At 72.1% G+C, this 57,671-nt stretch carries 43 protein-coding genes, 10 tRNA genes, 1 other RNA gene, 2 pseudogenes and 1 riboswitch (1 of these 57 running past the window's edge); of the genes and pseudogenes, 25 read left to right on the top strand and 31 right to left on the bottom strand.

The genetic code is table 11. The features are described from left to right. Positions 1–845, bottom strand: partial view of an ATP-binding SpoIIE family protein phosphatase gene (locus tag KYY02_RS27775; RefSeq protein ID WP_371242598.1) — the 5' portion only. 805 nt of this gene lie to the left of the window's left edge; the window shows 845 of its 1,650 coding nt (coding positions 1–845); the start codon lies at positions 843–845; its stop codon lies beyond the left edge, outside the window. A gap of 172 nt (positions 846–1,017) precedes the next feature. Then, the gene (locus tag KYY02_RS27770; protein ID WP_371242596.1) at positions 1,018–2,397 is read right to left on the bottom strand and encodes an NAD(P)/FAD-dependent oxidoreductase; all 1,380 of its coding nucleotides are present in this window, start codon (positions 2,395–2,397) and stop codon (positions 1,018–1,020) included. 378 nt (positions 2,398–2,775) lie between these two features. Here KYY02_RS27770 and KYY02_RS27765 point away from each other — a divergent pair, with 378 nt between their 5' ends. After that, positions 2,776–3,525, top strand: coding sequence for a TetR/AcrR family transcriptional regulator (locus KYY02_RS27765; protein WP_371242594.1), 750 nt, complete (start codon positions 2,776–2,778; stop codon positions 3,523–3,525). 529 nt (positions 3,526–4,054) lie between these two features. Here the strand turns inward: KYY02_RS27765 and KYY02_RS27760 are convergent. Continuing rightward, positions 4,055–6,181: an asparagine synthase-related protein gene (locus KYY02_RS27760; RefSeq protein ID WP_371242590.1), complete on the bottom strand. Its 2,127-nt coding sequence runs from the start codon at positions 6,179–6,181 to the stop codon at positions 4,055–4,057. Between the two features lie 717 nt (positions 6,182–6,898). Here KYY02_RS27760 and KYY02_RS27755 point away from each other — a divergent pair. The 4 genes from KYY02_RS27755 to KYY02_RS27740 all read left to right on the top strand — a co-directional run bounded on the left by KYY02_RS27755 (position 6,899) and on the right by KYY02_RS27740 (position 12,139). Further along, a complete protein-coding gene (locus KYY02_RS27755) occupies positions 6,899–8,323 on the top strand; it encodes an NsdA family TPR-like regulatory protein (protein WP_371242586.1) in 1,425 nt (474 codons plus the stop codon). Between the two features lie 54 nt (positions 8,324–8,377). Further along, a complete protein-coding gene (gene lhgD, locus KYY02_RS27750; protein ID WP_371242582.1) occupies positions 8,378–9,634 on the top strand; it encodes an L-2-hydroxyglutarate dehydrogenase in 1,257 nt (418 codons plus the stop codon). Between the two features lie 298 nt (positions 9,635–9,932). Then, positions 9,933–10,787, top strand: coding sequence for a tRNA (guanosine(46)-N7)-methyltransferase TrmB (gene trmB / locus KYY02_RS27745; protein ID WP_371242580.1), 855 nt, complete (start codon positions 9,933–9,935; stop codon positions 10,785–10,787). Positions 10,788–10,816: 29 nt separating this feature from the next. Then, positions 10,817–12,139, top strand: coding sequence for a PrsW family intramembrane metalloprotease (locus KYY02_RS27740; RefSeq protein ID WP_371242578.1), 1,323 nt, complete (start codon positions 10,817–10,819; stop codon positions 12,137–12,139). Between the two features lie 103 nt (positions 12,140–12,242). Here the strand turns inward: KYY02_RS27740 and KYY02_RS27735 are convergent, their stop codons facing one another. From KYY02_RS27735 to KYY02_RS27720, 4 genes and pseudogenes are all read right to left on the bottom strand, one after another. Then, the gene (locus KYY02_RS27735) at positions 12,243–13,259 is read right to left on the bottom strand and encodes a M23 family metallopeptidase (RefSeq protein WP_371242576.1); all 1,017 of its coding nucleotides are present in this window, start codon (positions 13,257–13,259) and stop codon (positions 12,243–12,245) included. Positions 13,260–13,271: 12 nt separating this feature from the next. Next, positions 13,272–13,429, bottom strand: a riboswitch (cyclic di-AMP (ydaO/yuaA leader). Between the two features lie 320 nt (positions 13,430–13,749). Then, positions 13,750–13,823: transfer RNA gene (locus KYY02_RS27730), tRNA-Met, on the bottom strand. A 64-nt stretch (positions 13,824–13,887) separates the two neighbouring features. Then, positions 13,888–15,021, bottom strand: coding sequence for a dihydrofolate reductase family protein (locus KYY02_RS27725; RefSeq protein ID WP_371242574.1), 1,134 nt, complete (start codon positions 15,019–15,021; stop codon positions 13,888–13,890). 75 nt (positions 15,022–15,096) lie between these two features. Beyond that, positions 15,097–15,366: pseudogene (locus tag KYY02_RS27720) on the bottom strand (LuxR C-terminal-related transcriptional regulator); the annotation flags it as partial. Positions 15,367–15,591: 225 nt separating this feature from the next. Here KYY02_RS27720 and KYY02_RS27715 point away from each other — a divergent pair. Together KYY02_RS27715 and KYY02_RS27710 are read left to right on the top strand one after the other, a co-directional pair. Further along, positions 15,592–15,858 carry a DUF3040 domain-containing protein gene (locus KYY02_RS27715; RefSeq protein ID WP_371242572.1) on the top strand — a complete coding sequence of 89 codons (267 nt, stop codon included), beginning with the start codon at positions 15,592–15,594 and terminating at the stop codon, positions 15,856–15,858. Positions 15,859–17,303: 1,445 nt separating this feature from the next. After that, positions 17,304–17,663: a hypothetical protein gene (locus KYY02_RS27710; RefSeq protein ID WP_371242570.1), complete on the top strand. Its 360-nt coding sequence runs from the start codon at positions 17,304–17,306 to the stop codon at positions 17,661–17,663. A gap of 102 nt (positions 17,664–17,765) precedes the next feature. Here KYY02_RS27710 and KYY02_RS27705 read toward each other — a convergent pair whose 3' ends face one another. The 8 genes from KYY02_RS27705 to KYY02_RS27670 all read right to left on the bottom strand — a co-directional run bounded on the left by KYY02_RS27705 (position 17,766) and on the right by KYY02_RS27670 (position 24,916). Then, positions 17,766–18,074, bottom strand: a complete 309-nt coding sequence (locus tag KYY02_RS27705; RefSeq protein ID WP_371242568.1) for an SCO5918 family protein — start codon at positions 18,072–18,074, stop codon at positions 17,766–17,768. A 50-nt stretch (positions 18,075–18,124) separates the two neighbouring features. Beyond that, complete coding sequence (locus KYY02_RS27700; protein WP_371242566.1) at positions 18,125–18,529, bottom strand: CBS domain-containing protein; 405 nt, start codon at positions 18,527–18,529, stop codon at positions 18,125–18,127. A 45-nt stretch (positions 18,530–18,574) separates the two neighbouring features. Next, positions 18,575–20,071 carry a DEAD/DEAH box helicase gene (locus KYY02_RS27695; RefSeq protein ID WP_371242564.1) on the bottom strand — a complete coding sequence of 499 codons (1,497 nt, stop codon included), beginning with the start codon at positions 20,069–20,071 and terminating at the stop codon, positions 18,575–18,577. A gap of 347 nt (positions 20,072–20,418) precedes the next feature. Then, a complete protein-coding gene (locus tag KYY02_RS27690; protein ID WP_023586116.1) occupies positions 20,419–20,622 on the bottom strand; it encodes a cold-shock protein in 204 nt (67 codons plus the stop codon). A gap of 855 nt (positions 20,623–21,477) precedes the next feature. Then, positions 21,478–21,550: transfer RNA gene (locus KYY02_RS27685), tRNA-Lys, on the bottom strand. Between the two features lie 153 nt (positions 21,551–21,703). Continuing rightward, the gene (locus tag KYY02_RS27680) at positions 21,704–23,653 is read right to left on the bottom strand and encodes a DEAD/DEAH box helicase (protein WP_371242560.1); all 1,950 of its coding nucleotides are present in this window, start codon (positions 23,651–23,653) and stop codon (positions 21,704–21,706) included. Positions 23,654–23,903: 250 nt separating this feature from the next. Further along, on the bottom strand, positions 23,904–24,467 hold the full coding sequence (locus KYY02_RS27675; RefSeq protein WP_371242558.1) for a hypothetical protein: 564 nt from the start codon (positions 24,465–24,467) through the stop codon (positions 23,904–23,906). Between the two features lie 98 nt (positions 24,468–24,565). Continuing rightward, the gene (locus KYY02_RS27670) at positions 24,566–24,916 is read right to left on the bottom strand and encodes a metallopeptidase family protein (protein ID WP_030820428.1); all 351 of its coding nucleotides are present in this window, start codon (positions 24,914–24,916) and stop codon (positions 24,566–24,568) included. 84 nt (positions 24,917–25,000) lie between these two features. On the opposite strand from KYY02_RS27670, the gene KYY02_RS27665 reads away from it, so the two are divergent. From KYY02_RS27665 to KYY02_RS27635, 7 genes are all read left to right on the top strand, one after another. After that, a complete protein-coding gene (locus KYY02_RS27665; RefSeq protein ID WP_371242555.1) occupies positions 25,001–26,590 on the top strand; it encodes a metallophosphoesterase family protein in 1,590 nt (529 codons plus the stop codon). An 80-nt stretch (positions 26,591–26,670) separates the two neighbouring features. After that, positions 26,671–26,743, top strand: a tRNA-Glu gene (locus KYY02_RS27660). Positions 26,744–26,780: 37 nt separating this feature from the next. Beyond that, positions 26,781–26,855, top strand: a tRNA-Asp gene (locus KYY02_RS27655). A gap of 24 nt (positions 26,856–26,879) precedes the next feature. Next, positions 26,880–26,953, top strand: a tRNA-Phe gene (locus KYY02_RS27650). 108 nt (positions 26,954–27,061) lie between these two features. Then, positions 27,062–31,042: an ATP-dependent RNA helicase HrpA gene (hrpA, locus tag KYY02_RS27645; RefSeq protein WP_371242553.1), complete on the top strand. Its 3,981-nt coding sequence runs from the start codon at positions 27,062–27,064 to the stop codon at positions 31,040–31,042. Positions 31,043–31,135: 93 nt separating this feature from the next. Beyond that, positions 31,136–31,210 (top strand) — tRNA-Asp (locus KYY02_RS27640). A gap of 401 nt (positions 31,211–31,611) precedes the next feature. Continuing rightward, positions 31,612–32,376 carry a DUF6274 family protein gene (locus KYY02_RS27635; protein ID WP_371242551.1) on the top strand — a complete coding sequence of 255 codons (765 nt, stop codon included), beginning with the start codon at positions 31,612–31,614 and terminating at the stop codon, positions 32,374–32,376. Here KYY02_RS27635 and bldC read toward each other — a convergent pair. Together bldC and KYY02_RS27625 are read right to left on the bottom strand one after the other, a co-directional pair. Continuing rightward, on the bottom strand, positions 32,313–32,519 hold the full coding sequence (bldC, locus tag KYY02_RS27630; RefSeq protein ID WP_003949541.1) for a developmental transcriptional regulator BldC: 207 nt from the start codon (positions 32,517–32,519) through the stop codon (positions 32,313–32,315). The two genes, KYY02_RS27635 and bldC, sit on opposite strands and share 64 nt — an antisense overlap. Positions 32,520–33,059: 540 nt before the next feature. After that, the gene (locus KYY02_RS27625; RefSeq protein ID WP_371242549.1) at positions 33,060–33,902 is read right to left on the bottom strand and encodes a DUF8083 family protein; all 843 of its coding nucleotides are present in this window, start codon (positions 33,900–33,902) and stop codon (positions 33,060–33,062) included. Between the two features lie 222 nt (positions 33,903–34,124). Here KYY02_RS27625 and KYY02_RS27620 point away from each other — a divergent pair, with 222 nt between their 5' ends. Both KYY02_RS27620 and KYY02_RS27615 read left to right on the top strand, forming a co-directional pair. Further along, positions 34,125–35,213, top strand: a complete 1,089-nt coding sequence (locus KYY02_RS27620) for a Leu/Phe/Val dehydrogenase (protein ID WP_371242547.1) — start codon at positions 34,125–34,127, stop codon at positions 35,211–35,213. Positions 35,214–35,530: 317 nt separating this feature from the next. Next, positions 35,531–35,779: a DUF3073 domain-containing protein gene (locus KYY02_RS27615; RefSeq protein WP_030820419.1), complete on the top strand. Its 249-nt coding sequence runs from the start codon at positions 35,531–35,533 to the stop codon at positions 35,777–35,779. Between the two features lie 132 nt (positions 35,780–35,911). Here KYY02_RS27615 and purM read toward each other — a convergent pair whose 3' ends face one another. The 7 genes from purM to purS all read right to left on the bottom strand — a co-directional run bounded on the left by purM (position 35,912) and on the right by purS (position 43,521). Continuing rightward, positions 35,912–36,979, bottom strand: a complete 1,068-nt coding sequence (purM, locus tag KYY02_RS27610) for a phosphoribosylformylglycinamidine cyclo-ligase (protein WP_371242545.1) — start codon at positions 36,977–36,979, stop codon at positions 35,912–35,914. Between the two features lie 33 nt (positions 36,980–37,012). Then, positions 37,013–38,539 (bottom strand): amidophosphoribosyltransferase, encoded by a 1,527-nt coding sequence (purF, locus tag KYY02_RS27605; RefSeq protein ID WP_371242543.1) that lies wholly within the window; start codon positions 38,537–38,539, stop codon positions 37,013–37,015. Between the two features lie 62 nt (positions 38,540–38,601). Next, the gene (locus KYY02_RS27600) at positions 38,602–39,387 is read right to left on the bottom strand and encodes an META domain-containing protein (protein WP_371242541.1); all 786 of its coding nucleotides are present in this window, start codon (positions 39,385–39,387) and stop codon (positions 38,602–38,604) included. Positions 39,388–39,433: 46 nt separating this feature from the next. After that, positions 39,434–40,231, bottom strand: a complete 798-nt coding sequence (locus tag KYY02_RS27595; protein ID WP_371242539.1) for a maleylpyruvate isomerase family mycothiol-dependent enzyme — start codon at positions 40,229–40,231, stop codon at positions 39,434–39,436. Positions 40,232–40,325: 94 nt separating this feature from the next. Beyond that, positions 40,326–42,584, bottom strand: a complete 2,259-nt coding sequence (gene purL, locus KYY02_RS27590) for a phosphoribosylformylglycinamidine synthase subunit PurL (RefSeq protein WP_371242537.1) — start codon at positions 42,582–42,584, stop codon at positions 40,326–40,328. Further along, positions 42,581–43,261 carry a phosphoribosylformylglycinamidine synthase subunit PurQ gene (purQ, locus tag KYY02_RS27585; RefSeq protein WP_371242535.1) on the bottom strand — a complete coding sequence of 227 codons (681 nt, stop codon included), beginning with the start codon at positions 43,259–43,261 and terminating at the stop codon, positions 42,581–42,583. The genes purL and purQ overlap by 4 nt, the downstream gene beginning before the upstream one ends. Then, positions 43,258–43,521: a phosphoribosylformylglycinamidine synthase subunit PurS gene (gene purS, locus KYY02_RS27580; RefSeq protein WP_371242533.1), complete on the bottom strand. Its 264-nt coding sequence runs from the start codon at positions 43,519–43,521 to the stop codon at positions 43,258–43,260. Before purS ends, purQ begins: the two co-directional genes overlap by 4 nt. Before the next feature lie 353 nt (positions 43,522–43,874). Here purS and KYY02_RS27575 point away from each other — a divergent pair, with 353 nt between their 5' ends. The 8 genes from KYY02_RS27575 to KYY02_RS27540 all read left to right on the top strand — a co-directional run bounded on the left by KYY02_RS27575 (position 43,875) and on the right by KYY02_RS27540 (position 48,404). Continuing rightward, a complete protein-coding gene (locus tag KYY02_RS27575) occupies positions 43,875–44,192 on the top strand; it encodes a histone-like nucleoid-structuring protein Lsr2 (protein WP_371242531.1) in 318 nt (105 codons plus the stop codon). A gap of 136 nt (positions 44,193–44,328) precedes the next feature. Further along, positions 44,329–44,400 (top strand) — tRNA-Gly (locus KYY02_RS27570). 80 nt (positions 44,401–44,480) lie between these two features. After that, positions 44,481–44,553 (top strand) — tRNA-Gly (locus tag KYY02_RS27565). Between the two features lie 134 nt (positions 44,554–44,687). Beyond that, on the top strand, positions 44,688–45,656 hold the full coding sequence (locus KYY02_RS27560) for an ABC transporter ATP-binding protein (protein ID WP_371242530.1): 969 nt from the start codon (positions 44,688–44,690) through the stop codon (positions 45,654–45,656). Continuing rightward, complete coding sequence (locus tag KYY02_RS27555) at positions 45,653–46,429, top strand: ABC transporter permease (protein ID WP_371242527.1); 777 nt, start codon at positions 45,653–45,655, stop codon at positions 46,427–46,429. The genes KYY02_RS27560 and KYY02_RS27555 overlap by 4 nt, the downstream gene beginning before the upstream one ends. A gap of 27 nt (positions 46,430–46,456) precedes the next feature. Then, positions 46,457–47,698: a sensor histidine kinase gene (locus tag KYY02_RS27550; RefSeq protein ID WP_371242525.1), complete on the top strand. Its 1,242-nt coding sequence runs from the start codon at positions 46,457–46,459 to the stop codon at positions 47,696–47,698. Next, complete coding sequence (locus tag KYY02_RS27545) at positions 47,695–48,309, top strand: response regulator (protein WP_371242523.1); 615 nt, start codon at positions 47,695–47,697, stop codon at positions 48,307–48,309. The genes KYY02_RS27550 and KYY02_RS27545 overlap by 4 nt, the downstream gene beginning before the upstream one ends. A 22-nt stretch (positions 48,310–48,331) precedes the next feature. Further along, positions 48,332–48,404 (top strand) — tRNA-Gly (locus KYY02_RS27540). Between the two features lie 54 nt (positions 48,405–48,458). On the opposite strand, the gene KYY02_RS27535 is transcribed toward KYY02_RS27540, so the two are convergent. From KYY02_RS27535 to ffs, 6 genes are all read right to left on the bottom strand, one after another. Next, the gene (locus KYY02_RS27535; protein ID WP_371242521.1) at positions 48,459–49,358 is read right to left on the bottom strand and encodes a phosphoribosylaminoimidazolesuccinocarboxamide synthase; all 900 of its coding nucleotides are present in this window, start codon (positions 49,356–49,358) and stop codon (positions 48,459–48,461) included. Between the two features lie 83 nt (positions 49,359–49,441). Then, positions 49,442–50,968, bottom strand: coding sequence for a N,N-dimethylformamidase beta subunit family domain-containing protein (locus KYY02_RS27530; protein WP_371242519.1), 1,527 nt, complete (start codon positions 50,966–50,968; stop codon positions 49,442–49,444). A gap of 249 nt (positions 50,969–51,217) precedes the next feature. Beyond that, positions 51,218–52,996, bottom strand: a complete 1,779-nt coding sequence (locus tag KYY02_RS27525; RefSeq protein WP_371242517.1) for a hypothetical protein — start codon at positions 52,994–52,996, stop codon at positions 51,218–51,220. Positions 52,997–53,286: 290 nt separating this feature from the next. Then, complete coding sequence (gene purD / locus KYY02_RS27520; protein ID WP_371242513.1) at positions 53,287–54,540, bottom strand: phosphoribosylamine--glycine ligase; 1,254 nt, start codon at positions 54,538–54,540, stop codon at positions 53,287–53,289. An 88-nt stretch (positions 54,541–54,628) separates the two neighbouring features. After that, a complete protein-coding gene (locus tag KYY02_RS27515; protein ID WP_371242511.1) occupies positions 54,629–56,854 on the bottom strand; it encodes a DNA polymerase III subunit gamma and tau in 2,226 nt (741 codons plus the stop codon). A gap of 47 nt (positions 56,855–56,901) precedes the next feature. Continuing rightward, positions 56,902–57,000: signal recognition particle sRNA small type (gene ffs, locus KYY02_RS27510), an RNA gene on the bottom strand. Positions 57,001–57,072: 72 nt separating this feature from the next. On the opposite strand from ffs, the gene KYY02_RS27505 reads away from it, so the two are divergent. Then, a tRNA-Ser gene (locus KYY02_RS27505) sits at positions 57,073–57,160 on the top strand. Between the two features lie 58 nt (positions 57,161–57,218). Here the strand turns inward: KYY02_RS27505 and KYY02_RS27500 are convergent. Then, positions 57,219–57,671 (bottom strand): annotated as a pseudogene (locus tag KYY02_RS27500) (site-specific integrase); the annotation flags it as partial.

Here is a 57,671-nt window from a genome sequence, read left to right as displayed (position 1 = left end):
TGGTTGGCGTCGATCTCCATGGCGAGGCCGTCGAGCAGTTGGAGCACCTCGTGCGGCGGGAGGTCGAGCCGCGCGTAGGCCCGTACGGCCGTACGGAGCTGTCCCATGACCGCCGCCGCGCGCACTCCGCGTCCCATGACGTCGCCGATGACCAGGGCGGTGCGGCCGCCGCCCAGGGTGATCACGTCGTACCAGTCGCCGCCGACGGCGGCCTCGGTGCCGCCGGGGTGGTAGGTGGCGGCGACGCGCAGGTCGTCGGGTTCCTCCAGTTCCTGGGGGAGGAGGGAGCGCTGGAGGGTGACGGCGGTCTCGCGCTGACGGCGTTCGCTGGCGCGCAGGCGTTCGGCGGCCTCGGCGTGGTCGGTGACGTCGGTGGCGAAGACGAGCACCCCATGGCCCTCGACCTCGGTGACCGGGGTGCAGGTGAAGGTGTAGGAGCGACCGTCGGGGGCCTTGCGGGACTTCACCGTGCGGGGCTTGCCGCTGCGCAGGACCTGGTCGAGGAGGGGCAGCAGGCCGAGTGCTCCCAGTTCGGGCAGCGCTCCGCGCGCGGGGGCGCCGACCGGGCGGACACCGAAGGCCGCCGTGTAGGCGTCGTTGACGTAGGCGATGCGGTGGTCGGGACCGTGGACCAGGGCGACGAGGGAGGGGACGTGGTCCAGGACCTCGCGCGCCCCGAGCTCGTCGACGGTGGGCACGGCCGGTAGGTCGCCGGTGAGCTGTTCGGCGCGGGCCCCGGGCACGGAGCCCTCTCCCCGCCGGTCCGGGGTGACCGCCTGTTCGTTCCGCGCTGCGGCGCGGCGCTGCGTTCCGGGGAGCCGGGCGCTCCAGCGCGTGAAGTTCACGAATCCTTGCCTCGTGTAGTTGTCGGCGGCCGGAAACCGGGACCGGCCGGGGCCCCGGGGCCGCACCGGGGCGGGTGGGGACCCGCCCGCGGTCGTGGACCAGTCTGGCAGGGTGCCGACCGGGCCGACATCCGTCAGACGCCGGTCCGTCCGGTGGAGTTCCTGAGTTCGGTCAGGACGACCCCTTCGGGTTGCGCGGGGGGTCCTGGGAAGGCTTTCCACCGGCTGCCAGTTCGAACTCCGCACGGGGGTGCTCGAGTGAACCGAGTGAGACGACCTCCCGTTTGAAGAGCCCGGCGAGCGTCCATTCGGCGGCCACCCGCGCCTTGCGGTTGAAGGTCGGGACGCGGCTGAGGTGGTAGGTCCGGTGCATGAACCAGGCGGGGTAGCCCTTGAGCTTGCGCCCGTGGACCTGGGCGACGCCCTTGTGCAGGCCGAGGGAGGCGACGGAGCCGGCGTACTTGTGGGCGTACGTCTCCAGCGGTTCGCCCCGCAGGGAGCGGACCACGTTGTCCCCGAGGACCCGCGCCTGGCGGAGCGCGTGTTGCGCGTTGGGGGCGCACTCCCGTCCGGACTCCCCCGCGGTGACGTCGGGGACGGCGGCGGCGTCCCCCGCGGCCCACGCGTGCGCGGCCCCGTCCACGGCCAGCTCGGCGGTGCACTTCAGCCGCCCCCGCCCGTCCAGCGGCAGATCGGTGGCCGCGAGGACGGGATGCGGTTTGACCCCGGCCGTCCACACGACCGTACGCGTGGGGAAGCGCGACCCGTCGCTGAGCACGGCCACCCGGTCGGCGCAGGACACCAGCCGGGTCTCCAGGCGCACGTCGATGTTGCGCCGGCGCAGTTCGGTGACGGCGTACCGGCCCATCTCCTCCCCGACCTCGGGCAGGATCCGCCCCGACGCCTCGACGAGGATCCACTTCATGTCCTCGGGCCGGATGTTGTGGTAGTACCGCGCGGCGTAACGGGCCATGTCCTCCAGCTCGCCGAGCGCCTCGACGCCCGCGTAGCCGCCCCCGACGAAGACGAAGGTCAGGGCGGCGTCCCGGAGGGCGGGGTCGCGCGTGGAGGAGGCGATGTCCATCTGCTCGAGGACGTGGTTGCGCAGGCCGATGGCCTCTTCCACCGTCTTGAACCCGATGGCGTGGTCGGCGAGGCCGGGGATCGGAAGGGTGCGCGACACGGAACCGGGCGCGAGCACCAGTTCGTCGTAGGCGACCTGCCGCCCTCCCGTGCCCTCCTCGTCGGTGGCGAGCGTGCTGACGGTGGCGGTGCGGGTGGCGTGGTCGATGCCGGTGGCCTCGCCGGCGACGACGTGGCACCGGCCGAGGACACGGCGCAGCGGTACGACGACGTGCCGAGGGGAAATGGCGCCGGCGGCCGCTTCGGGGAGGAAGGGCTGGTATGTCATGTACGGATCCGGGGTGACGACCGTGACCTCGGCCTCGCCCCGCCCGAGTTCCCGTTTCAGCCTCCGCTGGAGGCGCAGGGCCGTGTACATCCCGACGTAGCCGCCGCCGACAACGAGAATGCGCGCACGTTCCTTCACCATCCCATGACGCACCCGTCGCTCGCGTTTGTCCACAGCCCCTGCGGATTGTGTGACCGGGAGGCCCGCACACCCCGGGTTGGCCGATTTACCGGCCCTGGCGGAATCCTCACAGGTCAACAGCGGTGAGACTGCCCACACGCAGGGGTACATTCAGGACGTACGCGCCCCGTACTCCGATCGGGGGGCGCTCCGTGCGGAACCTGCCCCTTCTGAATTGACTCCCTCTCAACTATGTTCGTCTGTCGACGGGGTGCAGGGAAATGTGCTCATCGGGCTCGCGACGGGCGGGACCGACAGGCCGGACCTGTTCCACGCACCCCGGCCATCGATGACGGGGAGAAGTCTCCGGGGGGAGACGTCATTACCGGGGGAACACATATGCATGTTCAGGACTCTCATTGGTCCTCGGCTCTCGCGGCCGGCGCGACGGTGAACGCGCCCACGGGCGGCGGGCGCCCGGACGGGGCGCGCACGACACCGCTGCGCGTGGACGCCCAGCGCAATCTGGAGCACGTGCTGCGGGCCGCACGGGAGGTCTTCGGCGAGCTGGGCTACGGCGCGCCGATGGAGGACGTGGCACGCCGGGCACGGGTCGGCGTGGGCACGGTGTACCGGCGCTTCCCGAGCAAGGACGTCCTGGTGCGGCGGATCGCCGAGGAGGAGACCTCCCGGCTGACCGACCAGGCGCGGGCGGCGCTCGGCCAGGAGGACGAGCCGTGGGCGGCGCTGTCACGCTTCCTGCGTACGTCGGCCGCGTCCGGCGCGGGGCGGTTACTGCCTCCGCAGGTGCTGCGGGTGGGCGTGGCGGAGGAACACGGCCTGCCGGACCACGCGCGGTTGCCGCAGCAGCGGACGCAGGCGGCGGGTGAGCTGCGGCTGGTGCCGCAGACGGCGGTCGCCATGGCGACGGAGGGCGACGCGGGGGCCGCGGAACTGCTGGATGTCGTCGGGCAGTTGGTCGACCGGGCGCGGGCCGCGGGTGAGCTCCGGCCGGACGTGTCGGTGTCGGACGTCCTGCTGGTGATCGCGACGGCGGCGCCGTCCCTGCCGGATGCGGCGCAGCAGGCTGCGGCGTCGACACGGTTGCTGGACATCCTGCTGGAGGGTTTGCGCTCACGCCCGGCGTAGGGGGCATCGGCCTGGTGCGGGGCATCCCGGTGGGTTCGCGGTGCGCCCCGCGTTCCCCTCGGCCCGCGCTCGCGAAGTGCGGCGCGGGGGTGCGCGCCGGGGGCGGTCTGCGCGGCCCGGCCTTCACGGGATGCCCGGCGTTGGTGTGGGCCCGGGGGTGTGCGCGCGGCCCGGCGCCTGCGGGACTCCTCCCCCGCTTTCGGCTTCTCCCTCACTCCCGGCTTCGCTCGAGCGGGGGACCCTCACGAGCAGGCGGCGCCCCCGTCGTCCTGGGGGGGGACGCCTCCCATGCCTTCAAGGCGCTGAGGGAGACACGACGGGACCCGCGGAGCGCGGGAACGACGACAGGCCACCGCGTACGGCGGGAAGGGGACGGGACGGGATGGCCGCCCGCAGCGGCCGGCGCGTCCGCACCCCGCACCCCCACCGACAGGTGTGACCCGCGCCGGTCCGAGGACGGACACCCCCGACACGGCCCCACTCCACCCGCCGACCACAGACGCCGCCCGAGCCACACCGCGGGAGAACCTCAACGGACACCGCCCGCGCCGGCGCCCAGGGCTCCGCGCTGGGGGGCGATCCCGCCCGGGACCGCGCGCTGGCGGGCCGGGGTGCCCGTCCAGCAGGTTCCCCTGCGGGCCAGCAGGCGGCGCAGCCACACCTCCAGGGCGACCAGGTCCGCCAGGCCGTCCAGTGGCAGCGGCTCGCCCTCCGCCGCGCCCCGCAGTGCCTTCCGCACCACCCGCGCCTCGACCAGTCCCGCCTCCGCCAGCAGCGGCGTGTCGAACAGCGCCACCAGCGAGTCGACCGCCACCCGCAGCCCTGTCCGGGCCGCTGCCGCCGCCGAGCCGGCGGCCCCGGGAGCCCCCCATCCCGCCGGCAACTCCCGCACCCCCGCCCCCTCCAGCACCGACCGCAGGATCGACGCCCGCGCCCCCGGCCGCACCCGCAGCGCCTCCGGCAGCGCCCGGCACGCCCGCACGACCTGGTTGTCGAGGAACGGCGCGTGCAGCCGCTGGGAGCGGACCTCGGCAGCCTGCTCCAGCACCCGCAGATCCGCCGCGTGCCGGGCCAGCGCCGCCCGCGCCCGGAAATCACCGGGCCGCTGCCCCGGCCCCACATCGGACCGCCGCGTCGACGCCTGCAGGCGAACCGATACTTCAGCCAGTGCCTCCCCCGTCAGCCAGCGCGCCGCCGGCCCGGGCCGCCCCCAGGTCAGCGCGGCCAGCGAGGCGTCCGCCGCACCCGTGGTTTCCTCGTCGTCCAGCCGCCGCTGCAGCAGCCGCTCGGCAAGGCTCTCCAGCCCCGCCCGGTACGGCGTGCGCGCCAGCCGGCGCGCCGCCGCGTACACGCGCGCGGTAACCATCACGGACCCGTCCGCCCTGGCCAGTGCGGCCACCGGCCGGACCAGATGCCGCCGCTTGCGGTCCATCAGCAGATCGGCCAGCCGCGCCGGGTGCGCGTCCAGCACCTGCTTCGCCCCGTATCCGGTGAAGTGGTCCGCGCTGCCCGCCGCCAGCCGCGCCCGGTGGCGCGCGGCCGACACCAGCGAGGGTCCGGGCTCGTCCGTCAGCGGCCCGCCCAGATCGACGTACGGGAGCATCGACTCCGCACCGGTCACCACCACGTGGTGCAACCGCGGATTGGCGGCCAGCGTCCCCGCACGCTCCAGTTCGTCGTCGTCCCGCCCTCCGCCGGCCCCACCCGCGAGATCGTTGAAGGTGACGGCCAGCAGCCGCTCCCCCGCCCCCGTCCCGTGCCCCAGCACGGTCCCCGGCATCCCGGGCAGTCCTGCGGCCAGCAGCGCCAGCGCCCCGGACGCCGGTCCCCCGGACAGGTCGGCCCCGATCCCCGGCACGGGCGTGCCGCGGGCCGCCCGCCGCTCGGCGGGCCCCATCCCGGGTACGGGCCCGGGGTCGATACCCGCGCCGGGGACGTGCCGGGGCGCGGCCAGCCTCGTCCGTACGGCCTCGACCAGCGCGTCCCGCACGGCGTCCACCGCGTGGTCCGGGTCGGCCGGCGGCGCGGCGACGGCGAGCGAGGCGACGGGTTCGTACCCGGCGATCTCGCGCGCCCCGGCGCGCAGGATCAGCGCGTGCCCCGGCGGAATGCGTTTCACACCGTCGTACGGGGTGGAGTCGTGAAGCGCGGCCGGCACGTCGGGAGCGGCGAGCAGCGCGGCGAGGTGCCCGAAGTCGAGGTTGGCCTCGATGAGGTCGGCGAGCGGCAGCGCGGCGGTCGCGTACGCCGTACCGCCCGACCACGGGGTGTGAAAGACCGGCCGGGCGCCGGCGAGATCGCCGCACACGGTGATCCGGCGCCCCACCTGCACGACCGCCGTGTAACTCCCCGGCCAGGCCGTCAGGTGCCGCAGCGCCCCGCCCCGCGCGGCGAACAGCGCGACGCGCAGTTGCTCGTCGGAGGCCCCGCACGTGCCGAGCACGGCGATCCGGGTCTGCTCGTCGGCCTCGACCACCCGCACCTCGTCGGGACGCCAGTCGCCGACCGCCCAGAGCGGGTCGGGGTCGCCCCACAGCATTCGGGACCCCACGGGGTGCACGGTCTCGCCGTCCACCCCGGTGGCGCCGGCGGAGCCGGTGGGGCCGGACCCCATGGCTCCGGCGGCGGTGCTGCTCCACCCCACCAACCACCGCATCGCCGCCTCCACAAGCTGTGGACAACCAGTGCACCGTACGAACCGGTTCCCCATGCTGCCATGAAGGAGGCGCTCAGGAGGGGTGCCGGAGCCGTGTGCGCTCCGTCGAACGCGCCCCGGCGCAGACACGCGCCCCGCTTCGAACAGGTGCCCGCCACAGCGGGGTCACCGTACCGACGCCATGCAACCGGCTCCGCGGCCGCGACACGAATGCGCCCCCATAACGCGCCCCTTTAAACCTCCGACACGCGGTCAATTGCCAGGTTAGAAGCGGTGATACACCCGAAAGAGGGGAGTAGATTTTCAGCCAAATCGGAGCGGTGAGACCTACCTCGAACACGCTCCGTACAGGCTCTCGCACCGCTGGACGCTCGCACGGTCCGGGAGGCGGAGCACGCCTCCCGGACCGTTCCGCCGCCCGCGGGGATGAAGGCGGCGGTGTCCCCCAGCCCACTGGATCCAGTACAGCGGGCCGACCCACGCACAGCCCATGGAACCGATCCCGCGAGGGCCGGAGGAGAGCGCACGCACGGGCGCACGGCCACATGCCAGGAGCGCGCCGCAACTGCGCGTATCGGACCCGTACCTCAGTACGGACCACAATCCCGCCATCCGGAAGAACGCCCCTTAACGCTTGGGATGCGGCGAACTACGCTGGGTTTACGAATGCCGCGTGGTTATGCCAGCGCGGCAGCCGTCTGTGTCGAGGGGTGGCGCATGTCCAGGGAGCAACGCGGGCCGAACGAAAAGCTCGGCACCGTTCTCGCCCTCGCGGGAATCTCCAACGCGGGCCTCGCGCGACGCGTCAACGACCTTGGCGCACAGCGAGGACTGACGCTTCGCTACGACAAGACGTCGGTGGCGCGCTGGGTGTCGAAGGGCATGGTGCCGCAGGGCGCCGCTCCGCACCTGATCGCCGCCGCCATCGGCCAGAAGCTGGGCCGTCCGGTGCCACTTCACGAGATCGGCCTGGCGGACGCGGATCCCGCACCCGAGGTGGGCCTCGCCTTCCCCCGTGACGTCGGACAGGCGGTGCGCTCCGCCACGGAGCTGTACCGGCTGGACCTGGCGGGCCGCAGAGCCGGCTCCGGCGGCATCTGGCAGTCGCTCGCCGGGTCGTTCGCGGTGAGCGCGTACGCGACGCCCGCCTCGCGTTGGCTGATAACCCCGGCCGACAGTTCGGTGGCGCGTGAGACGAGCCCCTCCGACGGCTCCGGCGCACCGGCCAAAGTCGGCCACAGCGACGTGCGGAAACTGCGGGAGGCCGCCGAGGACGCCCGGCGCTGGGACTCCAAGTACGGCGGGGGCGACTGGCGTTCTTCGATGGTCCCCGAATGCCTCCGGGTCGAGGCGGCCCCGCTGCTGCTCGGCTCCTACTCCGACGACGTCGGCCGGTCCCTCTTCGGCGCGGCGGCCGAACTCACCCGTCTGGCCGGCTGGATGGCCTTCGACACCGGCCAGCAGGAGGCCGCCCAGCGCTATTACATACAGGCCCTGCGTCTGGCCCGCGCGGCGGCCGACGTCCCGCTGGGCGGCTACGTGCTCGCCTCGATGTCCCTCCAGGCGACCTACCGCGGCTTCGGCGACGAGGGCGTGGACCTCGCCCAGGCCGCGCTGGAGCGCAACCGGGGTCTGGCCACCGCCCGCACCCTGAGCTTCTTCCGCCTCGTCGAGGCACGCGCGCACGCACGCGCGGGGGACGCCCAGGCGGCCGGGGCAGCCCTGAGATCTGCGGAGAGCTGGCTGGAGCGCTCCCGCCCCGGCGACAGCGACCCGACCTGGCTCGGCTTCTACTCCTACGACCGCTTCGCCGCCGACGCCGCCGAGTGCTACCGCGACCTGAAGGCGCCCCGCCAGGTCCGCCGCTTCACCGAGCAGGCGCTGTCCAGTCCGACGGAGGAGTTCGTGCGCTCGCACGGACTGCGCCTGGTCGTCTCGGCGGTCGCCGAACTGGAGTCGGGCAACCTGGACGCGGCCTGCGAGCAGGGCGTCCGCGCGGTGGAGGTGGCGGGCCGCATATCGTCCGCCCGCACCACCGAGTACGTCAAGGACCTCCTGCACCGTCTGGAGCCCTACGGCGACGAACCCCGCGTGGTCGAACTACGTGAGCGCGCCCGTCCGCTGCTGACGACCACGGCCTGATCCGGATCGCGGCACGAACCGCCTCCCGGGTTTGAAGGCGTTGTCAGTGGCGCAGTGCACTATCGGACGCGGGAGGTGGTGCGGGTGGTGACGCGGCGGTCGTACGACTGCGACGTACTGGTGATCGGCGGGGGGATCGTCGGCCTGTCGACGGCGTACGCGCTCACGCGCGCGGCGCCGGGCACGCGGGTCACGGTGCTGGAGAAGGAGTCCGGCCCCGCCCGGCACCAGACGGGCCGCAACAGCGGCGTCATCCACAGCGGCGTCTACTACCGCCCCGGCTCGCTGAAGGCCCGGTACGCGGTGTCGGGCGCGGCGGAGATGGTCGAGTTCTGCGCGGAGCACGACATCCCGCACGCGGTGACGGGCAAGCTGATCGTGGCCACGGCCCGTGAGGAGCTGCCCCGGCTGCACGCCCTGGTCCAGCGCGGCCGGGAGAACGGCATCGCGGTCCGCGAGCTGTGCGCCGCACAGCTCGCGGAGTACGAGCCGGAGGTCGACGGCCTGGCCGCCATCCACGTCGGCACCACCGGTGTCTGCGACTTCACCGCGGTCGCCCGCCGGCTCGCTCAGGCCGCGCGGGCGGCGGGCGCGGAGATCCGTTACGGGGCGCGGGTGGTACGCGTCGACCGCCGCCCCGACCGGGGAGTCGCCGTCCTGACGGCCGCCGGCGACGTCGTCCGCGGCCGGGTGCTGGTGAACTGCGCCGGTCTGCACTGCGACGAGATCGCCCGCCGCACCGGCGACGAGCCAGGCGCCCGCATCGTGCCGTTCCGCGGCGAGTACTACGAGCTGGCCCGGCCGGAACTGGTGCGCGGCCTGGTCTACCCGGTGCCCGACCCGGCGTTCCCCTTCCTCGGCGTCCACCTCACCCGGGGCGTCGACGGCGGCGTCCATGTCGGCCCCAACGCGGTCCCGGCGCTGGCCCGCGAGGGCTACGACTGGCGCACGGTGCGTCCGCGCGAGCTGGGGGCGACGCTGGCCTGGCCGGGCTCCTGGCAACTGGCCCGCCGCCACTGGCGGTACGGTACGGGCGAATTGCACCGCTCGCTGTCCAGGGAGGCCTTCACCCGGGCCGTACGCCGGCTGCTGCCCGCGGTGCGGGAGGACGACCTGGTGCCGACGGCGGCCGGGGTGCGGGCCCAGGCGGTGCTGCGGGACGGCACTCTGGCCGACGACTTCCTGATTCAGGAGACCGCCCGCGCGGTCCACGTACTGAACGCCCCCTCACCGGCGGCGACGGCCTCCCTGCCGATCGGCCGCGAAGTCGCGCGACGCACGCTGGCGGCACTGGAGACGGCGGGGCGCTGAGCCACCGGGCGGCCCCGGGCTCCGGACAGACCCCGGGCGGCCCCGGGAGCCGGGTGGACGCCGACGTCGGCCCTGGCCGCTCCCACCGGCTCCCGAACGAGCCGCGCCCCCGCCCGGGGCACCCGTGTTCCCTCCCCGGCCCCGACGCCCGCTCCCCGCACCGCGGATACCGGCACCGCGGATACCCGCACCGAAAAGAGCCGACCCACCCGAAAACCGGGCAAACCATCCACCCGGCACGGAACCGCCCCGGTCCCGCCCGGGGACTCCGTGCGCTCCCCGTAAAATCGGAGGCACTGTGTCCGACACCGTTAACGCTTCCGAAGCCCTCCGTCCCGCCTCCGGCCAGGATCCGCCGCACACGCCCGGGGCATCGGTCCGCCCTGCCCGGACCAAGGGGGAGCCCCGATTCCCGGACGGACCGAAGGCGGATCCCGCCGGGTCGCACTTCGAACGGCGGATCCGGAGCTTCCAGCCGCGGCGCAGCCGGGTGACCGCCGGGCAGGCGGACGCCCTGCAGCGGCTGTGGCCCGCCTGGGGCTTCGACATCGACGGCAGCCGGCGCCTCGACCTCGCGGAGTTCTTCGGCAACGACCACCCCGTCGTCCTGGAGATCGGCTTCGGCATGGGCGAGGCGACCGCTCGGATGGCCGCCGCCGACCCGGCCACCAACATCCTCGCCGTGGACGTCCACACGCCCGGCCAGGGCAACCTGCTCAACCTCGCCGACCGGCTGGGGCTGACCAACGTACGGGTCGGCAACGGCGACGCGGTCATCCTGCTGCGCGAGATGCTCGCCCCCGGCTCCCTCGCCGGGCTGCGCGTCTACTTCCCCGACCCCTGGCCGAAGAAGCGGCACCACAAGCGGCGGCTGATCCAGCCGGAGTTCCTCACCCTCGCCGCGACCCGTCTGGCGCCGGGGGCGGTGCTGCACTGCGCCACCGACTGGGAGCCGTACGCGGAGCAGATGCTGGACGTGCTCACCGCGCACCCCGACTTCGAGAACACCCGGGCGGACGGCGGTTTCGCGCCGCGTCCCGCCTCCCGGCCGCTCACCCGTTTCGAGGGGCAGGGACTGGAGAAGGGGCATGTCGTGAACGACGTGCTCTTCCGCCGCGTACCGCGGGAGGAGCAGACAGCAGACCGAGCCTGACACCAACCCGCCTCGTGAGGGCCGATTCCTTGGTCACCAGTCCTCCGTGCCCGGCGCCTCCCGGCGCGGCCCCCGGTGGAGCGCCGCGGCACGTGTACTGGTGGCAGCGGCCCCCGGTCCGGTACGGCGCGCCGATCGCGCTGCTCGCGCTGTCCGGTCTGGTCATCCTCGCGCTGGTGCGCGAGCAGACCGGGACGCAGGGGTTCCTGGTCGGGCTCGGTCTCGCCGTCCTGCCCGTGCCGCTGCTCGTCGCCGCCTTCCGCTGGCTGGACCGGGTCGAGCCGGGACCCTGGCGGAACCTGCTGTTCTCCTTCGCCTGGGGCGCCTGTGCGGCGGCGCTGATGGCGATCGTCGCGAACAGCTTCGCCACCCGGTGGATAGCGACGGCGACCGCCGACCCGACCGGCGCCGACACCCTGGGCTCGACCGTCATAGCGCCGGTGGTGGAGGAGTCCGCGAAGGCCGCGGCCGTCCTGCTGGTGTTCCTGTTCCGCAGACGCGACTTCACCGGGATCCTCGACGGCGTGGTGATAGCCGGGGTCACCGCGACCGGCTTCGCGTTCACCGAGAACATCCTCTATCTCGGCACCGCCTTCGGCACCGACCGGCTCACCGGCGACAGCGGCATCACCTCGGTCACCGCGGCGACCTTCTTCGTCCGCATCGTGATGTCGCCGTTCGCGCATCCCCTGTTCACCGTACTCACCGGGATCGGCTTCGGCGCCGCCGCGCTGTCCGCGGACCGGCAGCGGGCCCGGCGTGTGCTGCTGCCGCTGGGCGGGCTGCTCCTCGCGATGGGCGTGCACGCGCTGTGGAACGGCTCCTCGACGTTCGGCCGGTACGGCTTCCTCGCGGTGTACGCGACGTTCATGGTGCCGGTGTCCGGGCTGCTGACCTGGCTGGCGGTGTGGACGCGGCAGCGGGAGCTGCGGACCGTGCGGGCGGAGCTGTCCGCGTACGTGGCCGCCGGGTGGCTCGACGCGGCGGAGCCGTGCGCGTTGGGTTCGATGCGGGCGCGGCGCGTCGCCCGGCAGTACGCGCGCCGCTGCGGCGGGAGGGCGGCGGCACGGTCGGTCGCCTCGTACGAGGCGTACGCGACGTCACTGGCGTTCCTGCGGCACCGGGGGCGACTCGGACGGGCGGGGCCGGACTTCGTCGCCCGGGAACGGGAACTGCTGCTGGAGCTGTGGCACCGGCGGGGAGCGGCCCGGCCGGCCCTGGAGCACGCGGCCCGCGTCACCGCGCCCCGGGCTCCGGTCGCCGCGGCGCCGTGGACGGTGTACGGCGGCTACGGGCCTCCGCCGTACGGGCCCCCGTACGGCGCTTACGACCCGGGCGCCCGCCGGTTCTGACCGGTGCGCCGCGCACCGCCCCGGAAGACACCCGACCGGCAGCCCTGACGTCGGGGGGCGTCGTCGGGACTGCCGGGATCCGGGGCGTACCGGGTCCGCTCGCTCAGACGGTGAGGCCCTTGCCGCGCAGCCACGCCATCGGGTCGATGCCCGCGGCGGAGCCGCCGGGGTGGACCTCCAGGTGGAGGTGGGCCCCGGTGGAGTTGCCGGTGGAGCCGACGCGGCCGATCACATCACCGGTGTTGACCTTCTGGCCGACGCTGACGCTGATGGAGGACTGGTGGGCGTACCAGATCTCGGTGCCGTCGTCGAGCGTGAGCACGGTCTTGTAGCCGTAGGAGCCGTCGTAGCCGGCGGAGGTGATCGTGCCGGTGTGGACGGCCTTGATCAGCGTGCCCGTGGGGGCGGCGAAGTCGAGGCCGGTGTGCTGACCGGAGGACCAGTAGGCGCCGGCCTGGCCGAAGGTCGAGGTGACGGTGTACGAGGAGGTCGGCAGCGCGTACTGCTTGGCCAGCTCGGCGAGGCGCTCGGCCTCGGCCTTCCTCCTGGCCTCCTCCTCGGCCTTCTTCCGGGCGGCCTCGGCCTTGGCCCTGGCCTCCTTCTCCGCCTTGGCTGCGGCCTCGGCGGCCTGCTTCTCGGCGGCGGCGACCGCCTCGGCCTCCGCCTTGCTCTCGGCCTGGGCCTGCTGCTGCTCGACCTGCGCCATGATCCGGGTGCGCAGCGCCTCACCTGCGTCGGACGCGCCCTGCTCGGTGTCGGCGGCGGTCACGCCGAGGGTGCTGAGGGGGGTGACCGGTTCCTCGGGGGTTTCCTCGTCGGAGACGAGGGAACCCACATCAGGAAGGTCGGGCATGGAGATCGACACCGGCGGCTTGCCGGTCTGGGCGCTCGCCATGCCTCCGGCGCCGACGGCCGCTATGACGCCGACACCCAGGACGGTGGAGCTGCGGGCGAGTCCTCCGCCGCGCTGCTTGGAGACGCGGTGCCGGCCGCGTACGGGACGAACGGACTCCGCGGTGGGGTTCCACTCCTCGAAGGGGCCCTCGTCGGCGTCGCTGCCGTAGGCGAAGGTGTCGCCCGGCTTGAACGGGACCTCGGGGGCAGGCGGGTTGGACGCCACGTGGGCGCGCTCCTTTCCTTCCGTCTTCGCCTACCGGGTTAGCTGACGGGTTCGGAGCGGGAAGGTCTCCTACGCGCGTATACGGGCCGTGTGGACACGGCGGTATTCACGCGATTCACCCCATGGTGGTGGTTCCCCGGTTCCCTCGCGGGATTCGGCGCGTGCGCACGGAGCCGCCTTCTGTGACGGCTGGGACGACCGCGCTGCGTTATCGAACGTTAATAGACGGGAGGGCCGGATTCCAAGCCGTTCCTCTTGATCATTAACGGTTTTCGAGGGTACTTAAGCACTACGAGAGAACAAAAACGGACGAGTTGACCGCCCCTCGGGCGATGGGTAGTTTCTGACCGTTCGTCAGTTGTTATGCGCTGCGAGGTGGCTCACTCACGGTGGGTGAGAGCAGGGAGACGGGCAGCGAGGAAGCGGGGAAACGGGGAAGCGGAAAACACCGAGGGCCGGAATCCCTTGGATTCCGGCCCTCGGCCTTCAGTAGCGGGGACAGGATTTGAACCTGCGACCTCTGGGTTATGAGCCCAGCGAGCTACCGAGCTGCTCCACCCCGCGTCGTTGAGACCACTGTACGCCATCCGCGGGACACAGCGCACATCCGTTTACCGGCGGCCCGGTTTCAGCGGCCGAGCAGATGGCCGTTCGGCGCCTTGGCGCGGTCCTCGTACTGGGACAGGACGACGACGGTGGCGCCCTCGCCGGTCAGCACTCCGGTGCCGTCGGCGCCCGCCACGAACGTGTCCGGCTCCCGCCAGGCCGTGACCACCCGCCGCACCCCCGCGTCCAGGATGAGCCGGGCGCAGGGCGCCGGCCGGGACGCGCGGCGGGCGCAGGGCTCCAGGCTGGAGTACACGGTGGCGGTGGCGAGTCGGGGGTCCGCGGGATCGGCCTTGGCCAGCGCGGCCTCCTCCGCGTGCACCACCGGGTCGGCGCCCTCGCGGGAGTGGCCGCGCGCCAGCTCCGTGCCGTCGGCGGCCACCACGACCGCGCCCACGCTGAACGCCGTCTCCGAGGGCGGGCACTCGGCGGCCAGCTCGCAGGCGAGGGCCAGCCAGTGGTGGTCGGCGGCGGAGGGCAGCGGGCCGGTGCCGGGGGCGGTGGGCTCGTAGCGCATCAGGACGACGTCGCCGACCGGGCGGCTCTCGACCAGCCGCAGCCGCCCGCCCGGGTAGGAGCCGGGGCCGAAGAGGCGGGGGGCCTCCGGGTCGCCGACGAACAGGGGCGCGAGGACCAGCTGGAGCTCGTCGGCCAGTCCTTCGGTGAGGAGCTGGGTGTGGACCGTGCCGCCGCCCTCGACCATGAGCCGCCGGACCCCGCGCTCGGCGTGCAGATGCTCCAGCAGCCGCCGCCAGTCGAGCCCGGTGCCGAGCGGGACGACGTCGGCGTCGAGACCGAGGGCGCGGGCGCGCCCGGCGCCCTCGTCGGTCGTGTAGAGGACCTTCTCGCCGCCGGTGTGCCAGAACCGGGCCGTCGGGTCCAGGTCGCCGGAGCCGCTGACGGCGACCTTGAGCGGGTACTCGGTCCCGCCCCCGGCGAGGCGGGCGGCACGCCGCCCGGGCGAGTTGACCAGCAGCCGGGGGTCGTCGGCGCGAATCGTGCCGGCGCCGACCAGAAGGGCGTCCACGGACGCCCGTACCTCGTCGACCCGGTCGAAGTCGGCCGGACTCGACAGCAGCAGTCGCTCCGGGCCGGTGTCGTCCAGATAGCCGTCGAGGGAGACGGCGGCGGACAGCAGGACGTACGGGTGGGGCATCGGTTCCTACTTCCAGGGGCGGGCGGGCCTGTGGGCGTCCAGTCTGACAACGGGCGCGCCGGCCCCTGCGCCGGTTCAGGGCTCGACCAGCCCCTCGCGGACGGCGTACCGGGTGAGTTCCAGACGGTCCTTCAGGCCGAGTTCGGCCGGCAGGTCGGCGCGGTGCCGCTCCACGGTCCCGGAGCCGATGACGAGGAGACCGGCGATCTGCTGCGAGGTCCGACCTTCGGCGACCAGCTCCAGGATCTCCTCCTCGCGGCCGGTGACCGCCCTGGCCGGCAGGGCGCGGCCCTTCCACGCGAGGTCACGGTGGTCGTGGATGAGGGCGTTGACGGCGCCGGGGTGTACCGCAGCGGACCCGGGGCGGACGGGGACGGTAGCGGGCGGCGGCGGTGGGCGACGCTGAAGTCCGTCGCACCGGACGGGTGATGACGTCGGCGGGCGGGCAGACTCCTTCGTACCGTGCCGAGTTCGCGGCAGGCCGACGGTCGAACCGGTGACGCCCCGGTGTCACGGAGCGACGGCCGTCGACGGTGCCACCGGGCGGCCGCCCCCTGGGAAGGAGGAGCCGTGCCCCAGTCCGACGACGAGCGCCTGGTCGACCCCGCAGCCCGTCTCGAACACGAGGGTCCCCGTCTCGTCCGCTCGCTCTCCGAAAGCCGTCCGGCCCGCCTCCGTGATTACCGGCGCACGAGCGCCTGGTGCGCACTGGTCATCGGGGTGGTCATGCTCGCCGCGGGCGTCGTCGTCCCCGCCGGCCTCCTCATCGCGGCGGGCCTGGTCCTCGCCGGGATCGCCGCGCAGCTCCTGGCCCCGGACCGGGACGAGCGCCCGTGAGATGACGCGGCGCCCGAGCCGACGGAAGCCGGTTCGAGCGCCGCGCAGCAGGTCAGGGGTGAGGTACCGCTCCTGCGAGCCGCAGGCCCGGGGACTTGGTCTCATGACCACCGGCCTGCGCCGGTGTGAGGTCCGCCGACACCGGCGGGCACGCTCGCCTCGGACCGCGGCCGGTGGACCGGACGACCGGCCGGCGCGGCGGTGTGCGGTGGGTGTCGCCGCGCCGGGCTTCCTCGAGTTCTCCGCGCCGGTCTCCCGGGTTGCCGATCCGGCATGGACCTCGACCGGGGCGGCCCGGTCGACGAGTTCACGCCCACGGGCCGCGACGCGCAGTCGGTGGCGGGAGGAGCGACGGCGTCCGCCCCCGGGGCACGGAGGTGTGCTCGGTCGCGCTCCACCGATGGCACGGAGAAGACCGGGTGGCGCGGAGCCACTGGGCGGCCCGGCCCGTCGTGCGGCCGGAATGGCCGTCGGGACGGGCCGGGCGGCTCGTCCGCTGTCCTCCCGTCCCTGCGTGGAACGCGCGGAGGGGCCTTGGTGCCGTACGGCACCAAGGCCCCGAAGGAACTGCAACACCATCTGCCGGCCCTAGTACTGCGCCGGCCTTCTCTTTCCGCACGGCCGCCCGATACTCCGACGGGGGTGCGGGGATTGCGGATGCGTTACCGGAGACCACCTGCCTATCGATGTCCTGCGGCACCCGGGCTCGCTCTTCCCACCCGGGCGATCCTGATGGCGCTCCACTCCTCCGTTCTTCCCTCTGAACCAATCGCTTGCAGACGGGAACCGCGTACTGCTTGTCCCGCTGATACCGCGACCGCGTCGGCCGCGGCCCTGCTCACGGCGGCCCCTCACCACTGCGGGCCACCCGGTCCGGTCGTCAGTCCCGTCGCCGCCATACGACCACCTGGCTTCGAAACTCCACCACCGCACCGTCATGCGTGTACCACTGCCCGGCAGTTCGTGTCTGCCAGGCCTTGCTGGATCTCGACTACGAAAGAAATCGTAATCACGCGATCTGCGAATGTCTACTCCAGCAAGCGCAGATTTTGGCGCGTCCGGCGATGAGGTGTCTCCTTGGGCCGTCTGCGCATCCTCGGGGGCGGTCCGCGGCTCGGACCCCGCGCACGGGCGGGCCCCCGGAGCCGGCCGCCGGGCTTGCCGTGATGCCGTCGGCCGGCGCGGCGCCTACGCTTCTCACCCCACCGCCCCGGCCGTCTCCGGTGCTCGTCACCGACGCCCCTGCACCGCGGGGGTACGCACTCCGGAACCGACGGCCCACCCGTTCACCACCGAGGCGACCGTCCACGCCCCCGGCCCGCAGACACCACGCCTGCGCCCCCTGGCCTGTACTGCGGTACCGGGGCCGTGGGCGTCCCGCCCCGCCCGGCGGTAGCGCCACCGCCCGAGCCGCCCGTCCGGACCAGCGCATAGAATGCGATCCCATGCCGAAACCTGACGAGCTGATCGTCGACATCGCCGCCCTCGTGGAGTCCGGGCAGAGCAATCAGATGTCCTTGACCGTGGTCACCGGCGGTGCCGTCGTCACCGGTCGCCTGGCTCCCGAAGCCGTGTGGCGGCAGAGGGTGTCGGAGGTGCTGACGGACTCCGCCCACCTGGGCGATTTCTCCGCCGTCTTCGACACCCCCGCGAAGAAGGACGGCCCACCCACGCATCTGCACTTCCACGTCGCGCGGATCCTTCAGGGCACGGTGGGGATCCCGGAGACGGGCGGTATGTACCGCATCGCGATCGAGGACGTCAGTGCCTGGACCGTGGGCGACTTCAGCTACTCCGACCACTGATCCGCCGCCGCGTCGGGAGCGGCACGCCACATGGTGAGGGCCCTACCGGCATGTGCCGGTAGGGCCCTCACTCCTTCGTCCGGCTCCCGCCGGTCCCGCCGGTCAGTCGGACGAGGGGGCGCCGAGCATTGCGGAGGCCCGCTGCAACGGGCTCTCCATGCGCGCGGGCGCGGCCCCGGGAAGGGCGCGACAGGTGAAGCCGAGCCGGGACATGGCCCGCAGGACCTCACCGGCACTGAAATCGCGGCGGTCCTGACGGGTGACGACCTCGCCGACCTGTTTGACGGGGTAGTGGCGTCGTCCGATGATCACGGACTCGCCGGTGACCGGTTCGGGCTTGACGCCCTTCATCGAGTCCAGCACGCCGCTCCTGGTCAGGTCGAACGGGAAACGGGCGATGACGCAGCGCATGATGCCTCACGGGGAGAAGGGGGGACGGAGGCCGACCGCCGTGAAGCGGTTCAGCGGGAGAGAGCCAGAACACCCAGAGCGTTGCCCTGTTCGTCGACCACGGGCAGGGCCCCGAGCCGACGGTGCCGCATCGCACGCTCGGCCTCGGCCCTCGTGGTCAGCGGCGAGGCGAAGGGAGCGATGACGTCGGCGATGTCACGCAGACAGATCCGGTCCGTGTATCCGGAGCCGTCACGAACGGCCGTGAGCCGGGCCCGGGTGACCAGGCCGGTGCACAGACCGTCGTCGTCGCAGACGACCAGATGCCCCGTACGGGCGGCGGCCATCACGGACAGGGCCACCTCCACGGTCATGTCCTCCCAGACCTGCGGTCCGGCCGCGTCCATGGTGTCGGCCACCGTACCGTGCACGTGGCGGGTGCTCACCGGACGGAACTGCATCTGGACCAGCGTCAAGGGTGCCTCCTACGGAGATGGTCCGGCTTCCTGATCACGAAGGTTCTATGCCGCCGTACCGACGGTCGACTGCCGTACGGACGCGCGGCGCGCCGCCGAGGCGGGACGGCGTCGGCCGCGTGAGGTCGCGCCGCGCTTCTTGGGGCGTTCGGACACGGGTGCGGTGATGACGACCGGAACGCCGGAGGGGGTCTGGGCGCCGGTGATGCGGTGCAGGGCCTCCCCGCCGACGCTGACCTGGGTGGTCTGCGGGACGATGCCGGCCGCTGCCATGAGACGGGTCATGGCGCGGCGCTGGCTCGGAACGACCAGGGTGACGACGCTGCCGGACTCGCCGGCGCGGGCGGTACGGCCGCCGCGGTGCAGGTAGTCCTTGTGGTCGGTGGGCGGGTCGACGTTGACGACGAGGTCGAGGCTGTCGACGTGGATGCCGCGCGCCGCGACGTTGGTCGCCACCAGCACGTTGACGTGCCCGGTCTTGAACTGCGTCAGCGTGCGGGTGCGCTGCGGCTGTGACTTCCCGCCGTGCAGGGCCGCGGCCCGCACCCCGCTGTTCAGGAGGTGCTCGGTGAGGCGGTCGACGGCGTGCTTGGTGTCGAGGAACATGATCACTCGGCCGTCCCGCGCCGCGATCTCGGTGGTGGCCGTGTGCTTGTCGGCGCCGTGGACGTGCAGCACGTGGTGCTCCATCGTCGTGACCGCGCCCGCCGAGGGGTCGACGGAGTGCACGACGGGGTCGCTGAGGTAGCGGCGCACGAGCAGGTCGACGTTGCGGTCGAGGGTGGCGGAGAACAGCATGCGCTGGCCCTCGGGGCGGACCTGGTCGAGAAGGGCGGTGACCTGCGGCATGAAGCCCATGTCGGCCATCTGGTCGGCCTCGTCGAGGACGGTGACGGCGACCTGGTCCAGCCGGCAGTCGCCGCGGTCGATGAGGTCCTTGAGACGTCCCGGTGTGGCGACGACGATCTCGGCGCCCCCGCGCAGCGCGCTCGCCTGCCTGCCGATCGGCATCCCGCCCACCACCGTGGCCAGCCGCAGCCTGACGGAGCGGGCGTACGGGGCGAGCGCGTCGGTGACCTGCTGCGCCAGTTCCCGCGTCGGTACGAGGACCAGTCCCAGCGGCTGCCGGGCCTCGGCGCGCCGCCCGGCGGTACGGGCCAGCAACGCCAGACCGAAAGCGAGGGTCTTGCCGGAGCCGGTGCGGCCCCGGCCGAGGACGTCCCGCCCGGCGAGGGAGTTCGGCAGGGTCGCGGCCTGGATCGGGAACGGTACGGTCACGCCCTGCGAACCCAGTGTGGCCAGGAGTTCCTTGGGCATGTCGAGATCGGCGAAGCCCTCCACGGCGGGAAGCGCGGGAGTGACCGTCTCGGGGAGGGCGAACTCTCCCTGGACCGCGGCAGGCCGGCGGCCGTAACCGCCGGAACGGCTCGAGCCGCCCGAACGGTTCGGGGCCGACGAACCGAATCGGCTGCCACCCCTTCCGGAGTCGGCACCACCCCTACGGGTACGGGCGAAGCGGTCGTTCGTACGTGTGCGGTTCATGCGGAACCTTCCTCGATGCGGCACATATCAAGGAACTTCCCGCAGCGATGAGCAGCACGGAGAATTGCAAGAATGAGCCGGTGGAACGCGGCAGCGAATCTGGCCGGCGGAAAATCCGTCGGGCGCAGGGGCTGGAATGATTGGTGCGATGTGGACGTGGTGTCCGAGCGGCCGCGGCGGTGCGGCCATGGAGGGATGCGTCAGCACCCCTGAAGGGCGATCCCTGTGCGGTGAAGCCCACGGATTCCCTGGTCGTCCTCCGCAGGGGAAACCGTTGCGGAAAACGCAAGCAGCTGGGACCCGCACCCCAAAGGATGCGGGTCCCAGCTACGAAATGCGCGTCAGCGTCAGGCGGGAACGATGTTCTCGGCCGTCGGGCCCTTCTGACCCTGCGCGATGTCGAAGGTCACCTTCTGGCCCTCGAGCAGCTCGCGGAAGCCCTGGGCGGCGATGTTCGAGTAGTGGGCGAACACGTCGGCGCCGCCACCGTCCTGCTCGATGAAGCCGAAGCCCTTTTCCGCGTTGAACCACTTCACGGTACCAGCAGCCATGTCATTTCTCCTTTGGGGCAGTGCATCGAGGTCCGCACCGTGCGGACCCCGTGTCGCCGCGATGATCACCCCATCCGGAAAAGACCGGACATACAAAAACGCTTCCCACGGCATGTAAACCGACTGGAGAGCATTTGAAGTTTCGGGAACCACAACCGCAACTGAGATCGACAGTAGCATGCCTCGACGGCCCGCGTGCGGTGAGGATTGCCACCCCGTTTATTGCAGCAGAGATTCTGTCTGCAAGTTCCGTTAAAATCTCAGCTCTCGGGAACAGGTATTGATTAACCCGAAGCGCAACGTTCCGGGGAGCACGGGGCGTGTTCGGCTCGAGGGCCGTGTCCCGAAGGGTTCCGTCTCCCTCCGGGAGACGGCCGGGAAGAAGGGCCGGCCTGCCGTGCCCCCGGCGGTCGGACCAGGCCCGGGACCGCGATCCTGCCGTCTGCCGTCTGCCGTCTGCCGTCTGCCGTCACGAGCGGACGGTCCGCTGAGGGGGGAGGCGAGCAGACCCGAACACCCGGCGGAGGAGCCGAACGGAGGCCGCTCGCAGCCGAGCGGGCCGAGCCTGCGGAGATGAGGCCGCCTCAGAGGATCACCGAGACCCGGTCGTCCGGCCGGCGATCCGTCACACCCTCCGCGTGGCCCCGGGGTCTCCGTCGCCGCGAGGCGGCCGGCCAGGACCGGCACGAAACCGATCCCGACGCCGGCCCCGCCGTCCCCGGACGCAGCCGGTCCGCAGGCCATCGGCGCATCCGCTTCCGCACCAGCCCGGAAACCGAGTCGGCGTCCGGGCCGACCGAAGCCGGACCGGACGCCGCGTAGCAGGTCAGAGGGCGTTTACCCCCCTGCCACCGGTAGGCCCTGTGGGACTCGAACCCACAACCAATGGATTAAAAGTCCACTGCTCTGCCAATTGAGCTAAGGGCCCCTGGCGATGTTGCCTCCCCGAGCATAGCCGGACGCGGCCGGGACTCCGATCGGGTATCGCCGAAGCGGGTCCGGACGTGTCCCGCGCGGAACGCGGGAGGGCCCGCACGACGGGTGTCGTGCGGGCCCTCCCGGGCGGCCGGATGAGGCCGTGTCAGCCGTTGCGCTTCCAGCGCGGCTTGTCGTCGCGGCGGCCGAAGGAGCCACCGCCACGGTGCTCGTCACGACGGCCGGACGGGCGGTCGTGGGAGCCGGAGTGGAAGCCGGGGCGGTCGCCCTGGCGGTCGCGGTTGAACGGACGGTCGCTGCCGCGGTGGCCGCCGCGGTCGTCACGGCGGAAGCCGGGACGGTCACCGCGGTCACGGTTGAAACCGCCACGGTCGTCACGACGCTCGAAGGAACGCCCACCACGGTCATCACGACGCTCGCCACGGTCACGGTTGAAACCGCCACGGTCGTCACGACGCTCGAAGGAACGCCCACCACGGTCATCACGACGGTCACCGCGGTCCCGGTTGAAACCGCCACGGTCGTCACGACGCTCGTCACGGCGCTCGCGCCGCTCGTACGGCGCCGGGGCCTCCGTACGCTCCGCGCGCTCGGTCCGCTCGACGTCCCGTGCGGTCGGCTGCTCCGGCAGCGCGAGCTCGGCCTCGGCCGCCTCGGCGACCACCGTCTCGACGTCCTCGCCGCGCTCACGCGCGACCCGGGCCAGCAGGCGGTCGGCCTCGTCACGCAGTTCGGAGGCGCGGCGCTGGGCCCGCTCCAGCTCCTTGGTGAGCTGGGCGACCTCGCGCTCGGCCTGCTGCGCCGCGTTGCCGGCCGACTCGGCCTGCACCTCGGTCATCGACCGGGCGCCGGTGATCTCGGCGACCTCCGGCTCGAAGGCTGCGCCGCCCTGGATGATGTGGCGCGTGGCGTCGACGCCCGCGTCCTCCATCAGCCGGAAGATCTGGCGACGCTGGTGCGGCAGCGAGAGGGAGACGACGGTGCCGGTGCGGCCGGCGCGCGCCGTGCGGCCCGCGCGGTGCAGGTAGTCCTTGTGGTCGCCGGCCGGGTCCACGTTGAGGACCAGGTCGATGCCGTCGACGTGGATGCCACGCGCGGCGACGTCGGTGGCGACCAGGACGTTGACGTAGCCGTCCTTGAAGTCGGCCAGGGTGCGCGTCCGCGCGCCCTGCGTCATGCCGCCGTGCAGCGCGTCCGCCTTCACTCCGGCGTCCCGCAGCTGCTCGGCGACGCGGTCGGCGCCCAGCTGGGTGCGGACGAAGATGATGGTGCGGCCCTTGCGGGAGGCGATGGCCGCGGTGACCGGCGCCTTGTCCTTGGGCTTCACGACCAGGATGTGGTGCGACATGGTCGTCACCGCGCCCTGCGCCGCGTCGACCTCGTGCGTCGCCGGGTTGTTGAGGTACCGGTCGACGAGGGTCTTGATCTCGTTCTCCATGGTCGCGGAGAACAGCATCCGCTGACCGCCGGCCGGGACCTGGTCGAGCAGTTCGGTGACCTCGGGCAGGAAGCCCAGGTCGGACATCTGGTCGGCCTCGTCGAGGACGGTGATCTGCACGTTCTCCAGCGAGCAGGCGCCGCGGTTGATGATGTCCCGCAGCCGGCCCGGGGTGGCGACCAGGACGTCGACACCGCGCTCGAGGGCGTAGATCTGGTTGCCCATGGAGGTGCCGCCGCAGACGACCTTCATCTTCAGGCCGAGGACGTCCCCGTACGGCTGGAGCGCGTCGGCGACCTGCATGGCCAGCTCACGCGTCGGCGTCAGGATGACGGCGCGCGGCTTGTGCTTCTCGGTCCGCCCGCCGGCCAGTGTGGCCAGGGTCGGCAGACCGAAGGAGAGGGTCTTGCCGGAGCCGGTGCGGCCCCGGCCGAGGATGTCCCTGCCGGCCAGGGCGTCCGGGATGGTCGCGGCCTGGATCGGGAAGGGGGAGGTCACGCCGTTCTGCGCGAGCTTGCGCACGACGCCCTCGGGCAGGCCGAGGTCGGCGAAGGTGGCCTCGGGGGCCGTCGCCGTCTCGGTGGTGACGTCGGTGGGGGTGTCGGTGTCCTCGGTGTTCTCGGGCACGACGACGTGATCAGTACTGGCGATGGGCATACGAATGCGAAACCTTCCGGAGTCTCTTCGGCACGCGCCCGTCAACTCCGTGATTCGCAGTTCGCAATTACGACCGCCTCGATGCGGTCCACCACGGCAAGGGAGAGAGTACGCGCCACACGGCGCGCTCTGCAGTGGCGCCGGGCAAATAGGATCAAACGATCTGCCACCATACGCACTCGGCCCCCCTGAAAGCAAACCGGCAGGTGAGCGCGGGGGCCGAGGGACGGGGAGGCACGGCAGGAAGGGCTCAGCAGACCGGTTCCCCCGCTTCCGGCGCCGGCTCCCGCTGCGCCAACTGCGCCTCGGGCGAGTGGTGGGCCGACGAGGACGGCTCCGCCTGTGTCGGCTCCGGTTCCACCGACGGCTCGGGCGGCGGCGGGGAGGGCTGCGGCTCCGGCGTGCGCGAAGGCTCCGGGGGTGCGGGGTCGTCGTCCGGGGGCGGCCCCGCGGGCCGGTCCGGCCCGCTGTCGGCCGGTGCGGACCGGCTCGCCCCCGCGGACGGCGAGGCCTCGGCGGACGCCGCCTTCCCCGTCCCGTCCTTCTTCCCCTTGTCCTCGCGTCCCTCGTCCCCGCCGTCCCCGCCGCCCCCGTCGTCCCCGCGCGCCCCGCCGGCCGACGCGACGCCGTACCCGGCACCACCGCCCGGGACCGCGGCGCCACCGTCCGGCGCCTCACCACCCGGCTTCCCCGCGGAGTGCGACGGTCCGGCGGCCCCGCCCGCACCGTCCCCACCCACGCTCATGCAGCCGGCGGCAGCGGCGACGGCCACGGCCGTGGCGGCCAGGCGGACGGGTACGTACAAGCGGCGCACGGGGCCACCTCCGGTTGGAGTGCAGGGTCAACAACCCCAACTCCCACCACCCGCAGGAAGACACGCGAACGGTACGGGGGTGTCGTCCGGATCACGCCCTATCCGTAGCCGAGCGCGTGCAGCCGGGCGTCGTCGATCCCGAAGTGGTGGGCGATCTCGTGCACCACCGTGATCTCCGTCTCGGCGACGACGTCCTCCCGGGACTCGCACATCCGCAGCGTCGGCCCCCGGTAGATGGTGATCCGGTCCGGCAGCACCCCCGCGTACCACTCACCCCGCTCCGTCAACGGAGTTCCCTCGTACAGCCCGAGCAGCTCCGGATCGTCCGCCGGCGGCTCGTCCTCCACGAACACCGCGACGTTGTCCATCAGTCGGGTCAACTCCGGCGGGATCCGGTCCAGCGCCTCGGCGACCAGCTCCTCGAACGTCTCGCGCGTCATCTCCAGCACAGGGCCATTGTCGGGCACGAGCCGTCCGTACGAGTCACGCGCGCGCCCCGCATATCCGGCCATCGGCATGGGCATACGGGACCAATGGCCCGCGTCCCCTCCCCCGTCCTGAACGCCCTCCAGCGCCTCCCCGGGGTCCCGCCGGCCCTCACCCGCCACCGGCGCCCCCGCCGGCCCGCCACCGCGACGCTCACCCTCACGCCGCAGCCGCGCCCCTGGGCGCGCGCGGCCGGTCTCGTCGCCGTGGTCGTCCTCGGCGGCTGGCTCGGTCTGCTGGTCGTCGGCGACGTCCGGGTCCCCGTGGGCCCCATGGACACCACCATGACCCTGCGTCCCTCCGTCACCGGCGGCACGAAGATCAACGTCTCCCCGCTGGGCGCCCTCCAGCTCGACAGCCACATCGCGCCCGTCCGCCTGGACGTGAACGTCGACCAGCTCGACCCCGAGCGCTCCCGGGCCCTCGTCGACCACCCCCAGCGTCTCTCCGGCCTCCAGGACGAGGTCACCCGGGACATCGCCCACGGCGCCGCCGACCTCGCCGTGCGCTCCTGTGTCGCCGTGGTCACCGGCGCCGCCGCCCTCGGCCTCGCCGTCTACCGCCGCCCCCGCCGGGCCCTCGCCGCCGGTGGCCTCGCCCTCGGCCTGCTGGCCGCGTCCGGCGGCACGGCGTACGCCTCCTGGAACCCCGACTCCGTGCTGGAACCCAAGTTCTCCGGCCTGCTCTCCTCCGCGCCCTCGCTCGTCGGCGACGCCCGCAGCATCGTCACCGAGTTCGACGTCTACCAGCGGGAACTGGCGCGCCTGGTCACCAACGTGACCAAGCTCTACGACGCCACCTCCACCCTTCCCGCCTACCGGTCCGACCCGACCACCCTCCGCGTCCTGCACGTCTCCGACATCCACCTCAACCCGGCCAGCTGGAAGATCATCGCCTCGCTGGTGGAGCAGTACCGGGTGGATGTGATCGTCGACTCGGGCGACACGATGGACCACGGCACCGCCGCCGAGAACGGCTTCCTGGACCCCGTCGAGGACCTGGGCGCCCCTTACGTCTGGGTCCGCGGCAACCACGACTCGCTCGTCACCCAGCGCCACCTCGAAGGCATGGAGAACGTCCACGTCCTCGACGACGGCAGGGCGAAGACCGTCGCCGGCCTGCGCTTCGCCGGCATCGGGGATCCGCAGTTCACCCCCGACCGCTCGAAGAGGACGGGAGCCGAACAGTCCCAGGAACTGGCGGGCGCCCGTCTCGCCTCCGCCCTGCGCGACCAGCGGGCCGCCGGCACCCCGGTGGACGTGGCGGTCGTCCACGAACCCTCCGCGGCCCGCGAGGTGGACGGCACCGTGCCGCTGGTGCTGGCCGGGCACATCCACCGCGAGGAGACGGAGGTCATGAAGTACGGCACCCGGCTCCGCGTCGAGGGCTCCACCGGCGGCAGCGGCCTGCGCGCCGTCGAGGGGAAGTACCCGGACCCGATCGAGACGTCGATCCTCTACTTCGACCGCGACACCCGCCGCCTCCAGGCCTGGGACTCGATCGAGCTGGGCGGCCTCGGACTCACCACGGCGGAGGTCAGCCGCCACCTTCCGGAGGAGAACCAGCCGGGCGCGACCACCTCGCCGTCCCCCTCCTCCGGGACCCCGTCGGCCACCCCCTCGACGCCCGCGCCGTAAACCGTTTTGGCGATCCCTCCCCCCATCCCATATGCTTCTCACGTCCCCGACGCGCTGCGAAGCGCCCAGGCGGGCCGATAGCCCTCATCGTCTAGCGGCCTAGGACGCCGCCCTTTCAAGGCGGTAGCACGGGTTCGAATCCCGTTGGGGGCACGCACCACCCTGTGCGACACTGTCGTACGACACGCTTGGTCCTGTGGAGCAGTTTGGAGTGCTCGCCACCCTGTCAAGGTGGAGGCCGCGGGTTCAAATCCCGTCAGGACCGCTGGTGTTTCACGTGAAACGCCACGGCTGGGTAGCTCAGTTGGTACGAGCGATCGCCTGAAAAGCGATAGGTCGCCGGTTCGACCCCGGCCCCAGCCACAGCAAAGGCCCCGATCCTCGATCGGGGCCTTGTTGTGTGCCTCCGCACATGCACCCCGGCAAAATCATTGGCCGCGAATTTTCGCGGGATGAGATCCTGGAGTCCGTATGGCTACGCACTCTGCCCCCGCTTTCGGCCCCCTCGCCTCCCGCCTCGCCGAACTGTCGCTGCGCGACGCGCACCGGCTCGGGCGCAGACTCGAGGGCGCACGCAGGATCCGCAAGCCCGAGGCCCGCGCCGCCGTGTTCGCCGAGATCGAGGCGGAGGTCGCCGGGGCCGAGGAGCGGATGGCCGGGCGACGCGCCCGCGTGCCCACGATCACGTACCCCGAGCAGCTGCCCGTCAGCCAGAAGAAGGACGCGATCGCCGAGGCGATCCGTGACCACCAGGTGGTGATCGTCGCCGGTGAGACCGGTTCCGGCAAGACCACGCAGATCCCCAAGATCTGCATGGAGCTGGGCCGGGGCGTGCGAGGCATGATCGGACACACGCAGCCTCGCCGGATCGCCGCGCGTACGGTCGCGGAGCGGGTGGCGGAGGAGCTGGACACGCCGCTGGGCGAGGCCGTCGGCTGGAAGGTCCGTTTCACCGATCAGGTGAACCCGGACGCCACCTTCGTCAAGCTGATGACGGACGGCATCCTGCTCGCCGAGATCCAGACCGACCGTGAGCTGCGCGCCTACGACACGATCATCATCGACGAGGCGCACGAGCGGTCGCTCAACATCGACTTCCTGCTCGGCTACCTCGCGCAGCTGCTGCCGAAGCGGCCGGACCTCAAGGTCGTCATCACGTCCGCGACCATCGACCCGGAGCGTTTCTCCCGGCACTTCGGGGACGCGCCGATCATCGAGGTCAGCGGGCGCACCTATCCGGTGGAGGTGCGGTACCGGCCGCTGCTGGAGGAGGACTCGCAGGACGCCGACCGCGATCAGATCACCGCGATCACGGACGCCGTCGAGGAGCTGATGGCGGAGGGCCCGGGCGACATCCTGGTGTTCCTCTCCGGTGAGCGGGAGATCCGGGACACGGCGGACGCGCTGACGAAGAAGCGGTACCGGTCGACCGAGGTGCTGCCGTTGTACGCCCGGCTGTCGCACGCCGAGCAGCACCGGGTGTTCCAGCAGCACAGCGGCCGCCGGATCGTCCTGGCGACCAACGTGGCCGAGACGTCCCTGACCGTGCCGGGCATCAAGTACGTCATCGATCCCGGGTTCGCCCGCATCTCCCGCTACAGCCACCGCACCAAGGTGCAGCGGCTGCCGATCGAGCCCGTCTCCCAGGCCAGCGCCAACCAGCGCAAGGGCCGCTGCGGCCGTACGTCGGACGGCATCTGCATCCGGTTGTACAGCGAGGACGACTTCCTGGCCCGTCCGGAGTTCACGGACGCGGAGATCCTGCGCACCAACCTCGCCTCGGTGATCCTGCAGATGACGGCGGCCGGCCTGGGTGAGATCGAGAAGTTCCCGTTCATCGACCCGCCGGACCACCGCAACATCCGCGACGGCGTACAGCTGCTCCAGGAACTGGGCGCGCTCGACGCGGCGCAGAAGGACCCCCGCAAGCGGCTGACGCAGACCGGGCGGAAGCTGGCGCAGCTGCCGGTGGACCCGCGGTTGGCCCGCATGGTGCTGGAGGCGGACAAGAACGGCTGTGCCCGCGAGGTCATGGTCATCGCTGCCGCGCTGTCCATCCAGGACCCGCGGGAGCGGCCCGCCGACAAGCAGACGCAGGCCGATCAGCAGCACGCCCGGTTCCGGGACGAGTCCAGCGACTTCCTCGCGTACCTCAACCTGTGGCGGTACGTCCGCGAGCAGCAGAAGGAGCGCGGTTCGTCGTCGTTCCGCCGGATGTGCAAGCAGGAGTACCTGAACTTCCTGCGGATCCGCGAGTGGCAGGACATCTACACGCAGTTGCGTACGGTCGCCAAGCAGATGGGCATCCACCTCAACGAGGAGGACGCCGCCGACGACCGGATCCACGTCTCCCTGCTGGCCGGTCTGCTGTCGCACATCGGCATGAAGGACGTGAAGGAGTCCAAGGACTCCGGTCCGGGCGCCGGCCGCAAGGACGGCGGACGCAACGAGTACCTGGGTGCGCGGAACGCCAAGTTCGCGATCTTCCCCGGCTCGGCGCTCTTCAAGAAGCCGCCGCGGTTCGTGATGTCGGCCGAGCTGGTGGAGACGTCCCGGCTGTGGGCGCGGGTCAACGCGAGGATCGAGCCGGAGTGGGTGGAGCCGCTCGCGGAGCACCTGCTCAAGCGCACGTACAGCGAGCCGCACTGGGAGAAGGACCAGGCGGCCGTGATGGCGTACGAGAAGGTGACGCTGTACGGCGTGCCGATCGTGGCACAGCGCAAGGTGAACTACGGCCGGATCGACCCGGAGGTCTCCCGGGAGCTGTTCATCCGCAACGCCCTGGTCGAGGGCGACTGGCGGACGCACCACAAGTTCTACGCCGACAACCGGAAGCTGCTGACCGAGGTCGAGGAGCTGGAGCACCGCGCCCGGCGCCGGGACATCATGGTCGACGACGAGACCCTGTTCGACTTCTACGACCAGCGGATCCCCGGACACGTGGTGTCGGGGGCGCACTTCGACTCGTGGTGGAAGCACAAGCGGCACGAGCAGCCGGACTTCCTCGACTTCGAGCGGGAGATGCTGATCCGTGAGTCGGCGGAGGCGGTCACCAAGGCGGACTATCCCGACTCGTGGCGGCAGGGGCCGCTCAAGTTCCGGGTGACGTACCAGTTCGAGCCGGGTGCGGACGCCGACGGTGTGACGGTCCACGTTCCGCTCCAGGTGCTGAACCAGGTGACGGACGAGGGCTTCGACTGGCAGATCCCGGGGCTGCGCGAGGAGGTCGTCACGGAGTTGATCCGTTCGCTCCCCAAGCCGATCCGGCGGAACTACGTGCCGGCGCCGAACTACGCGAAGGCGTTCCTGGAGCGGGCGGTGCCCCTGCAGGAGCCGCTGACCGTGGCGATGGCCCGTGAGCTGAAGCGGATGGTCGGGGTGCCCTTCGAGGCGGAGGACTTCGACTGGTCCCGCGTTCCGGACCACTTGAAGGTGACGTTCCGGATCGTTGACGAGCGTCGCCGCAAGGTCGCCGAGGACAAGGACCTGGAGGCGCTCAAGCTGCAGTTGCGGCCGAAGGCCCGCAAGGCGCTCTCCCAGGCGGCCGCCGCCACGGCGCAGCGCCGGGGTGGCGAGTCGCTGGAGCGCAAGGGGCTGACGGACTGGACGATCGGCTCGCTCACCCGTGTGTTCGAGACCCGTCGTGCCGGTCAGCCGGTGAAGGCGTATCCGGCGCTGGTCGACGACGGCGACACGGTCTCGGTCCGGCTGTTCGACACGGAGGCCGAGCAGGCGGAGGCGATGTGGAAGGGCACGCGCCGGCTGATCCTGCTGGGGATTCCGGTGAACCCCGCGAAGTTCGCTTCCGAGAAGCTGACGAACGCGCAGAAGCTGGCGCTGTCCGCCAATCCGCACGGTTCGGTGCAGGCCCTGTTCGACGACTGCGCGACGGCCGCGGCGGACCGGCTGATCGCCGACTTCGGCGGGCCGGTGTGGGACGAGGAGTCCTACCGGAAGCTGTACGACAAGGTCCGCGCGGAGATCGTCGACACGACGGTCCGCGCGGTGGGCCAGGTGCAGCAGGTGCTGGCGGCGTGGCAGGCCTGTGAGCGCCGCCTGAAGGGCGTGCGGAGCCCCGCCCTGCTGCCCAATCTCCAGGACGTACGGGAGCAGCTGGACGGGCTGGTGCGGCCCGGTTTCGTGACGGAGGCGGGGCTGCGGCGGCTGCCGGACCTGATGCGCTACCTGGTGGCCGCGGACCGGCGCCTGCAGCAGATGCCGACGAACGTGCAGCGGGACACCACGCGCATGGCGAAGGTCCACGAGATGCGGGACGAGTACGCATGGCTGCTGGAGCAGATGCCGCAGGGGCGGCCGGTGCCGCGGCAGGTGCTGGACATCCGCTGGATGATCGAGGAGCTGCGGGTCAGCTATTTCGCCCACGCGCTCGGTACGGCGTACCCGGTGTCGGACAAGCGGATCGTGAAGGCGATCGACGCGGCGACGCCGTGACGGGCCCCGTACACAGGGTGAGTTCGACCAGAGGGCTCCACCTCCTGTAGAGTCCTTCTCGCAGCGCAACGCAGGAACGGCGCCGCGAAATCTGGTCCTGTGGAGCAGTTTGGAGTGCTCGCCACCCTGTCAAGGTGGAGGCCGCGGGTTCAAATCCCGTCAGGACCGCAGCGCAGAGGAGTCCCGCATCCCGCAAGGGATGCGGGACTTTCGCATGAGGGCACCCCCGCGACGGAACCGCGCAGGAGCACGGCGCCCCCGCCAGGACCGCAGCCGACGCAAAGCCCACCCCCCGCAACGGACACGGCTCCGCACACGGGAACGCTCACGACGGATGCCGCACCCCGCGACGGAACCGCGCAGGAGCACGGCGCGCCCCGTCACCCCGTCAGAACCGCGCTCCTGGAGGGCCGGTGACCCGCGGCGGAGACGGCCCTTCCGCGTGCGGGCCGCACGCCCGGCGACCGCGGGCCTCGCGCATGGCAGGGGCCCGGGGGCCCCAGGCCCGGCCCCTCCGTGCGGACGGAGCGCCGTGCGCCTCCCTGCGCCCTCCCCTGCCGCCTTGACGTGTGTCCCTCGCCCCCGGCTACTCCAAGGAGCAGGACACCGCCCCGTGCGGCCCCCTGGAGGCGGCGTATGGCGGCATCGGCCGGGCACGAGACACGGGCGCTGCTCTCTATGCGCACCTGTCGGCCGCGTCGTCGTACCGGCACCTCACCCGCCACCGCCCCGCCCGCCACCGCCTCCTGCGGCCGGGGACGGGCTCCGTGCCCCGCCCCTCGGACACCTCCCGGCCGGCCGGGAACAACCCGGCCCCGACGCCCGTTTCCTCTAGCGCATGTGCCGCATGCTCAACAAGCCGACTGGTATGTGACGGGTGTCACCGCATGAGTTCCGGGAAGTGCGGCACTTACACCTCTCCTACAACTGGTCAATTTAATATGTGCAATTGCACCACTCGGAGAGGTACGCCCCGGTCGGCACACAGACGATCCCCCGCTCGCCCCCGGAGTCCGGCAAGCCCGCGCACAGAGCGCCCCCCGGGCCTCGCCCGGGCCGGGCCGCCCCCTTATGAGCGCACAAAAAGATCGCGCTGGACCCGGCGGAGTCCAGCGCGATCGACGACGCACCCTTGTTCAGCTGCCTGGAAAGCTCTGATCGGCTTGGGCGAGGGGCCTGTTGGGGCAGTCCCCGCGTCGCTTGGAGCCAGGGTTCCCGGGCGCCTCGGCCGGTGGGGGACCAGCCGGTCGGGCCCGGTTCATGCGGTGGTTCAGGCCTCGCTGCGCTGCTGCGGAATGCCCGCGAGCAGTGCGCGGACCTCGGCTTCGCGGTAGCGGCGGTGCCCGCCGAGCGTGCGGATCGACGTGAGCTTGCCTGCCTTCGCCCAGCGCGTGACCGTCTTCGGGTCGACGCGGAACATGGTGGCGACCTCAGCCGGGGTCAGCAGCGGCTCGGCATCAGGGGTGCGAGCGGTCATGAGCGGCCTCCTCGGGAGAACCGAACCTTCTCGGTTCTTTCCTCTAAATTCTGCACCTTGACCCGCGTTGCCCGAAATGGCGGACGCGAGTCGAGTCGGTTATAGGACGAACGGCTTGTCCTCGGCACTACAACTACACCATCTGTCCAGCCACGTCGGCCAAACCGATGGAATTGCCCTCCCAGGTGTTCATCAGCCGCGGAAGCCGATGGACCATGCCATAGCGGACAGTCACGCCACTGTGACGATCAGTCACAGTAACGATCGGGAGTCACCAGACCCCCCAAAAGCGTGCATTGCCGAGATTCCGCCCATTGTCGAGCACATCAGGACGGAAGAGCCCTCCCCGGACTCCTTGTCCTATTTTGGCATGAGGGTGGGCAAGGGGCGCAAGGGCCTTGTAAGTGCGGTCCGTCACGCTTGACGCGCTTGGGGTATACGCCCGGATCGGCGTCCACGTCCGTTCACGGACCCGTACTGACAGGACCTCAGGTACCTCAGGGCGAAGACGAAACCCCAAGAACGGCGTTTGGTCAAACGTCAGTTCGCCGAACGCAGGTCGCGGACCGCCCGCCAGCGCGCCACGAGGCGCCCGTAGGCCTTCCCGGCGCCCTCCTCGTCACCCCGGCGCAGCGCCGCGATCCCTTCGGCCACGTCCGCCGCCGAGCGGTCGCCCTCGAGCGTGCCGGCCGGCAGGGCGTGCACCAGTCCGCCGTAGTCCAGCTCGACCAGCGAGCGCGGGTGGAACTCCTCCAGCCAGCGCCCGACGTCCACCAGTCCGTCGATCAGCAGGCTCTCGTCCACGGCGTCCCGCAGCACCCGCAGCGCCCGTGCCACCCGTCGGCGGGCCTGGACCATGGGGGTCCGGTACCGCAGGGCGGGTTCCTCGCCGGCGGAGCCCTTGACGTACTCCCGCTCGTCGTCCGCGAACAGCACGAACCAGTTGATCGGCACCTGCCAGGTCGCGGTGCGGATCCACGGCCGGGCGTCGGGGTGGTCGGCCAGCCAGCGCTCGTAGTCCCGGGTCGCCTGGTGCCGTACGACCGGGGGCAGGAGGGCGTCCAGGACCGGCAGCGGGAAGTCCTCGGCCAGCTCCCCCAGGGCCTGCCAGCCGCGCAGCCGGGTGCGCCAGGGGCAGACGCGGACCACGCCGTCGGTCTCCAGCACGAACGCGTCGTCGCTCTCGTGCACCGGCACCGGCACCGGCGGGGTGGGCACGAGGTCGGCCAGGGACCGGCGGAGTTCGTCCTGGCAGGAGGGGCGGTCGGGGCGGCGGGCATAGCGGGCCCAGTGGCCGCGTTCCGGTTCCGGGAAGGCGGCCAACGGTTCGTACACGCGCAGGTAGGTCGCGTAGGGGACGATCACCGAGGACACCTTGGGCACGCCTGCTCCCTCCCCCGAGGACCGTCGCGAAAACCTGCCGGGCCCCCGGCCCGGACGGACGGGAAACCCCGCGAACCGCCGCACGCCGGTACTCCGGACGGAGGTGATCCGGGTCACAGTACCGCCGGTGTGCGTCCGAGGATCTAATCTCGTGCCACAGAGCCCCCGCCACCTCCACGGGAGCCGACCCCACCCGCCGCTACTCACTCAGGAGTCACCACAGTGACCGACGTATCGGACGGCGTCCTGCACACCCTGTTCCGCTCGGACCAGGGGGGTCATGAGCAAGTCGTGCTCTGCCAGGACCGCGCCACCGGCCTCAAGGCCGTCATCGCCATCCACTCCACCGCGCTGGGCCCCGCCCTCGGCGGTACGCGCTTCCACCCGTACGCCTCCGAGGAGGAGGCCGTGGCCGACGCGCTGAACCTCGCGCGCGGAATGTCGTACAAGAACGCCATGGCCGGGCTCGAGCACGGCGGCGGCAAGGCCGTGATCATCGGCGACCCGGAGCGGATCAAGTCCGAGGAACTGCTGCTGGCCTACGGCCGGTTCGTCGCCTCGCTCGGCGGCCGGTACGTCACCGCCTGCGACGTCGGCACCTACGTCGCCGACATGGACGTCGTGGCCCGCGAGTGCCGCTGGACCACCGGCCGCTCCCCGGAGAACGGCGGCGCGGGAGACTCCTCCGTGCTCACCTCCTACGGCGTCTACCAGGGCATGCGGGCCGCCGCCCAGCACCTGTGGGGCGACCCCTCCCTGCGCGACCGCAAGGTCGGCGTCGCCGGCGTCGGCAAGGTCGGCCACCACCTGGTGGAGCACCTGCGCGCCGAGGGCGCCGAGGTCGTGATCACCGACGTGCGCGAGGACGCCGTGCGGCGGGTCCTCGACCGGCACCCCCAGGGCGTGTCGGCCGTCGCCGACACCGGGGCGCTGATCCGCACCGAGGGCCTGGACGTCTACGCCCCGTGCGCGCTCGGCGGGGCGCTGAACGACGACAGCGTGCCGGTGCTGACCGCCGAGGTGGTCTGTGGAGCCGCCAACAACCAGCTCGCCCACCCGGGTGTGGAGAAGGACCTCGCCGACCGCGGCATCCTCTACGCACCGGACTACGTGGTGAACGCCGGCGGTGTCATCCAGGTCGCCGACGAGCTGCACGGCTTCGACTTCGACCGGTGCAGGGCGAAGGCGTCCAGGATCTTCGACACCACGCTCGCCATATTCGCGCGTGCGAAGGAGGACGGGATTCCGCCGGCCGCCGCGGCCGACCGGATCGCCGAGCAGCGGATGGCGGAGGCACGCCCGACGCGATGACGCGTACGGGGAGGCCCGAATCGGGGCACCTTCGTACATGTGTGCGGTACCCGTCGGGGGACACTTGGAGAGAACTCTCACTTCTCCCGGCGGGTCGATCGCCGATAAGTGGTTAAAATCGCGTTTGACCAGCGAGGACGGGGCACCTCGAAGGTCCTGGGCGCGGGCACGTCATGCGGGCGACGTACCGGATGGGCGTGGGCTCAGGTACCGTGGAAGCCCTACGGACCGGTCTCTCCGCGGAGAGTCCGTTCTGGACCATGAACGCGTGTCAAGACTCTGGGGCCGTCGAGCCCCGTCGTTGAGGGGGTCGAGCCATGGGGCGCGGCCGGGCCAAGGCCAAGCAGACGAAGGTCGCCCGCCAGCTGAAGTACAACAGCGGTGGGACTGATCTCTCACGCCTGGCCGAGGAGCTGGGCGCATCGCCATCGAACCAGCCACCGAACGGTGAGCGTTTCGAGGACGATGAGCAAGACGACGACCTGTACGCACGGTACGCCGACCTCTATGAGGACGACGACGAGGACGAGGGCGACCCGTCCTCGCAACAGCGTCGCGGCGCTTGACCTTGCGCTGAACACCAGCCCGGTCGGTGACTCCGGTCACCGACCGGGTTTAGTGCTGCCTCGGCTGCTCCGACGGTCCTGACCGCCCGGTGCACCGCCCGCACGTTCACCGCGCGGGCGGCACGCCGTCGCTCACTTCGCGTATTCACCGACAAGGGCCGCGCCCGTGGTGTGCTCGTCGCGGTCGGTGATCCCACCGGCCACCCAGGCGTCCACCCCGCGGTCGGCCAGCGTCGCCAGCGCCACGTCGACGGACTCCTGCGGCACGATCGCGATCATGCCGACGCCCATGTTCAGCGTCTTCTCCAGCTCCAGCCGCTCGACCGAACCGGTCCGGCCGACCAGGTCGAACACCGGCGCGGGGGTCCAGGTGGAGCGGTCCACGGTGGCGTGCAGTCCGTCGGGAATCACCCGGGCCAGGTTGGCCGCGAGTCCGCCGCCGGTGACGTGGCTGAACGCGTGCACCTCGGTGGTGCGGGTCAGGGCCAGGCAGTCCAGCGAGTAGATCCTGGTGGGCTCCAGGAGCTCCTCGCCGAGGGTGCGGCCCAGCTCGTCGATCCGGGCGTCCAGGGCGAGCCCCGCGCGGTCCAGCAGCACGTGGCGGACGAGGGAGTAGCCGTTGGAGTGAAGTCCGGAGGACGCCATGGCGATCACCGCGTCACCCGTGCGGATACGGTCCGCGCCGAGCAGCCGGTCGGCCTCCACGACGCCCGTACCGGCCCCGGCGACGTCGAAGTCGTCCGGACCCAGCAGACCGGGGTGCTCGGCCGTCTCACCGCCGACCAGGGCGCATCCGGCCAGCACACAGCCCTCCGCGATGCCCTTGACGAGGGCGGCGACACGCTCGGGGTGGACCTTGCCGACACAGATGTAGTCGGTCATGAAGAGCGGCTCGGCACCGCACACCACGATGTCGTCCATGACCATGGCGACCAGGTCGTGGCCGATGGAGTCGTAGACGCCCATCTGCCGCGCGATGTCGACCTTGGTGCCGACGCCGTCCGTGGCGGAGGCGAGCAGGGGCCGCTCGTAGCTCTTCAGGGCGGAGGCGTCGAAGAGGCCGGCGAACCCGCCGAGGCCGCCGAGGACCTCGGGGCGCCGGGTCTTCTTCACCCACTCCTTCATCAGCTCGACGGCGCGGTCGCCCGCCTCGATGTCGACGCCCGCCGCTGCGTAGCTGGCACCAGTGTTCTGGGACATGACTGTGAGAGCTTTCGTGTCGTCCGTCAGGGCTTACGGGCGGCGGATCGCGTCGACCGAGGCCGGGGCGGCGGTGCCGGCGGCCAGCTCGGTCTCCAGGAGCTGCTTGCCGAGGAGCTCGGGGTCGGGCAGCTCCATCGGGTACTCGCCGTCGAAGCAGGCGCGGCACAGGTTCGGCTTGGCGATGGTGGTCGCCTCGATCATGCCGTCGATGGAGATGTACGACAGGGAGTCGGCTCCCAGCGAGGTGCCGATCTCGTCGATGGTCATACCGTTGGCGATGAGCTCGGCGCGGGTGGCGAAGTCGATGCCGAAGAAGCAGGGCCACTTCACGGGCGGCGAGGAGATCCGGATGTGGACCTCGGCGGCGCCCGCCTCGCGGAGCATGCGGACCAGGGCCCGCTGGGTGTTGCCGCGCACGATCGAGTCGTCGACGACGACCAGGCGCTTGCCCTTGATGACTTCCTTGAGCGGGTTCAGCTTCAGGCGGATGCCGAGCTGCCGGATGGTCTGCGAGGGCTGGATGAACGTACGTCCGACGTAGGCGTTCTTCACCAGGCCGGCGCCGAAGGGGATGCCGGACGCCTCCGCGTAGCCGATGGCGGCCGGAGTGCCGGACTCCGGGGTCGCTATGACCAGGTCGGCCTCGACCGGGGCTTCCTTCGCGAGCTTGCGGCCCATCTCGACCCGCGAGAGGTACACGTTCCGGCCGGCGATGTCGGTGTCCGGGCGGGCCAGGTACACGTACTCGAAGACACAGCCCTTGGGCTTCGCTTCCGCGAACCGGGAGGTGCGCAACCCGTTCTCGTCGATGGCGACGAACTCGCCCGGCTCGATCTCGCGCACGAAGCTCGCGCCGCAGATGTCGAGGGCGGCGGACTCGGAGGCGACGACCCAGCCGCGCTCCAGACGGCCGAGGACCAGCGGGCGGATGCCCTGCGGGTCGCGGGCCGCGTACAGGGTGTTCTCGTCCATGAAGACGAGGCTGAAGGCACCCCTGACCTTGGGGAGGACCGCGTGCGCGGCCTGCTCCACGGTCACCGGTTCGCCGTCGGCGGCGCGCTGGCCGGCCAGCAGGGCGGTGATCAGGTCGGTGTCGTTGGTGGCCGCCACCTTGGGGGCGCGGCCGTTCTCCTTGGGGAGTTCGGCGACCATCTCGGCGAGCTGCGCCGTGTTGACCAGGTTGCCGTTGTGGCCGAGCGCGATGGATCCGTGCGCGGTGGCGCGGAACGTCGGCTGGGCGTTCTCCCACACGGAGGCGCCCGTGGTCGAGTAGCGGGCGTGTCCGACCGCGATATGACCCTGGAGCGAACCGAGAGATGTCTCGTCGAAAACCTGGGAGACCAGGCCCATGTCCTTGAAGACGAGGATCTGGGAGCCGTTGCTGACCGCGATTCCCGCGGATTCCTGGCCCCGATGCTGGAGGGCGTAGAGCCCGAAGTACGTGAGCTTGGCGACCTCTTCGCCCGGAGCCCAGACACCGAAGACGCCACAAGCGTCCTGGGGGCCCTTCTCGCCGGGGAGCAGGTCGTGGTTGAGTCGTCCGTCACCACGTGGCACGCCATCGAGTGTAGGCGAGATCGGCCACTGGTCCGAATGCGGGATACGGCCCCGGCTGTGGATCAGCGTTCGGCGACGGCCTGCACACTGGTGCCGTTTTCGCTGGTCAGCGTGAGGGTTCGGCCGTCGATCGCGTAGTCCACGGTGCCGTTGAACAGCTTCGTCAGCGCCTTCTCGCCGTCCATGAGTGAGTCTTCGCACATCATTCGGGTCAAGGCCGGCGCGCCGAGGGTGATATGACCGTCGCGCACGGTGGCGTCGGCGTTCACGTGGTTGCAGCCGAGGCGGCCGGAGACGGTGCCCTCCCTCCGGTCGAAGGTGAGGTGGGCGCGCTGGTCGACGGCGGGCGTGGTGACGGTCCACCTGGTGCCGTACAGCGGGCTGTCCTCGGCCCTGCTCAGGCGCACGGTGTCGCCGGACTCGGTGGTGAGGGTGAGGCGTTCGTCGTCCACCTCGGCCTTCAGGGCGCTGCCGGAGAGCGTGCGGGAGAGGGCCAGTTCGACGTCCATGGACATGTCGTCGCAGCCCATCTCGGTGGCCGCGGTGTCGCTGAGCGTGATCCGGTCGCCGTCGACGGCGGCGTCGGCGCTGAAGGTGTTGCAGCCGTAGCTGCCCTCGGCCCGGCCGCTGTCGTCGAGGGTGAGGTGCGCTCCGTCGGGGGCGCGGCGGGCGGTGCCGTCCACGGTGAGGCCGTCGATGCTCCAGCGGACGCCGGTGACCGGCTGCTGCGCCCCGGCGGTGTCGCTGCCGGCGCCCGCCTCCTCGCTACCACAGGCCGCCGCGAGCGGGACGACGAGCACGGCGAGGGCCGTCAGGGTCATGCGTTGCCTGTGCTTCCGCCTGTACATGCCGATTCGACGTGGGCGGGAAGCAGGTGGTTCCCCTTCCCCGGACTCATCCCAGCAGCGGCAGGTACGGTCCGAGATCCGCCCGCTCCCCGCTCGCGCTCACCTTCGCGCCGGCCACCGCGTCCTGCCAGGCCGTCCGTCCGCCGGCCAGCCGGATCCAGGTCAGCGGGTCGGTCTCGACGACGTTCGGCGGAGTGCCCCGGGTGTGCCTCGGCCCCTGCACGCACTGCACGACCGCGTACGGCGGGATCCGCACCTCCGTGGAGCCGCCGGGGGCCCTCACGGCGAGCGCGTCGGCCAGCAGCCGGGTGCAGGCGGCCAGGGCCTGACGGTCGTACGGGATGTCGAGGCCGGGGACGGCGGCGTTCAGGTCGTCGGTGTGCACGACGAGCTCGACGGTGCGGGTGACGAGGTAGTCGGCCAGCGGCAGCGCGCCCGCGCCGGTGGGGAGCAGCCGGTCGCCGGGGGTCTCGTCGAGGCGGGCGGTGAAACGCCGCTCGGCGTCCGCGAGGTGGGCGTCGGGGTCGGGGTGGTCCGCCGCGAGCCGGCGGGCGGTGCCGGCGATGGCGTCCGCGTCGGCGGCGACGGCGGACGGCCAGTCGGGCAGCCGTCCGTCCTGTCGCGCGGGCACGGGCTCCTCCAGCAGCCGGTCCACGGCCGTCAGCGCCGTCCCGATGTGCGCCACCAGCTCCCGTACGGTCCAGTCGCCGAGCCGCGTCGGCAGCGCGAGCTGCCCGGGGGTGAGGGCGGGCACGGCCGCCCGTACGTTCCCGAACTGCGCCAGTACGGCGGCACGGGTCTTGACGGGGTCGTAGGAACGGGCGCGCTTCTTGGCCGGGGGCATGGGGCGAGCCTATGCGGGAGGGCCGGCCGTGTGCCGAAGCCCCCGGCCGGCGGACCGGGCGGGGGCTTCGTTCCCGTGCGGGAAGGGTGCGGGGTCAGGCCAGCAGGGCCGGGATCGTGGCCTCGTGCGTCTCGCGCAGCTCGGCGAGGGTGAGGGCGAACTCGCCCTGGACCTCCACCGTGTCGCCGTCGACGACGCCGACGCGGGTGGCCGGGAGGCCGCGCGCGCCGCACATGTCGTTGAAGCGGACCTCCTCCGAGCGCGGCACGGCGACGATCGCGCGCCCCGCCGACTCGGAGAACAGGAAGGTGAAGGCGTCGAGCCCGTCGGGGACGACCAGGCGCGCGCCCTTCTCCCCCAGCAGCGCCGACTCGACCACGGCCTGGATCAGCCCGCCGTCCGACAGGTCGTGCGCGGAGTCGATCATGCCGTCGCGGGACGCGGAGACCAGGATCTCGGCGAGCAGGCGCTCACGCTCCAGGTCGACCTTCGGGGGCAGGCCGCCGAGGTGGTCGTGGACGACCTGCGACCAGGCCGAGCCGCCGAACTCCTCGCGCGTGTCGCCGAGGAGGTACAGCAGCTGGCCGTCCTCCTGGAAGGCGACCGGCGTGCGGCGGGTCACGTCGTCGATGACGCCGAGGACCGCGACCACCGGGGTCGGGTGGATGGCGGCCTCGCCGGTCTGGTTGTAGAGCGAGACGTTGCCGCCGGTCACCGGGGTGCCGAGCTGCTGACAGCCGTCCGCCAGCCCGCGTACGGCCTCGGCGAACTGCCACATGACGGCCGGGTCCTCGGGCGAGCCGAAGTTCAGGCAGTCGGAGACCGCGAGGGGCTTGGCGCCGGTCGTGGCGACGTTGCGGTACGCCTCCGCGAGGGCCAGCTGCGCGCCCGCGTACGGGTCGAGCTTGGCGTAGCGGCCGTTGCCGTCGGTGGCGATCGCGACGCCGAGGCCGGACGCCTCGTCGATGCGGATCATGCCGGAGTCCTCGGGCTGGGCGAGGACGGTGTTGCCCTGCACGAAGCGGTCGTACTGCTGGGTGATCCACTGCTTGGAGGCCTGGTTGGGCGAGCCGACCAGCTTCAGGACCTGGTCCTTCAGCTCCTCGCTCGTCTCCGGGCGCGGCAGCTTGTTCGCGTCGTCCGCCTGGAGCCCGTCCTGCCAGGACGGACGGGCGTAGGGGCGCTCGTACGTCGGTCCCTCGTGGGCGACCGTGCGCGGGTCGACGTCCACGATCTTGCCGCCGTGCCAGAAGATCTCCAGCCGGTCACCGTCGGTCACCTCGCCGATGACGGTGGCGATGACGTCCCACTTGTCGCAGATCTCGAGGAAGCGGTCGACCTTGTCGGGCTCGACGACCGCGCACATGCGCTCCTGCGACTCGCTCATGAGGATCTCCTCGGGGGAGAGCGTCGAGTCGCGCAGGGGGACGTCGTCGAGGGTGACGCGCATGCCGCCGGAGCCGTTGGAGGCCAGCTCGGACGTGGCGCAGGACAGGCCGGCCGCGCCGAGGTCCTGGATGCCGACGACCAGCTTCTCCTTGAACGCCTCCAGGGTGCACTCGATGAGGAGCTTCTCCTGGAAGGGGTCGCCGACCTGGACGGCGGGGCGCTTGGAGGGCTTGGCGTCGTCGAAGGTCTCGGAGGCCAGGATCGAGGCGCCGCCGATGCCGTCGCCGCCGGTCCGGGCGCCGTACAGGATGACCTTGTTGCCCGCGCCGGACGCCTTCGCGAGGTGGATGTCCTCGTGCCGCATGACACCGATGGCACCGGCGTTGACCAGGGGGTTGCCCTGGTAGCAGGCGTCGAAGACGACCTCGCCGCCGATGTTGGGCAGGCCCAGGCAGTTGCCGTAGCCGCCGATGCCGGCGACGACGCCCGGCAGGACGCGCTTGGTGTCGGGGTGGTCCGCGGCGCCGAAGCGCAGCGGGTCCACGACGGCGACCGGGCGGGCGCCCATGGCGATGATGTCGCGGACGATGCCGCCGACGCCCGTGGCCGCGCCCTGGTAGGGCTCGACGTAGGAGGGGTGGTTGTGCGACTCCACCTTGAAGGTGACCGCGTAGCCCTGGCCGACGTCGACGACACCGGCGTTCTCGCCGATGCCGACGAGGAGGGCGTCGGACTCGGGGGCCTTCTCGCCGAACTGGCGGAGGTGGACCTTGCTGCTCTTGTACGAGCAGTGCTCGGACCACATGACGGAGTACATGGCGAGCTCGGCGCCGGTCGGGCGGCGGCCGAGGATCTCCACCACCCGCTCGTACTCGTCCTTCTTCAGGCCCAGCTCGGCCCAGGGCAGCTCGACGTCGGGGGTCGCGGCCGCGTGCTCGACCGTGTCCAGTGGCGTCCGGCTCATGCGTTGACCAGCTTCTTGAGGATCGAGGTGAAGAACGGCAGGCCGTCGGTACGGCCCGTACCGATCAGCGACTCGACGGCGTGCTCGGGGTGCGGCATCAGACCGACGACGTTGCCGGCGGCGTTGGTGATGCCGGCGATGTCGTTGAGCGAGCCGTTCGGGTTGAAGTCCATGTAGCGGAACGCGACGCGGCCCTCGGCCTCCAGCTCGTCCAGCGTCCGCCGATCGGCGACGTAGCGGCCGTCCATGTTCTTCAGCGGAATGTGGATCTCCTGGCCGGCCGTGTAGTCGGTGGTCCAGGCGGTGTCCGCGTTCTCCACCCGCAGCTTCTGGTCGCGGCAGATGAAGTGCAGGTGGTCGTTGCCCAGCATGCCGCCGGGGAGCAGGTGCGCCTCGGTGAGGATCTGGAAGCCGTTGCAGATGCCGAGGACGGGGAGTCCCGCCCTGGCCTGGTCGATGACGGTGTCCATCACCGGCGAGAAGCGCGCGATGGCGCCGGCGCGCAGGTAGTCGCCGTAGCTGAAACCGCCGCAGAGCACCACGGCGTCGACCTGCTTGAGGTCCTTGTCCTTGTGCCAGAGGGCGACGGGCTCGGCGCCGGCGACGCGGATCGCGCGCTGGGTGTCCCGGTCGTCCAGGCTGCCCGGGAAAGTGACGACGCCGATACGAGCGGTCACTTCGCGGCCCCCGCGACTTCCTCGACCCGTACGGTGAAGTCCTCGATCACGGTGTTGGCGAGGAAGGATTCCGCGAGATCGTGGATACGGGCGAGCGTGGCCTCGTCGACCGGCCCGTCAACTTCCAGTTCGAATCGCTTTCCCTGACGGACGTCCGAGATCCCCTCGAAACCCAGCCGCGGCAGTGCGCGCTGCACCGCCTGGCCCTGGGGGTCGAGGATCTCCGGCTTGAGCATGACGTCGACTACGACGCGTGCCACTGGCACTCCCGGTGTGTGGTGCTGAGCAGGTCCCTTCAGACTACCCGTACAAAATTTCTACGCGAGTAGAGTTGGAGGAATCTACGTGACCGCCATCACGGTTCGGCATCCCGGGGAGGCGCCAGGGAAAAGATCCGGGAAAGTTCTCCGCTCGCCCGCACACCCCTATTGCGCTCCGGACGCGCGGAGAGATTTAGTCGAGCTTCACAATGCAATGCCGGGCACTGTACAAATGAATTGTCATTAGCGGATACTTTGCCCGATTACAGGCGGACAGCCGACATCTCGGCGATGTCCCGGCACGTCATCACGGACGTCCGGGCGAGAGGTGTCGCACGAAGGGACCGATATTCGTGGCGCAGAAGGTCGTGGTCACTCTCTTTGACGACATCGACGGCTCGGAAGCGACGGAAACGATCGCCTTCGGACTGGACGGCAAGTCGTACGAGATCGACCTCAACGAAACCAATGCCAGGGAGCTGCGTGCGGCCCTCGAGCCCTACGTGGACGCCGGCCGCAAGCGGTCGCGCTCCGGCAGGGCGTACCGGCAGACGGAGGTCGCCCCGGACCCGGCCGCCGTGCGCGCCTGGGCACAGGCGAACCGGATGGACGTCCCCGCGCGCGGGCGGATCCCCAAGAGGGTCTACGAGGCGTTCGCCGCGGCGCGCTGAGCCGGCCGGGCGACCCGCCCCGACGGCCGGTCACCCGTCCCCCTCGGCAACCGACTTGCGCAGCACCCCCGCTGATCAGCTAGAGTCTGGAGCACGCCGAGGGGCGAGGCCGAAAGGTCCGGCTCACGGAGTACTTGCGGGTGTAGTTCAGTAGTAGAACATCCCCCTTCCAGGGGGAAGGCGCAGTGTGCAATTCCTGTCACCCGCTCTGCACCGCCGTACCGACCACCGTTGTGGATCAGGTAGGCTGGTGCACGCGCCGATCGGTGAGAGCCGGTCGGAGGCAATGCGGACGTAGCTCAGTTGGTAGAGCGCAACCTTGCCAAGGTTGAGGTCGCGAGTTCGAGCCTCGTCGTCCGCTCTTCGCTCAAAGGCCCCGGTCATCGACCGGGGCCTTTGTCGTGCCGTTCCCCGAGGGTCCCTTCTGACATTTGTCATGTCCGGCGATGACACCCCGCACTGCCGGACCGTCCCGGCCGCCGGGATGCTCGAAGCATGGAAGCGAACGAACACGAACACGAGCACGTGATCGAGGTCACGGGTCTGCGACGTGTCTACGGGGGCGGGTTCGAAGCGGTCCGCGGGATCGACTTCTCGGTGCGGCGCGGGGAGGTCTTCGCCCTGCTGGGCACCAACGGTGCCGGCAAGACCTCCACCGTCGAGCTGCTGGAAGGGCTCGCCGCCCCGGCCGGCGGGCGGGTCCGGGTGCTCGGCCACGACCCGTACACCGAACGCGCCGCCGTACGGCCCCGCACCGGCGTGATGCTCCAGGAAGGCGGTTTCTCCTCCGAGTTGACCGTCGCCGAGACCGCCCGGATGTGGGCGGGGTGTGTCAGCGGGGCCCGCCCCGAGCGGGAGGTGCTGGCGCTGGTCGGGCTGGAGGCGAAGGCCGGCGTCCGGGTGAAGCAGCTCTCCGGCGGCCAGCGGCGCCGCCTGGACCTGGCGCTCGCGCTGCTCGGCGACCCCGAAGTGCTCTTCCTCGACGAACCCACCACCGGGCTCGACGCGGAAGGCCGCCGGGACACCTGGGAGCTGGTGGGCGCGCTGCGCGACGGCGGTACGACCGTGCTGCTCACCACGCACTACCTGGAGGAGGCCGAGAACCTCGCCGACCGGCTCGCGATCATGCACGAGGGGCGCATCGCCGCCACCGGCACCCCGGCCGAGGTGACCGCCTCCGAGCCGTCCCGGATCACCTTCGAACTGCCCGAGGGATACTTCGTGGGCGACCTGCCGCCCCTCGCCGAACTGGGCGTGAGCGACCACACGGTCGACGGCCGGACCGTCCGGCTGCGCACCCGCGAACTGCAGCGGGCGGCCACCGGACTGCTGATGTGGGCGCACGGCGCCGGAGTGGAACTGCGCCGGCTGGACGTGCGGTCGGCGTCCCTGGAGGAGGCGTTCCTCGGGATCGCCAAGGACGCGTCGGCGGGGACGCCGGCGCCGAAGGAGTACGCGGCATGAGCACGACCACGACCACACCGGCGAGCCGGATGACCGCCCTCGCCCGCGCCGAACTGACGCTGCTGGGGCGGAGCAAGGGCACGCTCGTCGCCGCGCTGTTCATCCCGCTGGTGATGCCGCTCAGCGTGCGGTCGGCGGCCGAGGAGATGGACCTCGCCGAGGTGGGACTCACCCCCGGCGCCGTCGTGCTGCCCGCCGCCGTCGGTTTCTCCCTGCTGTTCGCCGTCTACTCCGCCCTCGTCGGGGTCTTCGTCGTCCGCCGCGAGGAACTCGTCCTCAAGCGACTGCGCACGGGCGAGCTGCGGGACGCCGAGATCCTCGGTGGGTCCGCGCTGCCGTCCGTGCTCACCGGGCTGGTGCAGTGCCTGGTGCTGACCACGGCCTGTGCGGTGCTGCTGGACATGTCCGCGCCGTCCGCGCCGCATCTGGCCGTCATCGGCCTGCTGCTGGGGCTCGTGATGTGCGCCGCGCTCGCGGCCGTCACCGCGGCCTTCACCCGGACCTCCGAGAGCGCGCAGGTCACCCCGATGCCGCTGTTGATCGTCTCGATGCTCGGCTCCGGCATGTTCGTCCCGCTGGAACTGTTCCCCGACCGGCTGGCCTCCGTCTGCGAACTGCTGCCGCTGACCCCGGTCGTCACCCTGGTGCGCGGCGGCTGGACCGGCGACCTGTCGGCCTACGAGGCCCTCGGCGCCCTCGTGACGGCGGTGGCCTGGACCCTGCTGGCGGTGTTTGCTGTACGGCGGCGGTTCCGCTGGGAGCCGAGGCACTGACGTACGCGAGGGCGGGAGAGACGGGACATGGGCAGGCCGGACGGCTGGTGGGGGCGCAAGAGCACACCGGCGAAGGTGGAGACGTACACGAGGTGGTCGTTCCACTCCATCTGCCTCTGCGAGATGGCCGCGATCGGTCTGCCGGCCTTCGGGCGGGTGGGAGGACGGTTCGCACTCGTGCTGTCGCTGCTGGTCGCGGCGCACTCCGTGCTGGGCATGGCAGTCGTCTCCCGGGCCCTGGACTGGACCCTCGGACGGCGTCCCCAGCCCCTGCGGCTGCTGTGGACGCTCGGCGTCCTGACCGTGGCGCTCGCGGTCGCCGCCCTCGCCGTCGCGGAACACGGGCCGCCCGGTGACGACGTCGACGCCGCCGCCGGCTCGGTCTTCGGGGGCGTGCTCTGCTTCGGCGCGGGCACGATCGCACTCGGGGTGCGCGACCGGCGGCGCGTCCTCGCCGTCGTCGGCGGGTTCGGGGCCGGAGTGGCCCTCGTGGCCTGGCCGCTGGGCATGCCCGGTCCCGTCGCGCTGGGAGTGGCCGGGATCGTGCTGGCCGGCGCCGGCTTCCTCGCCTTCACCGCGGTCTTCTCCGTCTGGCTGCTCAACGCCGTCTACGAACTCGACGAGGCGCGCGAGACCCGTGCCCGGCTCGCGGTGGCCGAGGAGCGGCTGCGGTTCGGACGGGACCTGCACGACGTGATGGGGAGGAACCTCGCCGTGATCGCGCTCAAGAGCGAGCTGGCCGTCCAGCTGGCGCGGCGCGAGCGGCCCGAGGCGGTGGAGCAGATGATCGAGGTGCAGCGCATCGCCCAGGAGTCCCAGCGGGAGGTGCGCCACGTGGTGCGCGGCTACCGGGAGATCGACCTGGAGACCGAACTCAGCGGCGCGCGGGGGGTGCTGAGGGCGGCCGGCATCGACTGCGAGGTGAGCGGCGAGACGGGTGGGCTGCCCACCGAGGTGCAGTCGGCGCTGGGCTGGGTCGTGCGGGAGGCGACCACCAACGTGCTGCGGCACGGGGACGCGAGGAAGTGCACCGTGTCGGTGCGGATGCCTGAGGGGCGCGTGGTGTTGACGGTGCAGAACGACGGGGCCGCGGCCCGGTCCGGGACGGCCGGTCCGGGAGGCGTGGGCGGCTCGGGCCTGGCGGGGCTGCGGGAGCGGCTGGAGGCGGTGGGCGGCACGCTGGACGCCAAAGGCCTCGGCAAGGGTGTGTTCCGGCTGGTCGCGGAGGTTCCGCTGACGGCGGAGCCGGTGCTGGAGGTCGCGTCGTGACGGACGTCGTCCGCCTGCTGCTCGCCGACGACGAGCATCTGATCCGCGGGGCGCTGGCCGCCCTGCTGTCCCTGGAGGACGACCTCCTCGTCGTCGCCGAGGCGGCCACCGGGCCGGAGGCGCTGGCGATGGCGCGGGCGCACGCCCCCGATGTCGCCGTGCTGGATCTGCAGATGCCCGGCGCGGACGGTGTGAAGGTCGCCACATCCCTGCGGGCGGAGCTGCCCGACTGCCGGGTGCTGATCGTGACCGGTCACGGGCGGCCCGGACACCTGAAACGGGCACTCGCGGCGGGTGTGCGGGGGTTCGTCCCCAAAACCGTCAGCGCCCAGCGGCTCGCGGAGATCATCCGTACGGTGCACGCGGGAAACCGTTACGTCGAACCGGAGTTGGCCGCCGACGCGATCGCCGCCGGGGACTCCCCGCTGACCTCGCGCGAGGCGGAGGTACTGGAACTCGCGGCGGACGGGGCGCCCGTGGCGGAGATCGCGGAGCGGGCCGCGCTGTCCCAGGGGACCGTGCGGAACTACCTCTCCTCGGCCGTCTCGAAGCTCGGGGCGGGCAATCGCCATGCGGCGGTCCGTCTCGCACGGGAGCGGGGTTGGGTATAGTAGGTGTCGCGCCACGGCGCATGCGAACGTAGCTCAGTTGGTAGAGCGCAACCTTGCCAAGGTTGAGGTCGCGAGTTCGAACCTCGTCGTTCGCTCGGATCAGGGCCCCGGTCATCGACCGGGGCCCTCGTCGTGCGGCCCGGAGGCGCTCAGCTCCAGGTGGTGCCGGTCAGGCGCTCGTACGCCTCCACGTACTTGGCGCGGGTCGCCTCCACGATGTGCTCCGGCAGCGGTGGCGGGGGCTGCTCGCTCCTGCGGTCCCAGCCCGACTCGGCGGAGGTCAGCCAGTCCCGCACGAACTGCTTGTCGTACGACGGCTGCGCCCGGCCCGGCTCCCACTGTTCGGCCGGCCAGAAGCGGGAGGAGTCGGGGGTGAGCACCTCGTCCGCGAGGACCAGGGTCTCGCCGTCGAAGCCGAACTCGAACTTGGTGTCCGCGAGGACGATCCCCCGGTCGCGGGCGATGTCCCGGGCGCGGGAGTAGGCGGCGAGGGTCGCCTGGCGCAGCCGGGCGGCGGTCTCCGCGCCGACCCGGCGCGCGACCTCCTCGTAGGAGACGTTCTCGTCGTGCTCGCCGACGGCGGCCTTGGTGGCCGGGGTGAAGATCGGGGCGGGCAGTTCGGAGCCGTCGACCAGGCCCTCGGGGAGGGCGAGGCCGCAGACCGTGCGGGACTCGTCGTACTCGGCCAGGCCCGAGCCGGTGAGGTAGCCGCGGGCCACGCACTCCACCGGGACCATGTCCAGGGACGTGCAGACCAGGGTGCGGCCCGCCCAGTCGTCGGGGGCGCCGGCCGGCGGCTCGGTGCTCAGGACGTGGTGCGGGAGCAGGTCGGCGAGCTGGTCGAACCACCACAGGGAGAGCCGGGTGAGGACCCGGCCCTTGTCGGGGATCTCGGTCGGCAGCACCCAGTCGTAGGCGGAGATGCGGTCACTGGCGACCATCACGAGGTCGCCCGCCTCGCTCCGGTACAGCTCGCGCACCTTGCCGGTGTGCAGATGCACCAGGCCCGGAACCTGGATCGGCTCGGGCTTTTCGACGAATCCGGACACGGTTTCTCCCTGTGGTTCTGACCAAGTGACTCGATTCTCCCGTATGCGCGGGTCGGACCGCGTACGGGGTGTCGACGGACGGGTCAGTCGCGTTTGCAGATGCGGTCCAGGAGATTGGCGGTGGCGCGCTGGACGCGGGGGTCGGTGTGGCCCGGGCGGTCCAGGGCGGGGGACCATGCGAAGGTGCCGGAGGCGAAGACCCAGGCGCCGGAGGGGGCCCGGTACAGGGACGTCTCCTGATGGCGTCGGACGCCCCGGCGGTCGGTGTACGGGGAGTGGGCGAGCAGCACGCGCTCCTCGTGCTCCGGCAGCGGGGTGCGCGGGTAGTAGCGGTCGGCCTCGGCCGCGACCATGCCCTCGATGCCGTCGCCCTCGTACACGCCGGTCGCCTCCCACATCCAGTGGCCGGCGTTGCGGACGATCAGCGGATGCGGCTCCGGGACGGGACCGGCGTACTGGATGCCCAGCAGCTGCTGCTCGGCGCGGTCCTGCTCCCGCCACAGCGTGGGTTTGCCCGGGCCCTGGCGCTTGCGGCAGGTCAGCAGGCGGGCGGGACCGGCCGGGGAGGGGGCGAGTTCCACCTGCCAGTACATGGTGTTGGCGGAGAGGAAGACCAGGGACGTGCCGTGCTCACGGGCGTCTTCCACGGCGGTGCGCATGGGCACCGACCAGTACTCGTCGTGGCCGGGGAAGACCAGGCCCCGGTAGCGGGCGGGGTCGATCCGGCCGGCGTGCAGGTCGCGGGCGTCCGCGTAGGCGAGGTCGTAGCCGTAGCGCTCGGCCCAGCGGATGACGTCGTAGGCGTGGCCGACGTGCAGCGGGAGGCCGGCGCCCGCGTACGGGCGGTCGAAGGAGACGGTGGTGGCGGCGTCCGCCTCGCCGAGCAGCCGGCCCTGCTCGTCCCAGGCGTGGTAGAGGCTCGCGCCGGTGCGGCCGTCCTCCGGGTACAGGTTGTACGCCTGCCAGGTGACGTCGGGCAGGACCAGGAGGAGGTCGGCCGGGCGGTTGTCGCGGACGGTGAACGGGATGTGCGAGCGGTAGCCGTCGGCGGTGGTGAGGACGGCGACGTACGCGCCGACGCTCCAGTACGACGGGACCGGCAGCCGCCAGGACAGCCACCAGTGGTGGCAGGAGACGGTGCGGTCGGCGGTGAGCGGCGCCGGCTGCACGATGCCGGAGAGGCGGGGACTGGAGGTGATCTTGGTGGCGCCGTGGCCGCCGTAGTGGCCGATGCGGTAGACGTCGACGTCGAACGGCTGGGGCGGGTCGACGGTGATGTGGAAGTCGATGGACCCACCGGGGGCGACCGCGCCGGTGGAGGCGAAGCCCTTGATCTGGCGGTGCACGTCGTCGGCGGCACGGGGCCCGACGGAATCGGAGGCACGGGGGGCGGGGATCCTCAGGCCGCCCTGTCTCGGGACACGGGCGGCGGCGGCCCGTTCCGCGTCCGTGTAGGGCTCCGGTTCCACGTACCAGGGGACGACCCGGCCGCTGTCGTCGAAGTACGTCTCGCTGCCGCGCAGCCACGGGAGGGGGCCCTGTCCGAAGGGATCGTTCACGGCGTGTGCCAGTGCTCCCGACTCCCAGCGGCGGATCTGCTCCGAACCCATGGTCGCTCCCCTCCCTCGTGCCCCCGTCGCGGTGCGGTGCGGTGCGGTGCGTGGTGCTGTCCGGCAGTCGGCTGGCGAACGGTACCTGTCGCCACTTATGTGCTTGTCGTATGTCGCGCGCTCTTGCCAGTGAGCGCGAACGGTCCAAGCACATCACATTGAGCGCGTACTACGTCACCGTTCGTTTTGAATTGACCGAAAGCGGAAGGGTGAGTTCTGGGGCTCCGGGGCAGGGAGCGGGTCGTCGGCTCAGACGAGCCGTACGGGCTTCTCGGGGCGTATGCCCTGCCGGGTCAGCCACAGCCGGAGGGCCGCCGGATCGCCGTCCTCGATGAGGGTCAGGATCCGGGGGGAGAGGTCCGCGGCGCGTACACCGCCGAGGAGCAGCGTGGGCCCGTCGAGCCAGTCGAGTCCGGGGACGGCGCCCGCGGTGTCCATCGCCGCGCAGCAGACCATCGCCGCGATGTGATCGACGAGCAGTTCCCGGCCGGCGCGCGGGGGCTGGAGGGGGAAGAGGGGGAGCGCCCGGTCGTCCCGGAGCGGGTCCGGGGCCCGGTCCGTGCGGACGCCGGAGACGGGGAGCGCCACCGCCGCCTCCTCCCGGGCCAGCTCGGCACTCAGCCGGGCGGCGAGAGCGGCACTGCGGGGGGTGGCGGCGGCCAGGTCCTCGTCGTCGGGGGCGGGAGCCGACGGCAGAGCGGGAACGGGTTCCGTGGACGGCGTGGGTGCGTGGGCTTCCGCGGGGATGGTCAGGTGGGTCAGGACCCGGGAGAGGGTGGGGGCGCCGGGGGCGAGGGGTCCGCCGGGCGCGGGAGGGACGTGGAGGGCGTCCAGGACGCGGTGGAGGCGGGCGGTGTCGGTGCGCCACTTGCGGTCGACGACCTCCTCCGGATAGTCGCCCCAGTGCACCGGGCACCAGTCCGGACCGGCTTTCGCGGGTCCGCCGTGGAAGAGGCGGGCGGCGAGGAGCGACGTGGCCTCGTCCACCGTGCCGGGCTCTTCCAGCAGGTCGCACGCCGGACGCTCGCCGAGGCGGGAGGCGAAGCCCTCCGCCAGCCGGTCCCGGCGGGACAGCTCGGTCAGCGCCGCCACCACTCCCGCGTTGAGCCGCGAGGGCCAGCGGCCCATCCGCCAGGCCGGCAGCGCGACCCGGGTGAGCAGCCGGTCCCAGCCCGCGTACGCCAGACCCACCTGCTCCTGGGCGACGATCCGCAGCCCGTAGTCCACGGCCTGGGCGCGCTCGGCCGCCGCCGCGGCGACCCCGCGCTCCATCTCCACGGCGTGCCCCCGGCAGCCGCGCAGCAGCAGGAGGGTGACCCGGCCGACGCCCGCGAGCACCCCGCGGGCCACCGGCCCCCGGCGGGGCGCCGAGGCCACGGCCACCGCGGCGTCCAGCCCCCGCACGAAGCGCCGGGCGGCGGCTATGTCCGGGTGCGCCGAAGGCCCCGTACCGGCGACGACCGGGGCGAGGACCGCGCGCAGCTCGCCCACGCGCATCCACCACAGGAACGGGGAGCCGATCACCAGCACGGGCGCCGCGGCGGCCTTGCCCCGGACGGACCGCCCCGCACCGGCCATGTCGCCGTGCTCCTCGGCGGGCGCAGGGCCGTGAGCCGGGTGGGTGCGGTCCTCCAGCCAGCTGTCGCAGTCCGGGGTGAGCGCTATCGCGGAGGGGGCGGGGACGTCGAGCCGGTCGGCGAGGTCGCGCACCAACCGGTACAGGTCCGGGGCCGCGTCCTCGGCGATGGGGACCGTGGGGCTCATGGCGGGCCGGGCCCGCGCGACGACCAGGGCGACACCGGTGGCGACGAGCAGGACCAGTACCGCGATCGGTGTGAGGAGCCGGCGGGCGAGGTCCCAGCCGCCGCCCGGCAGGTGGCCGGTGGATCCGCCGACGAGCAGGATCACGGCGACGGCGGCCGGCAGCAGCGCGACGGCCAGCGCCCGGCTCCGGACGCGCAGCACGGCCAGCGCGTGCGACCGCGCGGTCCGCGCGCCCCCCTCCGCTCCCGTTCCGCTTCCGCTCATGGCCCGACCTCTCCCCCTCCCGGCGGTCGTGATGCTGTCCCGGCGTTGTCCACTCCCCCACTGTGGCACCCGCCACCGACATCGCAATGCCGATGGGCCAAGTGCCGGAACGCTTGCGCGGCACCATAGTTGGGGCCCCGGCTGTCGTCAGCCGGATGGCGCATCGCTCACCCGATGGAATGGCTTTGGGGAGAGGTGGAGGACGGACGGCAGGGGTCAGGCCCCGGCTCCTGAGACGGATCCGGGGCCTGCGGGGTTCATCGGCGCCGGGAGCGGACCGGCCCGTACGGCTACGCCTCCCGCGCCGCCTTCGCCGCGATGTCCGTGCGGTGCCGGGAGCCGTCGAGGCCGATGCGGGACACCGCCCGGTAGGCGCGGTCGCGGGCCTCGGTGAGGTCCTTGCCGGTCGCGGTGACGGACAGCACGCGCCCGCCCGCGCTGACGACCGCGTCGCCGTCCCGCTTCGTCCCCGCGTGCAGCACGTACGCGTGCGGGGCGTCCTGGGCGGCGACCTCGTCCAGGCCCGTGATCGGGTCGCCGGTGCGCGGGGCGCCGGGGTAGTTGTGCGAGGCGACGACCACGGTGACCGCGGCCTCGTCGCTCCAGCGCATCGGCTCCAGGTGGGCGAGGCTGCCGGTGGCGGCGGCCATCAGCACACCGCCCAGCGGGGTCTTCAGCCGGGCCAGGACCACCTGGGTCTCGGGGTCGCCGAAGCGGGCGTTGAACTCGATCACGCGGACCCCGCGCGAGGTGATCGCCAGACCGGCGTAGAGCAGCCCGGAGAACGGGGTGCCGCGGCGCCGCATCTCGTCCACCGTCGGCTGGAGGACCGTCTCCACGACCTCGTCGACCAGCTTGGGGTCGGCCCACGGCAGCGGGGAGTAGGCCCCCATGCCGCCGGTGTTCGGACCCTCGTCGCCGTCCAGCGCGCGCTTGAAGTCCTGGGCGGGCTGGAGCGGTACGACCGTCTCGCCGTCGGTGATCGCGAAGAGGGAGACCTCGGGGCCGTCGAGGAACTCCTCGACGACCACGCGCGCGCACCCCCCGGCGTGCGCGCGGGCCGCCTCGATGTCGTCGGTGACGACGACGCCCTTGCCGGCCGCGAGCCCGTCGTCCTTGACGACGTACGGGGCGCCGAACGCGCTGAGGGCGGCGTCGACCTCCTCGGGCGTCGTGCAGACGTAACTGCGGGCGGTGGGCACGCCGGCCCCCGCCATGACGTCCTTGGCGAAGGCCTTGGAGCCCTCGAGCTGCGCGGCCTCCTTGGAGGGGCCGAAGACCGGGATGCCCGCGTCGCGCACGGCGTCGGCGACACCGGCGACGAGGGGCGCCTCCGGGCCGACCACCACGAGGTCGGCGCCGAGCCGGGCGGCCAGCGCGGACACGGCCGCACCGTCGAGGGCGTCGACCCGGTGCAGCTCGGCGGCCTCGGCGATGCCGGCGTTGCCGGGGGCGCAGTGCAGCGCGGTGACGTCGGGGTCGAGGGACAGGGAGCGGCACAGGGCGTGTTCGCGGGCGCCGCTGCCGATGACGAGGACCTTCACGGGGTCAGCCTAACGGGAGACGGCGGGCTCGCCTTGTGCGGGCCTCCGAAGGAGGGGGAGGACGCCGTTCGTGCGTTCCTCCGAATCCCTAGTCGTTCGTGAACTCCTCGACGACCGTCGCGCCCAGCTCTCGGACGAGCAGTTCCTGCCCGGAGAGGGCGGACTCGTCCAGGTCGGGATCGTCGTCCTCGGGGACGTCGTCCTCGGGCGAGACGGGGGGCGGCGGCTCCGGGGCGGACGGGCGGGGCGCCGGGGCGGGCGCGGAGGCCGCCGGGGCGGGCGCGGAGGCCGCCGGGGCGGGCGCCGCCGGCTGCGCGGGCGCGACGGCCGGGGCGCTCGGCGGGGGCGCGGAGGGCCGCTGGCCGCCACCGGGACCGCCGTACCCGCCGCCACCGCCGGTGCGGCCGCCGGCGGGCGCTCCGATCGGGGCCGGCGCCGACGTGCCTCCCCCGCCGCCGGACGGGTCGACGACCGCCTCGATCCTCCACTGCACGTTGAACTGTTCGGCCAGCGCCTGACGCAGTACGTCCTCGCTGCCGCTGCTGAGGAAGTTGTCCCGCGCTCCGGCGTTCACGAAGCCGATCTGGAGCGTCGTGCCGTCGAAGCCGGTCACCTGGGCGTTCTGGCTGAGCAGGATCCAGGTGAAGCGACGACGGTTCTTGACCGTCTCCAGGATGTTCGGCCAGAGCGTGCGGGGGTCGAGCCCGCCGCCGGCGCCCGAGGGGGCGGGCGCCGCCTGGGGAACGGACACCGCCTGGGGAGCGGACACCGCCTGGGGAGCGGGCGCGGGAACTCCGGCGGGGGCCGGGGGCTGCGCCCCGCCCGTCGGGGCGGCGGTGGGCCAGCCCCCCGGCCGACGGCCTCCGCCGGCGGAGGCGGCGGAGGGCCAGGCGCCGGGGGCACCGGGGGCGGGCGGAGCACCGGAGGGCGCCGGGGCGGGCGCCGGGGGCTGCTGAGCCGGCGCGACGGGAGAGGCTGGAGAGGGGGTGGTGGGGGTGGGGGCCGCCGGACCCGGCCCCCGCACGGCGGCCCGGGCGGCGGCGGGACCGCCCCCCGGTTCGACGGAGCCCTGTCCCGGCGCTCCTCCGTGGACCTCCGGCCCGGGGACGTACGCCACGGCGGGCGCACCGGCGCCGGCGCCGCCCGCGGAGAAGTTCGCCCCGCGCTCGATCCGGTCCAGCCGGGCCATGACCGAGCGCTCGTCGCCGTAGGCGGCCGGCAGCAGCACGCGCGCGCAGATCAGCTCGAGCTGGAGGCGCGGCGAGCTGGCGCCGCGCATCTCGGTGAGCCCTTCGTTGACGAGGTCGGCGGCGCGGCTGAGCTCGGCGGCCCCGAAGGCGCCGGCCTGTGCCTGCATCCGCTCGATCACGTCGGCGGGGGCGTCGATGAGCCCCTTCTCGGCGGCATCGGGAACGGCGGCGAGGATGACGAGGTCCCGCAGCCGCTCCAGCAGGTCCGTGACGAACCTGCGCGGATCGTTGCCGCCCTCGATCACCCGGTCCACGACCTCGAAGGCGGCGGCGCCGTCGCCGGTCGCGAAGGCCTCGACGACGGAGTCGAGCAGCGAGCCGTCCGTGTACCCCAGCAGGGAGGTGGCCATGGCGTACGTCACGCCGTCCTCGCCCGCGCCGGCGAGGAGCTGGTCCATGACGGACATCGAGTCACGCACGGATCCCGCACCGGCCCGCACGACGAGCGGCAGCACGCCCTCCTCGACCGGGATGTCCTCCTTCCCGCACACCTCGCCGAGGTAGTCCCGCAGCGTGCCGGGCGGCACCAGCCGGAACGGGTAGTGGTGCGTACGCGACCGGATGGTCCCGATGACCTTCTCGGGCTCGGTGGTCGCGAAGATGAACTTCAGGTGCTCCGGTGGCTCCTCGACGACCTTGAGCAGCGCGTTGAAACCGGCCGACGTGACCATGTGGGCCTCGTCGATGATGTAGATCTTGTACCGGCTGCCCGCGGGCCCGAAGAACGCCTTCTCCCGCAGGTCACGGGCGTCGTCCACACCACCGTGGGAAGCGGCGTCGATCTCGATGACGTCGATCGAACCCGGTCCGTTGCGCGCGAGGTCCCGGCAGGACTGGCACTCCCCGCACGGCGTCGGGGTCGGGCCCTTCTCGCAGTTCAGGCACCGCGCCAGAATGCGCGCGCTGGTCGTCTTGCCGCATCCGCGCGGACCGCTGAACAGGTACGCGTGATTGACCCGGTTGTTCCGCAACGCCTGCTGCAACGGGGCGGTGACATGCTCCTGCCCGATGACCTCGGCGAACGACTCCGGGCGATAACGGCGGTACAGCGCGAGAGACGACACGCCTACGAGGTTATAGGCGCGCACCGACAACCGGGCCGGACGTCCGGAACGCGAGCGCCCCCCACGCACCCGCCAGAGCCGACCTACCCTTGCTGCCTTCCGGCCCTGGGGGAGTTCAGTCAGATAGCGCCGCGTGAGGGGCTACGCAGAGGTTACCCCATGTCGCGGGTGAGGAACGAGTTCGCGAGCACTCCTCTCGGTCATGTAATGTTCCCACCGGAGGATTCGCCTAGAGGCCTAGGGCGCACGCTTGGAAAGCGTGTTGGGGGCAACCCCTCACGAGTTCGAATCTCGTATCCTCCGCCAGTGCCTCACCGGGCACGATGTCGAAGGCCCCGCTGCTTGCAGCGGGGCCTTCGACGTTGTCGCCTCGGTCCGTCGTCGGCGGCTCCCAGATCGCGTCGCCGACTTGCTGCGCGACCTTCCGCAGCATGGTCCCGGTCACGTGCAGGTACCGGGCACGCATCAGGGCCGCTCCGCCGGGCTCCCAACCCATGATCGAGTCGGCCACGACGTCCGGGACGCCAAGGATCAGCAGCACGGTCGCGGCGGTGTGGCGAGCGTCACGAAGACGTCCGTTGGGTACGCCGGCATCTCGGAGAAGTCGCTTCCGGACAGGGAAGTCGGTGTTCGGACTGAGCGGTCCGCCGGTCGGCGAGGCGAACACGCACCCCTTGCCCTCCCAGTCCGTGCCAGCAGCAAGCCGCTCCCGCTCTGGTCCTCCTGGCGCTGACGGAGAATCTTGTTCAGCGGATCGGGCAGGCAAATGGTGCGCCGTCCGGCCCGGGACTTGGTGGGCTTGCGCTCACGCCGGGTC

This window comes from Streptomyces pimonensis, from assembly GCF_041380215.1.
Classification (GTDB): Bacteria; Actinomycetota; Actinomycetes; order Streptomycetales; family Streptomycetaceae; genus Streptomyces; species Streptomyces pimonensis.
This window is presented reverse-complemented; position numbering and strand designations above follow the sequence as displayed.

Excerpts from the sequence above, each read along its gene's own strand:
- KYY02_RS27770 (WP_371242596.1), bottom strand. The coding sequence starts at position 2,397 with ATGGTGAAGGAACGTGCGCGCATTCTCGTTGTCGGCGGCGGCTACGTC.
- KYY02_RS27765 (WP_371242594.1), top strand. The coding sequence starts at position 2,776 with ATGCATGTTCAGGACTCTCATTGGTCCTCGGCTCTCGCGGCCGGCGCG.
- KYY02_RS27760 (WP_371242590.1), bottom strand. The coding sequence starts at position 6,181 with ATGCGGTGGTTGGTGGGGTGGAGCAGCACCGCCGCCGGAGCCATGGGG.
- KYY02_RS27755 (WP_371242586.1), top strand. The coding sequence starts at position 6,899 with ATGTCCAGGGAGCAACGCGGGCCGAACGAAAAGCTCGGCACCGTTCTC.
- KYY02_RS27725 (WP_371242574.1), bottom strand. The coding sequence starts at position 15,021 with ATGCCCCACCCGTACGTCCTGCTGTCCGCCGCCGTCTCCCTCGACGGC.
- KYY02_RS27710 (WP_371242570.1), top strand. The coding sequence starts at position 17,304 with ATGCCGAAACCTGACGAGCTGATCGTCGACATCGCCGCCCTCGTGGAG.
- KYY02_RS27705 (WP_371242568.1), bottom strand. The coding sequence starts at position 18,074 with ATGCGCTGCGTCATCGCCCGTTTCCCGTTCGACCTGACCAGGAGCGGC.
- KYY02_RS27695 (WP_371242564.1), bottom strand. The coding sequence starts at position 20,071 with ATGAACCGCACACGTACGAACGACCGCTTCGCCCGTACCCGTAGGGGT.
- KYY02_RS27690 (WP_023586116.1), bottom strand. The coding sequence starts at position 20,622 with ATGGCTGCTGGTACCGTGAAGTGGTTCAACGCGGAAAAGGGCTTCGGC.
- KYY02_RS27680 (WP_371242560.1), bottom strand. The coding sequence starts at position 23,653 with ATGCCCATCGCCAGTACTGATCACGTCGTCGTGCCCGAGAACACCGAG.
- KYY02_RS27665 (WP_371242555.1), top strand. The coding sequence starts at position 25,001 with ATGGCCCGCGTCCCCTCCCCCGTCCTGAACGCCCTCCAGCGCCTCCCC.
- hrpA (WP_371242553.1), top strand. The coding sequence starts at position 27,062 with ATGGCTACGCACTCTGCCCCCGCTTTCGGCCCCCTCGCCTCCCGCCTC.
- bldC (WP_003949541.1), bottom strand. The coding sequence starts at position 32,519 with ATGACCGCTCGCACCCCTGATGCCGAGCCGCTGCTGACCCCGGCTGAG.
- KYY02_RS27615 (WP_030820419.1), top strand. The coding sequence starts at position 35,531 with ATGGGGCGCGGCCGGGCCAAGGCCAAGCAGACGAAGGTCGCCCGCCAG.
- purM (WP_371242545.1), bottom strand. The coding sequence starts at position 36,979 with ATGTCCCAGAACACTGGTGCCAGCTACGCAGCGGCGGGCGTCGACATC.
- KYY02_RS27600 (WP_371242541.1), bottom strand. The coding sequence starts at position 39,387 with ATGTACAGGCGGAAGCACAGGCAACGCATGACCCTGACGGCCCTCGCC.
- KYY02_RS27595 (WP_371242539.1), bottom strand. The coding sequence starts at position 40,231 with ATGCCCCCGGCCAAGAAGCGCGCCCGTTCCTACGACCCCGTCAAGACC.
- purL (WP_371242537.1), bottom strand. The coding sequence starts at position 42,584 with ATGAGCCGGACGCCACTGGACACGGTCGAGCACGCGGCCGCGACCCCC.
- KYY02_RS27560 (WP_371242530.1), top strand. The coding sequence starts at position 44,688 with ATGGAAGCGAACGAACACGAACACGAGCACGTGATCGAGGTCACGGGT.
- KYY02_RS27555 (WP_371242527.1), top strand. The coding sequence starts at position 45,653 with ATGAGCACGACCACGACCACACCGGCGAGCCGGATGACCGCCCTCGCC.
- KYY02_RS27550 (WP_371242525.1), top strand. The coding sequence starts at position 46,457 with ATGGGCAGGCCGGACGGCTGGTGGGGGCGCAAGAGCACACCGGCGAAG.
- KYY02_RS27530 (WP_371242519.1), bottom strand. The coding sequence starts at position 50,968 with ATGGGTTCGGAGCAGATCCGCCGCTGGGAGTCGGGAGCACTGGCACAC.
- KYY02_RS27525 (WP_371242517.1), bottom strand. The coding sequence starts at position 52,996 with ATGAGCGGAAGCGGAACGGGAGCGGAGGGGGGCGCGCGGACCGCGCGG.